Source organism: Actinomycetota bacterium (genome assembly GCA_014360645.1).
Lineage (GTDB): Bacteria > Actinomycetota > Geothermincolia > Geothermincolales > RBG-13-55-18 > Solincola_B.
Genome location: JACIXD010000014.1, coordinates 57,672 through 114,207, shown reverse-complemented (window position 1 = coordinate 114,207; position 56,536 = coordinate 57,672). Strand labels below are relative to the sequence as shown.

The window sequence follows — 56,536 nt, the reverse complement described above, 5'->3', positions numbered from 1 at the left end:
GGAAGGCCCGGGCACAGGCAGAACCGGCAGAGGAGTAGACGCGGCAGAAGGAGATGCGGGAAAAACAGTCTATGGCCGTTAACTGATAGAACTTCTTCCCCCCGAACCTCAAGTGCTTGGTGTCTGGCTGGACGAGGAAGCCGGGAAAGGCTTTACCCGTCCATCTCTCCGCTCACAAGCGCCGTATGCGTCGCTTGGCGGCCTTTGCCTTCTTGCGCGAGATCCTCTGGTTGTAGAGTCCCTTTCTCTTCAAGATCCTTCCCACGGTGGAGGAGGAGAGGCGATGGTATGCTTTCACCTTGCGGTACATATTGAACATACTTCTCCGGCAAGAGGGTTCACTACAAAATTTAGATGGCATGCCTTCACCTTGCGGTACATATTGAACAATTCCCTTGGTGATCCTTCCCACGGTGGAGGAGGAGAGGCGATGGTATGCTTTCACCTTGCGGTACATATTGAACATACTTCTCCGGCAAGAGGGTTCACTACAAAATTTAGATGGCATGCCTTCACCTTGCGGTACATATTGAACAATTCCCTTGGTGATCCTTCCCACGGTGGAGGAGGAGAGGCGATGGTATGCTTTCACCTTGCGGTACATATTGAACATACTTCTCCGGCAAGAGGGTTCACTACAAAATTTAGATGGCATGCCTTCACCTTGCGGTACATATTGAACAATTCCCTTGGTGATCCTTCCCGCGGCGGAGGAGGAGAGGGTTGTCCCCAAATCCCTCGCCGGGATAACCTCGGTAGCGGCCATTAACAGGACGGCATCATGATCGAGAGGGTTATCCCGTGATCCCTCGCCGGGATAACTGCTATCTTGTGCTTGCTTAAGCGGGGATGCTCCTTTCTTATGGCCACGATGAGCTCCACCTGATGCCAGAAGGCGGCGGAAGCCCTTTTCCTTTTGGGCGCCCGGGAGAGGCTCTCCAAGCCCATGGGGCCCCTTTCGATATGCCTCTTTGCCCACTTGTACGAGGTACTCCTGGCAATCAGCCGTTGATCGAAAAGATCCCTCCCTTTTCGATATGCCTCTTTACCCACTTGTACAAGGTACTCCTTGATATTCCGAATCTTCTTGCGGTGACGCTTGCGTTTCCGTACTTCTTGTAATGCCCGATCCAGGTAAGCCTTACCCTGGCCTCTTTCGATAGATCCACCATTTTGGCCATTCTCTCAAGTCTTCGCCTGCTCGGAAGCCTGGTGTGGTAGATACTTGTGGCGGTTCCAACCGAACCCTTCGTTTGGACACCTCCTTGCTCTGCTTTTTCCGTTCCCAGATCGAACATCTGGGATATCTCCCCTTTCTCCTTGTTGAACTCGTCGGCCTGTCGGGATGATGATGTGGTCTCTCGATCTGTTTCAATCCGGAAAGCGCCCTACCGAGACGATTGAGCATCTTTCCGTTCGGACACCGATGAAGTCACCCCTTTCCTCGCCCTCCCGATCATGCCCTTTTTAATAAAGTTGAGGCGGTGAAGAACCACGAGCCTGGCTTCTATCCCGGGCGCTTCCGCGCGCGTGGATTATATACAAAGCGGTAAGCTCTTTAGCCGAGGGTGGCGGGCGCATATGCGCCGGGGCCTTGCCGGAGGCAGGCTTGTGGGCAGTGGCTTCTTCAGGGGGTCAAGATCGCGGGCGCGCCCACGTGTCCTCCCGTCCATACGCCGCGGTAGTTGAAATACATGGGGCGCTCGGCGGCCACGGGGAGGTCGGAGGTGACGAGAAGGGATACGTCCCTGCCCGCTCCCGCGAGCTGGTTGATGTTCAGGGTGCGGCGGCTGCGGGGAGGTATCTCCACCTGCGCGGTACCCAGGCTGCCGGATTCTCCCAGCAGCTCCACCCTGGCGGTGGCCTTCTCCTCCCCGGGGTTGGCCATGCACAACCACTCCTCGAAGCCCTCCCCGGTGTATCCCTCTGCGAAGAAGAGGGAGGTGGAGGGGGTGAGGGGCGCGCCCACGTGTCCTCCCGTCCATACGCCGCGGTAGTTGAAATACATGGGGCGCTCGGCGGCCACGGGGAGGTCGGAGGTGACGAGAAGGGATACGTCCCTGCCCGCTCCCGCGAGCTGGTTGATGTTCAGGGTGCGGCGGCTGCGGGGAGGTATCTCCACCTGCGCGGTACCCAGGCTGCCGGATTCTCCCAGCAGCTCCACCCTGGCGGTGGCCTTCTCCTCCCCGGGGTTGGCCAGGCACAACCACTCCTCGAAGCCCTCCCCGGTGTATCCCTCTGCGAAGAAGAGGGAGGTGGAGGGAACGGGGGCGGGCCCGGGGTCCACGCGGAAGGGATTGCTCTCCCCCGCCGCCGCCCCGTCCACGGCTCTTATCCTCACCCCTTCCCCGGTGCCTACGACGGTGACCTGTCCCGTCCAGGAGCCCCCGGAGAAGGTACCGGTGGACGCAGGGATGAGGGCGCCGGCGGTGGATGAGAGGGCGGCGGGACCCGTGTAGGAGGGGATGGGGTTGCCGCAGGCGTCGCGGGCGGTGACGGTTACGGTGAAGGGGACTCCGGCCCGCTGCGGCGAGGCCACCGGAGAGAGGTCGAAATGGTGGAGGGGCCCGGGGTCCACGCGGAAGGGATTGCTCTCCCCCGCCGCCGCCCCGTCCACGGCTCTTATCCTCACCCCTTCCCCGGTGCCTACGACGGTGACCTGTCCCGTCCAGGAGCCCCCGGAGAAGGTACCGGTGGACGCAGGGATGAGGGCGCCGGCGGTGGATGAGAGGGCGGCGGGACCCGTGTAGGAGGGGATGGGGTTGCCGCAGGCGTCGCGGGCGGTGACGGTTACGGTGAAGGGGACTCCGGCCCGCTGCGGCGAGGCCACCGGAGAGAGGTCGAAATGGTGGAGGGGCCCGTCGGTCAGGGTGTAGGGCACTCCGTTCGACTCCCCGGCCATGGTCACCACCCTCACCTCGCCCTCGGAGCATCCCGCGGGGACGCGCAGCCGGATGGAGGTGTCGGACCAGGAGATGACCTCCTCGGCGCGCGTGCCCGCGAACCACACCGCGCTTGACCCCTTCTCCGCTCCGAATCCGCTGCCTACCAGCTCCACCTCCTCGCAGCAGTAGACCGCGCCGTCGCCTCCCTCCTCCACGAGAGAGGCTATACGGGGGGCGGGACCCCGCCCGGGTACCCACGACAGCGACCATCCCTTGAGAGACGGCCTCACGCCGTCGTCCCCGCTGCTCATCCTGGCCCTTAGCCGCACTGCGGGGTATTCCGGGGACAACCCGGAGATGTCCTCCTCGTGGCCCACGCCCTCCAAAAGGAGGTTGCGGGAGAGGTCCAGAACGTCCACCGCCACCTCCGTCCCCGCGGGCTTCTCTACCCGGTAGTCCGCCTTCTCCCACTCGAAAACGAAGCCGGGCTCGTATTCGAAGAGGTAACCGTTGTTCCCGGTGCCGCCGTAGATGCGCCCGTTGGAGCCGCACACCAACGCCGTAACCGCGTTCTCCCAACCGCAGACCCAGGGCATGGAAACATAGGAGCCGTCCTCGTAGCGCGCCAGGAGCTCGTGGTCCTTGGCGTACATATCGGAGCACTGCGCGCCCCCGTATATCTTGCCGTCGCTTCCGGCGGCAAGGGCGTATATCCCCCTGTTGTTTCCGTCCCGATCCCTGGCGATCTCGCCGCTCGCAGGATCGAAGACGTAAACCGCCCCCGTGGGATAGGCCCCTAGGTACACGCGTCCGTCCCTGCCCTGGGCGAGTCCGCTGACGCGGGTGGGATAGTCCGGGATCACGCGGTTGCGCGGGTTGCTCCCCTCCCCCGTACCGGGGCTCCAGGGACGCTCGGGGTCGTAGGTGAAGAACACCGGCCCTATAGTGCCGTAAACCAACCCTTCGCGTCCCGCCATGAGGGCGTCGATGCTGGTGGATCCAGGCACGGGGCTGCCGAGATAGAGCATCGCCCCGCCATGAGGATGATAGCGGAAGAGGTGCGCCCCCTTGTCCGTGCCGCCGATGATCAGCTCTCCCCGCCTGCAGAGAGCGGTGACCTTGCTTATCCCCTCTCTGGGGGTGCCAAGGTCCTCGAACCCCCCGCCGTCGGGTTTGTATCTCGCCAGGCGGCCGCCGGGTTGGGTGCCGAAATAGACGGCGCCGTCCGGTCCCTCCACCGGGGACCGGAGAGCGTATTCGGTGGGCAGGGCCTGCCCGAGGTCGCGGTATTCCCCGGCCCCCAGCTCCTCCGCGGGCCGGTACCAGAAAAGCCTGCCGCCCTGCTCCAGGGAATGTTCCGGACGTCCCCACCAGTCCACCGCCGTGCATCCGTATATGCGGCCGTCAGATGCCCGCGCCAGGCCGGTTATGTACCTGGTGGCGTTCACGGTGTTGGGCCTGGGGATGACCTGCCTCAGCACCGCCGCCGAGGGATAGACCGCCACGGACACGGCGCTTCCCCGCGCGTCGTAGGGATGAGCGGGGTCGAAGCGGAACATGAAATTGTTGTTGCCGGCGCCGTAGATCCTGCCGTCGCTGCCCGCGCACAGGGCGTCTATCCAGTAAACGGGGGTGAACGGCTTTCCTCCCAGCTCCCCCGCCGCCGTCCCCAGGTTCTCGAGTTCCACGGTGGCCGCCGCCATATCCACCGACGAGAGGTCGAGGCGGAGCAGGCACCCGTCGTAGTAATCCGTCTCTCCGGCCAGCGCGTTGCCCATCCTGGCGTGGCCGTAGGTGCCCAGATAGAGGCAGCCGTCCGGGCCCTCTGCCAGCCCCGGCAGCTCGCGCTGGCTCTCGTGCACGGTGCCCATGTCCACCAGCCCCCGCGCCGCGTCCGAGGGGTCATATACCCCCAGCCTGCAGGTGGGATAGGTGCCGGCGTATATGCGGCCGTCGCTTGCGGTGATCATCTCGCTCACGTAGCCGTAGGCCGCCGCCTCCAGCGAACCCAGCGGGGTCGCGCTCATCGGCATGGAGGATGCGTCTATCTCGTAAACGCGGGCCCCTTCGGCGGTGCCTGCATATACCAGGTCCCGGGAGGGATGAGCGGTCAGCGACCACACCTCGTATACGTCCACCGCGACCTTGCCCAGGTCCTCGAAATGCGGGCTCTCCCAGCCGACCGTCGCCGGGTCGAGGCGGAAGATATGTCCGCCCCTGCCCTCGGGCGGCGTCTGTTTATAGGAGATGGCTGAGGAAATAGTGCCGCCGTATATCCACCCGTCGTTCCCCACACAAAGGCCCATCACCCCGGCCTCGCCCGCCACCGCCTGCCCCAGGTCGCGCGGGTTGCTGCCCACGCCCTCTCCCGGGCTCCAGGGTAGCGCGGGGTCGTAGACGAAGACCCTCCCTCCCCTGGCCCTGCATTCGTCGGCGTGATGGTCGCTCCAGTAGTAGAAGCCTCCGTATATCTTTCCGTCCTCTTCCGCCAGGTCCCATATCCACCGCGAGGCGCTCACCTCCCACCCGTATGCGTCCTGGGGGAAGGGCTCCCCGAGGATGGCGGGGTTGGCGGCGGGACCGTAACGCTCCGAGGTCCAGGCGCGGGAAGGATCGTACCTGAAGAGAAGGGCCTTTCCTCCAGGCCCGTCGTTGGCCATGGTGGCCCCGTATATCAGCCCGTCGCCCGCGGCGAGGAGGGTGGTGGTATAAGTGCTGCATTCCTCCTCCGCCCTGCCCAGCAGATCGACCCGCCCCCTGATGGCCACCTCCTCAGGTGAAAAGGAGACGTTGTCCAGGACCGCCAAGCCCGCGTCGTCTTCGAGCCCGTCAGACCAACCGCTGCGGTCATGGACGGGCCACGCCCGCGCCGGAACGGAAAAGCCCGGGGCCATGGAGACGAGCAGCAACCCGACCAGAAAACAAAGAGCGGGTGCCGTGCCGCCACGGGCTGGCTCCCGCAAGTTCGGGAAAAAGCCCCTGGCTACGGTTCCCTTGTACATGCCTGGTCCTCTGTCCTCATCCTCTCCCTCGCCGGCAGGGCACCCCCGCCTCATCCGACGTGGGGGTGCCCACAGGCCAACGGCGGCTATATTGTTGACGAAGGAGACCTCCCGTTCCGATAAAACAATGCTTTCTTTCCGGGCCTATCGCCGCAATCGAAATAAACAGTCCCTCCATGATCCATCTTACTCGACCAGCGCTCATGTCGCGCGCGCATCCCCGCCCGCGGGAAAAAGCGCTCTTCCGGCATAACGCTCACGGTGAGCGCACCTTGCGTCGCCATGTCAGCACCCTCAAACCCCGTCTTCGGCGGCGTGTCATCATCCCTGTGTTCCGTCGATGAAAGGGCTTAGGTAAATTAAAGGTCATCCTGCAGAGACCGTAGACGGTTTATAAGCAGTACCTGCACGGCTCTCAGGAAGACCGTTGACTGCACTTGGTGATGCCGGTTCTCCTTCATCACGGAGGAGGACCGGAGGGCTTGTTGGGAGGTATATATACCGCCGCGCCTCTGATCTGCAGGTCGGGGGGCATCAGTTGCAACAGCGGGTTGCTGGCTCTATAGATGGTCACGTTCATGTACAGGTTCTTGAGAGCCCCGTTGGTGTCGCTGTTGTTGACCAGCGCCTGCACGAAATATGGGTTCATGTACGCCACCAGGTCAGCCAGAAGGTTTACCGCTCCCGGGTTGTCGTTTATGGCATTTGCTATCATCGTTCCGTCCAGGTTGGCGATGAGGCCGGTCAGGAAGTTCAGCCCCACGGCATCAAGGGTATTTGCCAGGTTTGCCCCGCTCATGTGGGGGGAGCCCAGCAGCCTCTCGATCAAGGAGGAGCCGGGGTGCCTGGCGTACTCGGCGTTGATGGCCCGGGCCACCACCTCCCCGTCCAGGTTGGAGAGCAGTCCGGATATGACGTCGGGGTGGTCGGAGAGCAGGTCGGCCACCATGGAGGGGTCCAGGGCCTGGAGCATCCAGGAAGTCATCTGGGGGTTGGCGTTGAGCGCCAGGGCGATGGTGCGGGCGGTGGTGGGGTTGAGCTGGCCCAGCACCGCCTGGAGCATGGTCTGGGAGGCGGCGTTGGCGTTCACCCCCGCCGCTATCACCGGGGCCACCACGGAGGCGGAGAGGGAGTTGATGAGGCCCGAGACCACCCCCTGGAGCTGTGGGTTGGCGTCCAGCCCCTGGGCGGATGCGGTGGCCACGGCGGGGTCCAGGTTGGCCAGGAGCTTGCGCAGGAACTGGTACTGGGGGTCGGCCTGGGCGCGGGCGCAGGAGACGTTTATGGCCTCGGCGGCGGCCACCGCGGTGGCGGCGGAGATGTTTTTGAGCAGGGTGCGCACGAATGCGGGGTTGTTGTTTAAGCCCGTGGCTATGGCTATGCCCGCGTTGCCGTCGGTGTTGGCGAGCAGGCCCACCAGCAGGTTGTCGGCGGGGCTCGCGGCCACGTTCTGGTTGATGCCCTGGGCCAGGGCGGCGGCGGCGCCCTCGGAGAGGTTGGCCAGAAGCACCGAGAGCAGATCCTGCCCCAGGGGATGGGTGGCCACGTTCTGGTTGATGCCCCGGGCCAGGTACTCGGCGGTGAGGGAGCTGGCGTTGGCCAGAAAGCCCTCCAGGAAGGCGGGGTTGGCGTTCACGGCCTGGGCGATCACCGCGGGGTTCAGGGCCCCTATGAGGGCGGAGAGGAAATCCCTTCCCGCCTGCCAGCCCTCCTTCATGCCCTGGGCGGAGGCGGTGCCCATGGGCCCTCCCAGGTCGGAGAGGAGGGTGCGCAGAAAGGAGGGGTTGGCGTTGAGCGCCTGGGCCACGGGCCTTGCGTCCAGGTGCGAGAGGAGCGAGGAGAGGAAGTCCGGGTTGCGGTTGGAGCCCTTCACCATGGCGCGGGCCACCGAGGGCGAGATGCCGGAAAGCAGGCTCCTCACCAAGTCGGTGTGGGCCCCCAGGGCGGAGGCCACGGGGGCGGGGTTGAGGTTTTTAAGGAGCTCGCCTAAAAACTCCGGGTTTGCCGAGAGCCCTTGGGCGATGTGAGGCCCCAGGGAGGGGGGCATGAGCCGGGAGAGCTCCTCGGCGATCTCGGGATGGGCGTTGAGGGCCTGGGTCAGCACCGCGGGGTTCAGGGCCTTCAGGGCCTCGGTCATGAGGGCGGGGTTTGCGGATATGCCCGCCCCCAGGCCCGAGCCCACCACGGGGGCGAGCAGGGGCAAAAGGTCCGAGGTCATCTGGGGGTTGGCGTTCACCACCCGCGCCAGCACCTCCACGTCCAGGAGCCCCAGGACGCGTGAGAGCAGGGCCTGGTTTCCGATGAGGTCGGCCACGAAGCCCGGGTCGGTGTGGTCGGCGGCCTGTTTTACCAGGTCGATGGAGGAGTTGATGAGGTCGGCCACCACCGCGGGGTCCAGGTAGGAGAGCAGGCCGTTTATGAAGGAGGTGGCGCCCTGCAGGGCGGCGGCCACCGGGTAGGGCTGCATGAAGGGAGCAGAGGCGGAGAGCAGGGTGGTGTTGTTGAGGATGTCGGCGATGTAGAAGGGGGAGATTGAGCGGGTCACGCGGGTGACCATATACAGGTTGGCGTTGAGGGAGCCCGCGAGCACCGCGGGGTCCAGGTAGGCCATCACCGAGGCCAGGAAGGCCCCGTTGGCGTTGATCACCCTCGCCACCACCGAGGGGTCGATGTAGTCCAGGGAGGAGGAGATCATGGCCCCGTTGGCGTTAACCACCTGGGCGATCACATACGGGTCCAGGTAGGAGACCAGGGCGGCGAGGAAGGGCCCGTTTGAGTTCACTGCCTGGGCCGTGCCCCGGGGATCCAGCAGGGGCAGGAGGGCGGTGAGGAAGGGCCCGTTTTGGTTCACGATGCCCGCGATCACCGCGGGGTCCAGGTAGGAGATGAGCCCTGTGAGGAAGGGGCCGTTGGCGTTTATGCCCGCGCTCAGGGCCGCGGGGTCCAGGTGGGGAAGCAGGGAGGCGATGAAGTCCCCGTTTGAGTTCACCGCCTGCGCGATGGCCCCGGGATCCAGGAGGGGCAGGAGGCGGGATATGAGGTCCCCGCTGCGATTGACCACGTAGGCCACCGCCTCCGGGTCCAGGTAGGGCATCATGGCGGTGAGGAAGGAGGGGTTTTTGTTCACCACCTCGGCGATCACCTCCACCGTGCCCTCCTCGACCATGGCGGAGAGCAGCTCGGAGATGAACTCCGGGTTCTCGTTCAGGGCCTGGGACACAGCCTCCGGCCTGGTGTTTGCAAGCATGTTGGAGAGGAGGTCCACGTCGGAGGCCATCTTGCCCAAGAGCGAGCCCAGGGGGCTGCGGGAGGGCAGCACCATCACCGCCCCCAGGGCGAGGAAGGCCACGAGAAGGGCCACGACGGCGATATTTACCACCAGTTGCAGCGGCCTCTTCAGCAGGAACATCTTTCCGTAAACCTCTCTTGTTATCCTCGCTAAATTCCTATCAATAGATCTTTCCCGTCCCGGCGCTGTTAATGTAAGCCCAGCCCCACTCGTTGGTCATGCCGAAGAAATTCAAGACGATGTCCGTCTTCATCCCGAGATATCTGAGCAGAGGTCGGGGATACGATTCCGAAAAGCTGTTGTTCATGGCCGCGGCCATTTGCTCATCCAGGCCGGGCGTTCCCATCAGGTCGAGCGACATCTCTAGCCCGTGTCCCAGGTCCGCAGGCCCGGTTCCCGACATTATCCTTGCCGTTGCCTTCCCGTCCAAGCCTCCCACCAGATCGGCGATGAAAGCCTGCGCCCCCCCGTTGAGGGCCTGGGCCACGCGTGCCCCGTCAAGGTTTGCTATCAGGTCATTGGTGAGCGCAATACCCCCGGGGCTGTTAGTTATCCTCGCCATCATATCCGCGTCGGTGGCGGCTAGGTTGTCCACAAGGAAGTCCGTGAAGGCGGGGTCGATGCCCGCGCTTATGGCCGGGCCCAGGGCGGCGGGATCCAGGTTGTCGAGGACGGCGTCCAGGAAGGCACGGTTGGCCTCCAGGGCGTCGGCCAAGGCGGTGACGGTGTGCTGTTTGGTGCCCGCCAGGGTGGCATATAGGGCGGAGGAGGCCCCTCCCGCGGCCATGGCGTTGAGCCCCCTGCCCACCGCCTCGCCGGTGGCCGAATCCAGGCCGGAGACCAGGGCGGTGAGGAAGCCGGGGTTCCGGGAGGCGCTCTGGTTGAGCCCCCGGGCCAGGGCCTGGGCGGTGGCGGGGGCCAGGTTGGCCATGAGGGTGCGCAGCAGGTTCGGGTTGGCGTTCTGGGCCTCGGCCATCCTCTGGCCGGTGTCGGCCTCGAGATTGCCCAAAAGCTCGGATAGGAAGTCGGGGTCGGCGTAGGCCAGGGCCTTGCCCGCGGCCTCGGCGGCCCCGGAGTCCAGGTAGCGCAGGAGGTTGGTGAGGAAGCCGGAGGCGTTTGCGTTGGTGCCCTCGGCCATGGCCCTGCCGGTGACGGAGTCCAAACGGGAGAGCACCCCCACCAAAAAGTCGGGGTTTGCGTTGATGGCCTCCGCCGCCGCGCGCCCCAGCTCGCCGTCGAGCTTTCCCACCAGGTCGCGGGTGAGGGCGGGGTTTACGTCCAGGGCGTCCCCGATCACCGCGGGGTCGAGGTAGGAGATGAGGCGGCGCAAAAATGTGCCTCCCCCGTTGAGGGCCCTTCCCACCCCGCGGCCGAAGCCCGCGTCGAGGTGGGCGGAGAGCCCGCGGGCGGCCCCGGTGTTCACGGTGAGCAGGGTGGCGAGCCCGTGGGCGTCCAGGGTCCCGACGAGGGCGGAGAGGAAGGCGGCGTTGGCGTTTATGCCCATGGCTATGCCCGCCGCCGCGGTGGGCGAGAGGCAGGCGGAGAGCTCCTCGGTGAAGCCGGTGGTCTCCCCCATGATGTGGAGGACGGAGCCCGGGTTGAGGGCGGAGAGGGCGGCCTCCACCAGGGCGGGGTTCGCGTTTACCCCCTGGGCCGCCGCCTGGGCCAGGGCGGGGTCGAGGCTTTTCACCAGGGCGGAGATGAAGGGCCCCGCCCCCTCGAGCACCCCGGCCAAAAAAGCGGGGTCGGAGGTGCCCACCATGCGGTCGATGAAGGCGCCGGAGAGGTTGAGCCCCTCGGCGGCCGCCCGCCCCAGGGAGGCGGGAAGGTTCTGCACCAGGGAGGTGAGGAAGGCGGCGTTGGCGTTGAGGGCGCCCGCGAGCACGGAGCTGTCGATCCTCGGTATGACCTGGTTCAGGAACTCCTCGTCGTTGGCGAGGTAGGTGATGTAGTCGTCGCGCAGCAGTGAGACGATCTGGGCCACCGCGTCCCCGGTGCCGTTGAGGGAGGCCGCGAGCCCCGCGGGGTCGAGCCTTTCTATGACCTGCTTCACGAAGGCCGCGTTGGCGTTGAGGGCCCCGGCGATGGGGGCGGGCGAGAGCAGGGAGAGGATGCGCGAGAGCAGGGCCTGGTCGGAGGCGATCTGCGCCGAGGCGCGGGGGTCCATGCGGTTGACCACCCCGATGAGGAAGGATTTGTTTTCGTTTATGGCCCGCACGATGACCTCGGGGTCGGTGTAGCGGGTGATGCCCGTGAGGAAGGCGGAGTTGGCGTTCACGGCCCGGGCCAGCGAGGCGGGCGAGAGGTTGCGTATGAGGCCCGAGAGGAAGGCGGGGTTTTGGTTTATGGCCTGCGCGGTGGGGGCGGGGTCTAGGAGGGCGAGCAGGCTCGAGAGCCAGGCCCCGTTGGCGTTCACCGCGGAGGCGATGACCGCGGGGTCCAGGAAGGAGAGCAAGGCCGCGGTGAGCTCGGAGTTGGCGTTGGCCGCCCCCGCCACCACCCCCGGGTCCAGGTAGGAGACCAGGGAGGTGAGGAAGGGGCCGTTTTGGTTCACGATGGCGGCTATGGCCTGGGGGTCCAGGTAGCCCATGAGGGCGGCGGTGAAGCCGGAGCTCGCGTTCACCGTGCCCGCGAGCACCTCGGGGTCCAGCAGGGGCAGGAGGTCCGCGATGAGGCCCGCGTTGGCGTTTATGGCCGGGGCCAGGGCCGCGGGGTCCAGGGCGGAGACCAGGGCCAGGAGGAAGTCGGGGTTTTCGTTTACCGCCTGGGCGGTGGCGCGCTGGTTCTCGGGGTGCTCGAGCTCGGAGAGGAGTCCCGCCAGGAAGGCGGGGTTGTCGTTTATGGCCCGGGCCACCGCCACCGGGTCCAGCCCGGAGATGATGCCCGCCAGGGTGTGGCGCTGGGAGGACATCTTGCCCAGCACCGTGCCCACCGGTCCCTTCACGGGCAGGAGCATGACCACACCCCCGGCTATGAGCCCCACCAGGAGGGCGATCACCGCCAGGTTCACTGCGATCTGCACCGGTCTGCGTAGAAGCATGTGCAAAACCTCTCTAGCACGGCGCTCCGCGACGGAGCCCCTCCGCAAGCCCGACACCACTACCCCTCATCGCCATACCGTTCATCGCCGCTGCCTCTTCTCCCGCCTGCACCGGTCTGCGTAGAAGCATCTTCCCGCTCCCGCCTCTATCTTTCCTCGAAACCGCTGAAGTTCAGGTACATGGGGATGGTCACCCATCCCGCCATCCTGCCTATGGCGTCGAACCACACGCACTCGAGCATATTGTGTCCGGGAACCGGCAGGTCCATGCTGTGGTTGGCCAGCGACTGCGTTAGCGCGCTGGCTACCGTCCCGGCATCCAGTGTCCCCAAAAGGCCGGTGAGGAATTTTCCTACCCCGCCCGCGTTGGCGTTCACTATCGCCTGGCCCATGGTGCGGCCCAGCCCGTTCACCGCCGCCGCGTCCATGAACTGCTCCGTAATCTCCGGATTCGCGTTCATGGCCGAGGCCACGATGTTCCCGTCCAGGGTGCCCAGGAGGTCGTCTATGAAGGCGCGTCCCCCGGGGGTGGCCAGGGCGTCGTTGATGGCCCCGGCCAGCACGGCCCCGTCCAGGTTGGCCACCAGGGAGGTGAGCCAGGCCTCGTTCCGGTTGAGCTGCTGGGCGGCGGAGTCCCCGTCCAGGTTGCGCACCAGGTGGGTGAGGAGGGCGGGGTTGGCGTTTATGCCCTGGGCCGCCGCCCGGGCGGTATCCGGGTTCAGGTTCTGCAAAAGCACGGAGATGAAGGTGTCCATGTTGTAGGGCGGGATGTCCATGGCGTTCGCGATCACCTGGGCGAAGGTCGGGGAGGTGGCCCCCAGCATGGCCTCCAGGAAGGAGGGGGAGAGGGTGGAGGCGTTCTCGTTGAGCCCCGCCGCCACCTCCCTGCCCACGGCCGCGTTCAGGCGGGGCAGGAGGTTCTCGAGCAGGGCGGGGTTGTCCCCCAGGCCCAGGGCGAGCTGCCTGCCCACCTCGCTGGAGAGGTTGGCCATGAGCTGCAGGGAGAGGTCGGAGGTGTTCTGGTTCAGCCCCTCGGCTATGGCCGCCCCCACCTGGGGGGAGAGGTTCTCGAGCAAGGGGCGGAGGATGGCGGTGTTGGAGTTCAGGGCCTCGGCTATCCTGCGCCCCGTGCCCCCTCCCAGGTAGCGGGCCACGGTGCGGGCGGTGTCGGGGTTGGCGTTCATGCCCGCGGCCACGGCGGCCGCGGCGGCGTCGTTGAGCCTCTCCAGCAGGCCCCCCACGAAGTCGGGGTTGCGGTTGACGGCGTCGGCCATCACCTCGGGGTCGGAGGCCGCGATGAGGGACCTGATCATGGACTGCGCGGTGGGCTGGGCGGCGTCTGCGTTCACCCCCTCCGCTATGGCCTGGGCGGCGCCGGCGGAGAGCAGGGGGATGAGCCCCGCTATGAGGGCGTCGGCGGCGCCGGCGTTGAGGATGCCCGCCAGCGAGGCGGGATCGGCGGTCGCGAGCACGGTGTTGAGCATGGCGGGGTTGGCGTTCAAGCCCTGGGCCGCGGCCTGCCCCACCCCGGGGGGGAGGAGGGCCAGCAGGGTGGGCACGAAGGAGCCCGAGAGGTCCAGGGCGCGGGATACCGCCCCCGCGTCTAAGGCGTTGGTGAGCTGGATCAAGAACAGCGGGTTGGCGTCGGATCCCGCGATGGCCGCCCGCACCATGTCGGGGCCGATCCCCCTCACCAGGCCGGTGAGGAAGGAGGGGGCCTGGGCCAGGGCGGAGGCTATCTGGGCCCCGTCCAGGTTCGCAAGCAGGGCCTTGGCGAGCTCGGGGTTTCCGGCCAGGGCCCGGTTGGAGTACTCGGCCAGCACCGGGTCCAGCAGGGGCAGAAGCCGGGTGACGAAGTCGGTGTGCTCGCCCAGGGCCGCCCCGATGGCGGCGGTGTCTATCAAGGGGAGCACGCGGGTGAGCATGCCCTCGTTGTTGGCCAGGGTCGCCACCAGGTCGGGGTCTATGGCGTCCATTACCTGAAAAATGAGGTCGGGGTTGGCGTTGGCTATGCCCGCCGCCCAGGCGGGGTCTATGGCCCGGATGAGGGCGGAGGCGAAGGTGCTGGAGTTGTTGACCATGGCCGCCACCACCCCGGGATCGAGCCTCGCCAGAAGGGAGTTGATCCAGGCGGGGTCGTGGGCGGTGAGGGCCAGCACGCTGGAGAGCAGCTGGTCGGAGAGGTTGGCCACCAGGTCGGCGGTGGAGCCCGCGTTGGCGTTGAGCACCGCGGCGATGGCCGCGGGGTCCAGGTAGCCCAGGAGGCGGGAGAGGAAGGTGGGGCGGGCGTTCATGCCCGCGGTGAGCACCGCGGGGTCCAGGTGGCGCAGCAGCCCGGAGACGAAGGCGGAGTTGGCGTTTATCACCTGCGCCACCACCGCGGTGTCCAGGTAGCCCAGGAGGTCTCCCACCAGGCGGGGGCTGGCGTTGGCCGCGGCGGCGATCACCGCGGGGTCGAGCAGCCCGATGAGGGCGGTCACGAAGGGGCCGTTGGCGTTCACGGCCCCCGCTATCACGGCGGGGTCGGAGGCCGCCATGGTGGCGGCGAGGAAGGGGCCGTTGGCGTTGAGCGCCTCCGCTATCACCCGGGGGTCCAGGAGGGAGAGGAGCTCGGATACGAAGGGCCCGGCCCCGTTCACCACCTCCGCCATGGCCTCGGGGTCGAGGTAGGAGAGCAGGGAGGTGGTGAACTCCGCCGCGGCGGGGTCGTTCAGGGCGTAGGCCAGGGTGGCGGGGTCCAGCGATGAGAGCAGGGCGGAGACGAAGGCGGGGTTTTCGTTTATGGCCTCCGCCACCATCCTCGCCCCCTCCTCCCCCAGCTCCGCCAGGAGGTCGGCGGCCATGTTGGGGTTTTGGCGCATGGCCTCGGCCAGCTTGGCGGGGTCCAGGTTGGCCAGCAGCCCCGAGAGGTTGCCCTTTGCCGAGAGGAGCTTTCCTATGAGGGGGCCGGCGGGATTGCGCGAGGGGATGAGGGCCACCGCCCCCAGGACCACCGCCCCTACCAAAAGGACGATGACCACGATGTTTATGGCGGTCTGGACTGAAGTCCTCAGCATCCCCTGCCTCGCTTAGAGCCTTCAGCCGACGGAGAAACAAGCGCTGGTATTTAACTCTTTCCCCGGTACGCTTATTTCTTTCTGTACATTTATTGTATTTTTATTTATAGCAAATCAGCCAGCCAAGTAAACCCCTCGGTTCGCTATTTTGCATCAATTTAACAGCCTTGTAACAGTTTCGTAACATCCCCCGTCCGACCATTCCGGCGGAAACCCTCGCGGTCGCCGCAACATGACCCGCCGCGTCCGAGATCGTTCCCTCTGTTGACTGATTCGGCGGATGCTGAATTGTTCCTTCTCCGGGGCCCTTACGATCATCATCCACACGATCGATCCGGCTTTCCGCCTCTTACTTCCCTCCAGCCCGACCATTACGAAAGGAAAGGACCCCCGGAAAGGGTCCTTGTGAGGCAAAGCACGGATTCCCTGCCGCCGATCCTCCATCCAAAAGGATTCTTCGCCTGATCGAACTTGCGCCCTCGCCGGAGCTTCCGTCTCGTCAATCCTTCCGATGCGGTGCCCCCTTGCCGGTTTTAGGCCGTACGGGAGCGGTGCAAGTCCCGGTTGCCCGCATCCTGCCAGGCCTTATTCCGCGATATTCAGACCTCGAGCGAGCCGAAGGGGCAGTAGCCCGCTGCGTTCGCCTCCGCTACATGGCTGCCCGGTGATCCGCCTCCCGGTCGTTAATGTTGAGGGCACGGGCAACGTGAGAGGGGTAGTAAACACCGTTCATCGGCTTGCTTCAATCATGGCCTGCGGCTTCAAGCGCTCCCCGGACCGTCAGGGCCGGAACGCCCCCCGGGCGCAGGTGCCCCCCTCCTTGTCTGACCAGTACATGGCCCTTTCCGCCACCAGGGGCTGGTCGGATCGTACCAGCACGGAGGCGTCGCGCTCCGGGTCCACCTCGTTGACGAACACCGTCCGGCGCTCCTTGGCGCCCACCTCGAGGGCAAGGTCATGGAGGCTTCCGTTCGGTCCCATGAACGACAGGTCGACGTGGGCCACCTCTTCGCTAACGTTGGCCAGGAGCACGTATTCCTGGAAGCCCCAGGCGGTGGTGCCCTCGGCAAGGTACCAGGTATTGGCGGCGGTCATGGAGCCCTCGCTGCAGTGCCCGCCCGCGCGGGACCTGGGGCCCCGCGGCCAGTACATGGCGCGTTCCGCGATCACCGGTTGGTCGGACGTGACGGACGTCGAGACGTCGCTACCCGGCACCACCTCCGCGACGTTGAGGGTATAGCGCGACAGCGGCGGGGCGCTGTAGTTGTAAAACACCCTGCTGCCGTCCGGCTTCATGAACTCGAAGCTCAGGTTGGCCGGTGAGGGGTTGGGGTTCTGCACCAGCACGTATTCCTCGAAGCCCCAGGCGGTGGTGCCCTCGGCCAGGTACCAGTCGTGAGCGGGGGCGTTGGCTCCCGCGGAGGAATGCCCGTCCGTCCTGCCTCCCCAGTACATGGCGCGCTCCACCACCACCGGCCGGTCGGCGTGCACATGGGTAGAGACGTCGCTCGCCGCCACCAGTGAGTTCACGTTCACGGTGAGGCGGGAGTAGGCGGGCATGGAGAAACGGTGCACCTGGGTGGCCCCGCCGGGTTTCATGAAGGTCACGAGCACCGCGGTCGGGTCGGGATCGGGGTTCTGCACCAGCACGTATTCCTCGAAGCCCCAGGCGGTGGTGCCCTCGGCCAGGTACCAGTCGTGAGCGGGGGCGTTGGCTCCCGCGGAGGAATGCCCGTCCGTCCTCCCTCCCCAGTACATGGCGCGCTCCACCACCACCGGCCTGTCGGCGTGCACATGGGTAGAGACGTCGCTCGCCGCCACCAGTGAGTTCACGTTCACGGTGAGGCGGGAGTAGGCGGGCATGGAGAAACGGTGCTCCTGGGTGGCCCCGCCGGGTTTCATGAAGGTCACGAGCACCGCGGTCGGGTCGGGATCGGGGTTCTGCACCAGCACGTATTCCTCGAAGCCCCAGGCGGTGGTGCCCTCGGCCAGGTACCAGTCGTGAGCGGGCCGGGGCTGGGAGCCGTTGCGGTAGACGGTCACCGCGTCCTCCCCGTAGGTTGAGAAGGTAAGTCCCGAGGCCACGGCCCGCACGGTTATCTCGCTGGCGCCCGCCGTCAGCTGCGAGAGGTCCCAGGACTCGAAGCTGTGGGTGACGGAGCTCGCCGGCACGGGCAGGGCGTAGCTCTCCACCAGCTCACCCTTCACCCACAGCTCCAGGTGGGTGATGGAGGCCCCGCTCGCCTGCGCGGAGGCGGCCACCTTGCCCGCCTCCGGATACGAGTATTCCGGGGGGCTGGTGATGGTCACCAGGGGAGACCGCAGGGAGGCGTTGACGTCAAGCAGGCCCCACCCGTAATACTCGTCGTATCCCGGCGTCCCCATGTCGCGGGCCCCGCTCTTGAGCCTCTGCCAGATCTCATCCGCGGTGGCGGCGGGGAATTGCGCCAGCAGGAGCAGGGCCGCGGCCGCGACGTGGGGAGATGCCTCGGAGGTTCCCGATCCGCGCTCGTAGCGTCCTCCCGGCACCGGCCCGATGATGCGCTCTCCCGGCGCCGCCAGGTCCACACTCGAGTTATGGTTGGAGAAATAGGAGCGGCTGCCTGAGAGGTCCGTGGAGCCAACCCCGATGACCTGGGCGAGCCCGGCGGGGTAGTTGATGCGCGAGTCCCCCTCGTTGCCCACAGCCGCCACCATCATGCATCCACGGGAATGGGCATATTCCACCGCATATGCCAGTTCCTGGGAATATGTCGACGAGGTCAGGCTCATGTTGATGACATCCGCATCATAGTTGGCGGCGTGCATGATGCTGTTCACCACGCTGTCCAGCGAGCCCTCCCCGTTCGCGCCCAAGGCCTTCAGGGGCATGACCCGCGCCCGCCAGTCCAGTCCCGCCATCCCCGTGCCGTTGTCGCTGTTTGAACAGGCGATGCCGGCTACCATTGTCCCGTGGCCGTTATCGTCCCAGGGATCGGAGTCCCCGTTGTAATAATCCCATCCTCCGATGCGGCGACCCGCCAGGTCGGGGTGGGTATAATCCATGCCCGTGTCCACCACCGCCAGGGTCAGGTCCGAGGATCCCCTCTGAAGGTCCCACGCCGCGGGAGCCCCCACCCCGTACTCGCCGCGGAGATTCCACTGCTGGCTGTACAGGGGGTCGTCGGGTACCGTCTCCGCGGCGCGGAAGACGACGTTCGGCTCCGCCATCTTCACCAGCGGAGAGGAGAGCAGCCGCCTGGCGGCCTCGAGCTCATCGACGCCCGGCAGCAGGCGCAGGCGCACGGCCGGCGCGGCTGGGTCGCCCGCCATCATCGCGGCCGCGGCCTCCTGCACGCACTCCAGGAGCGAGGAAAAATCACGGCAGAGCGCCGCCAGGCTCTCCCGCGAGGGCCGCTCGAGCATCACCACCACCTCTCCCCTCCGGAAGGCGTCCTCGGGGTAGTTGGCGGCTACAAGTCTCTCAAGGATCGAAGCTTTGCTCACCCCCCGCTCTGCCGCGTCGGTCACGGTGCTCCCGGCATGCGCGGCGGGAGCGCCCGCCCATGCCGCCAGGCAGGCAAGACAGAGCGCGAGCAGGCAGCGCACGGTGCTTTTCGAGATATGTTCCTTTTTCGAGATGTGGTCCTTTACGGTTGCCGGCAACTTCGCCCTTCCTTTCTCCCCCCCGCTATACTACCCGTACCAGCGCTCCGCCAGCGGAGGCGGAGGCTCCCGCCCGTCCTCTCTACCCACAGCAACAGATAGGGGCGGTACGCCGGGCGGGGTTATCCCGATTCTACCCTTTTTATATCGGCTCCCAGGAGGGAGAGTTTCTCCTCTAGCCTCTCGTATCCCCGGTCCACGTGCTGGATGTCCAGGACGTGCGTCTCGCCCTCCGCCGCCAGTCCCGCCAGCACCAGCGCGGCGCCGGCACGCAGGTCGGGGGCGCTCACCTCCGCCCCGCTCAACCTGCCCACTCCCCTGACGATGGCATGATGGCCCTCGATGGTGATGTCGCACCCCATGCGATTGAGCTCGTCCACGAACATGAAGCGGCTCTCGAAGACGTTCTCGGTGACCACGCTGATGCCCTCGGCCAGGCTGAGGAGGACCATCATCTGGGGCTGCATGTCGGTGGGAAACCCGGGATAGGGAAGGGTGGCGAGGTCCACGGCCCGGTAGCCTCCCCCTCCCCTCACGCGTATGCCCTCCTCGACCGCCTCCACCTCCACCCCCGCGTCGCGCAGTTTCTCCAGGGGCATCCCCAGGTGGCCGGGATCCGCGCCCGCGATCACCACATCCCCGCCCGCCACCGCGGCGGCGACCGCCAGGGTGCCCGCCTCGATGCGGTCCCCGATGGCGGTGTGCTCCACGCCTCGCAAGGCTGACGGTCCCCGCACCTCGATCACCGGCGTCCCCGCCCCCTCGATCTCCGCGCCCATGGCTACGAGGAAGGCGATGAGGTCCTGGATCTCCGGCTCGCGGGCGGCGTTCTCGATGCGCGTCGTGCCCTCAGCGCCCACCGCCGCCATGACCAGGTTTTCCGTGGCGCCCACGCTGGGAAAATCGAGGACGATATCCGCGCCCTTGAGGCGGGAAGCTCGGGCGCGCACGTAACCGTGCTCGGTGGTGATCTCCGCCCCCATCTCCGCGAGGCCCTTTAGATGCATGTCTATCTTGCGGGACCCGATGTTGCACCCGCCAGGGATGGCCACCGATGCCTCCCCCCAGCGCGCCACCAGCGGTCCGAGGACGATGATGGAGGCGCGCATGCGCCTCACCAGATGATACGGGGCTTCTCGTAAAGCGAAATCGCCGGCCCGGATGCGCAGGGAATCCTCCGCCCGTACCACCTCCACCCCCAGATGCCGCAACACCTCGGACATGATCTCTACGTCGGCTATGCGCGGGGCGTTGTGGATGACGCATTCCTCCGGGGTGAGGAGGCTGGCGGCCATGAGCTTGAGCACCGAGTTCTTGGCCCCGCCCACGCGCACCTCTCCCCGCAGGGGCCTGCCTCCCGTGATCACGAACTTGCTCTCAACCATGACAACGAGATGATACCACCCCCACCGGCGCTCCCGACAGACCGGCGTCAGCCTTCTCCTGGCGGCGGAATGCATCGCGTAAGCGATAGCGCCGCAGGCGCTACGGTGTCCAGTGCCTGTGCGGCTGGGCGTCATCCTTTATCGCGCGAGAGACTGCATCGCGAAAGCGATAGCGCCGCAGGCGCTACGGTGTCCAGTGCCTGTGCGGCTGGGTGTTATCCTTTATCGCGCGAGAGACTGCATCGCGAAAGCGATAGCGCCGCAGGCGCTACGGTGTCCAGTGCCTGGACGGAGCGCAGCGAGGTCCAGGCCTGGCACGCATACGCCCGCACATACACCTACCCCCGCTCATACAAAATGTCCCATGTCCGGGGCTGACCCCATGATTTAAGCTTTCAGTCTCTCCAGGCGGGCTTCCTCTTTGCGCTCCAGGGCCTTCTTCACCTTCTTGAGGCGGAAGATGTCCTCGCGCGCCCTCTCCTCGAGGCTCATCTGGATGAACTTGATCTGCTCGTCGTAATCGGGGATGACGATGTTCTCCAGGGCGTTTACGCGGCGGTTGGTCTTGCGCAGCTCCTCCCCCAGACGGCGCAGCCTGGTCTCGATGTCCGCGGACTCGATGATCACGTCGATGATCTCCTCGAACTTCTCCGCCGCCGCGTCCACCCGGCTGGACACGCCGGTTATGCTGTAGCCGCGCTTGAGGACGCTGCGCATGGTGCTCTGGCCCTTGCGAATGACGGGGATGGGCACCCCCATGACGTGGGTGCCGGTGATATCCACCAGCACCTCTCCCTGGGTGGCGTAGGACGCGGAGCGCACCGCCGGCCCGCCGTCCTTGGCCTTGGCCATGGCCAGGTCGTACTGGGCGTCGGCGGTGACGCGCTCCAGGCGCAGGGAGAGGCGCATGGTCTCGTCGATGATGGGCATGAACTCCGCCAGCAGGGCGTCGCGCTTGCGTTTGAGCAGGTTCATCCCCTGCTCGGCCAGGGTGCGGTTGGCCTTGCGCTTCAGCAGCTCGCTCCTTGTCGGGTGTACCTGCTCCATGTCCTCCTACCGCCGCCTCTCCTCGCTTCCGTCAACCCTCGGTTGTCGCGAACTCCTGCGCCGCCTCGGGATTGTAATATTTCTCGATGTATTCGGTCTTGATGCGCTTGATGGACTCCTTGGGCATCATGCTGATGAGCTTCCACCCCAGCTCCAGGGTCTGCTCCAGCTCCCGGTTCTCGTCCTTCTGGTCCAGGTAGTTCTGCTCGAAGGCGTCGGCGAACTTCAGCGCCATGCGGTCCTGGTCGGTCAGGGCTTCCTCGCCCACGATGGCCACCAGGCGCCGTAGGTCCACGCCCTCGGCGTAGTAGGCGTAGAGCTGGTCGGCCACCCCGCGGTGGTCACCCCGCGTCCTTCCCTCCCCGATGCCCAGGTTCATGAGGCGCGACAGGCAGGGGAGCACGTCGATGGGGGGGAAGATGCCGCGCCGGTGCAGCTGGCGCGAGAGCACGATCTGCCCCTCGGTGATGTATCCCGTGAGGTCCGGGATGGGGTGGGTGATGTCGTCGTCGGGCATGGCAAGGATGGGCACCTGGGTGACGGAGCCCGGCTTGCCCTTGATGCGGCCGGCCCGCTCGTAGATGGACGCCAGGTCGGTGTACATGTAGCCGGGATAGCCGCGCCGGCCCGGGACCTCCTCGCGAGCGGTGGAGATCTCGCGCAGCGCCTCGCAGTAGTTGGTCATGTCGGTGAGGATCACCAGCACCTGCATGTCGTGCTCGAAGGCCAGGAACTCGGCCACGGTGAGGGCGCACCGCGGGGTCAGCAGGCGCTCCACCGTGGGGTCGTCGGCGAGGTTGAGGAAGAAGACCACCCTTTCCAGGGCCCCCGACCTGGCGAAGCTATCCTGGAAGAAAGAGGCCTCGCGGCGGGTGATGCCCATGGCCGCGAAGATGATGGCGAACTCCTCACCGCCCAGGATCTTGGCGTTGCGCACGATGGCCGCCGCCAGCTCGTTGCCGGGCAGGCCGGCGCCCGAGAAGATGGGGAGCTTCTGCCCGCGCACCAGGGTGTTGAGGCCGTCGATGGCGGATATTCCCGTCTGGATGAAGTCGCGGGGCTCCTCGCGGCTCCAGGGGTTGATGGGGGAGCCGGTGATCTCCCTCTCCTCCTCCGGGAAGACCTCCGGGCCCCCGTCTATGGGCTGGCCCATGCCGTTGAGGATGCGCCCCAGGAGGTTCACAGAGCAGGGCATCTTGGCCACCTCGCCCCGGAAGCGTACGTTGGTGCGGTCCACGTCAAGGCCGGCTGTGGGGCCGAAGACCTGGACCACCGCCAGCTCCCCGGCGAGCTCTATGACCTGGCCATATTTCACGGACCCGTCCGCGGAACGGATCTCCACCATCTCGTTGTAGGCGGCTCCCTTCACCTTGCTCACGAAGAGCAGGGGTCCGGCTACCTCGCCCACGGTGCGGTATTCCGTGGTGGCCAGGAAAGCGCTACCGTTCGACATCTTTATCTCTCCCGTCCTCTTCCTCTCACCACTCGCCCAGCGCCCTCAGCTCGCGCTGCACGCGGTCCAGCAGGTCGGATATCTTCTCCTCGGCTTCCTCCGTAGGGATCTCCTTCATGCGGGCGATCTCGTTCTTGATGGGATGCTCCGTGGCCTGGCGCAGAGGCACCCCCTGCACCAGCACCTCCTCCAGGCAGTCATAATAGGTCAGGATGACCTTGAGCATGAGGTAGGCCTTGCGTAGGGAGCAGAAGGCGTCGGTGTCGGAGAAGGCGAACTGCTGCAGGAAATCCTCGCGCAGCATGCGCGTGGTCTCCAGCACCGCCTTGGCGAAGTCCGGCAGGGCGTCCGGCCCCACCAGCTGCACGATCTCCTGCAGCTCCACCTCCTTCTGCAGCAGGCTCATGGCCTTGTCGCGCAGCGTCCTCCAGTCCTCGGCCACGTTCTTGGTGTACCAGTCCTGGATCTGGTCCAGGTACAGGGTGTAGCTCTTGATCCAGCTGATGGCAGGGAAATGGCGGCGGTAGGCCAGGGAGGTGTCCAGGGCCCAGAAGGCCCCCGTGATGCGTAGGGAGTTCTGGGTCATGGGCTCGGAGAAATCGCCGCCCGGGGGCGAGACCGCGCCGATGGCGGTTATGGAGCCCATGCGCTCGTCGCTGCCCAGGCACACCGCCCTCCCGCAGCGCTCATAGAAGTCGGCCAGGCGGGTGGCGAGGTAAGCGGGGTAGCCCTCCTCGCCGGGCATCTCCTCCAGGCGCCCCGAGACCTCGCGCAGCGCCTCCCCCCAGCGCGAGGTGGAGTCGGCCATGAGGGCTACGTTGTAGCCCATGTCGCGGTAATACTCCGCCAGGGTGATGCCGGTATAGATGGAGGCCTCCCTGGCCGCCACCGGCATGTTGGAGGTGTTGGCCACCAGGATGGTGCGCTGCATGAGGGGGACCCCCGTCTTGGGGTCGATGAGGCTGGGGAACTCCGCCAGCACCTCGGTGATCTCGTTGCCCCTCTCGCCGCACCCGATATAGATCACGATGTCCGCGTCCGCCCACTTGGCCAGAGTGGTCTCGGTCACCGTCTTGCCGGTCCCGAACCCGCCGGGGATGATGCTGTACCCGCCCTGGGCGATGGGGAAGAAGGTGTCCAGGATGCGCGTGCCGGTGATGAAGGGGACGGTGGGGTTCTCCTTCTTCTTGACCGGCCTGGGGACGCGGGCCGGCCAGGTCTGGTAGAGCTTGATCTCGGCGCCGCTCTCAAGGACCACCACCGTCTGGTCCACGGTGAACTCGCCCTCCCTGACCTCCGCCACCCGGCCGGACATCCCCGGAGGGACCATGATGCGGTGGACGATGTGGGTGGTCTCCTGCACCTCCCCCACCACGTCTCCCTCCTGCACCTCGTCCCCCGCCTCCACCATGGGCTGGAAACCCCATTTGCGGTCGCGGGGAAGGGCGTCGGTGGAGACGCCGCGCACCACGAAGTCGCCGTAGTTCTCGGCGATGTCCGTCAGGCGCCGCTGGATGCCGTCGTAGATGGAGGATAGGAGGCCGGGGCCGAGCTCCAGTTGGAGGGGCTCCTCGGTGCACTCCACCTTCTCCCCCACCCTCAGGCCGGAGGTGTCCTCGTACACCTGCACGATGGCGATGTCCCCGTCCAGGCGCACCACCTCGCCGATGAGGCCGAGCTCGCCGACCCTGGTGATATCGTACATCTTGGCGCCGGACATGCCCTCCGCGCTGACCACGGGCCCGGATACCTTGGCAATGCTCCCTACGATCATTCCGACACTCTCCCGTCTCTCAACAGTCCTTACGCCAGGCGATCATCTCTCCATGCCCGCCCCGCCACGGGGCGGCATCACTCTCCCTCCCTGCCCCGCAGGGTGATGTCAAAACCGATGGCGCGATGGATGAGCCGGGCCAGGTAGGCGCGCCTCTCCCCCGCCATCTCCACCGATTCCTTGATGGGCAGGGGGATGACGATGGGCCGGTAGATGCTGTCGATCTTCTCCTGCGTCTTCTCGTCAATATTATTGTAGAAATGCTCGTTCACCGCGAGTATCCCGGCATTGGGATCGTCGATGAGGAGCTTGATCTTCTCCAACGCCTCGTCGGGGTTCTCCGCCTCCACCACGCTGACGCCCGCGAGGCGGAACCCGTCCGCCGTCTCCGGGTCGGTCACCACTATGGCCTTGTACAAGACGCTTCACCCCCGCGTGCGGGCCTACCCGCCCTTCTGTTCCTCCCCGAAAAGCACCAACTCCTTGCGTATCTGGGACTCGATGAGCCCTATGCTCTTGCCCCTGACGATGATACGCAGGTTGGTGATCTCCAGGTATTTCCTCCACATGAAATCGATGATCACCCCGATGCCCAGGGGATCCTTGGACATCTTGAGGCAGGTCTTGATGATGTGCTTCTGCATCTCGTCCTCGAAGACGCTCTCGCCCCTCTCCTCGAAGGCCTTCCAGGCGCCGGCGAGAGCGTCCTTGTAGGGCATGCGGTGCGAAAGCCTCTCGTACACCTGCTCCGGCTGCCCCAGGGACATGATCTTGGCGAACTCTTCCGCGTCCCCGATGGTGCCTCCGGGAACAAAATAGTCCTGGGCGCGGAACTCCTTGAGCTCCAGGCCGCAGATGCGCATGAGGGTGGCGATGTTCACGGCGTCCACCTCCATGACCATCACCTCCCGCACCAGCGCGGCGTCCGCGTCCTTTCCCTCGAGGATCTTCCCCAGTTCCTGGTAATGGAAGCGGTCCAGGGCGAGCTCCAGGACGGAGAGGTCGTGTTCATGAAGGTACTCCGCCAGGTGGGCCATGACCGCCCTGCCGTAGGGGATGGGCCACTCGCGCCCCAGGACCACCATGGCGTCGATGCTCGCCCTGAGGTCGGGCTGGCCCACGATCTCCTCCAGGGTGACCAGGTCGATGGCCCCGATGGGCACCAGGTTCCTGGCGATCTCCGCCTTGGGCACCAGCGCCCGCATGCCTCTGAGGATGGTCTTGAGGTTGTAGGGGTCCCAGCGGGCGAGAAGGGCGTTCACCAGCTCCTCCGGCCTGCCGATGAAGAACTCCTTGATCTTGGAGAAGGTGCGGACGAGGTTGCGGTTGAAGGCGCGGTCGATGGTGGTGGGGCGCGCGCCCTCGAGCATGAAGTGCTCGATGTCCGGCCCGTACTCCGTGTTCTCCAGCACCGCGAGAGCCTGGTTGTAATCGGGCGCCTCCAGGAGCTCCCTGTACACGTGGGGCTCCAGCAGGCGCGCGGACATGGCGCGTACCCGCGCGTTGGCGTAGCTGTAATCCTTCAGCGGAACCTGTACCATTATCTCGAACTACCTCGAGCTCTCGTCGCCGTCCCCGTCTCCTGCGCGACAGGGCGCCCGCATACTGAAAGAGGGGGCTTACCCCCCTCCCGCCGCGGCCACCGCCTCGCCCTCGAAGAGGACCTTGGATACCTGCATGCGCAACTTCTCACGCGCCCGGTTGAGCCTCTCCTCCACGGTGTTGATGATGGTCACCCTCTCCGCCTCGTCGGCGACCACCGCGCCCCCCAGGGTGCTGAGGTCGTCCTTGAGCTCGTAATCCAGCCCCAGGCCGCGCATGATCTCCTCCGCGAGCGCCCTGTCCGCGGGATCGACGCGGACCACCACCCTGCCGCTGACCCGCGTGAGGCCCTCCCTGATCAGGCTCTCCAGGATCTCCCGGTAATCGGGGCGTTCCCTCAGCTTTTCCAGGCGCCTCTCGGCCTCACGCAGGGCCTCCTCCGCCACCCTCTCCTTGGCGGCGATGACGGCGTTCTTCGACCTCAGGCGGGCGGAATAGAGCATGGAGATTCTCTCGCTGCGGGCCTCCGACTCCAGCTTCTCCAGGCGGGCTCGCCGGACGGCCTCCGCCTCGGCCTGCGCCCGCTCCATGATCTGCCTGGCTTCCTGCTCCGCGCGGCGGAATATCTCCCTGCACTCCTCCCGGCATTCGTCGTCCAGGGCCTGCAGGATGTCCTCTATCGACATGCCCTCACTTCCTGTCGGAATATCCCGGCTCGCAAAGGAGCCGATGCGCCTCCTTACTCTCCCGGCTTCAGGCCCGTGATCAAGAAGCCGATAACGAATCCCAACACCACCATGGTCTCGGGGATGGCGATCATGATGATGGCGTTACCGGCCAGCTCCGGCTTCTCCGCGAGGGCTCCCGCCATGGCGGCCCCGATCTTGGATTGCGACCATCCGGTCGCCAGGGCGGACAACCCGATGGCCAGGGCCGCCCCGATGGCGATCAGTCCGAGTTCCAAGCTATTCACCTCCCGATCGTTTGAAGGGCTTGTAAACCACGTCCGCTTCCTTGTAGAACTTGGTGAAGCTCTCCACCAGGTTGAGACGCAGCGACTGGATGGAGGGGCTGAGCACCCCCAGGGCGATGTTCAGGGTGTGCAGCAATGCCGCCACTATCACTCCGAGAAAGACCATGGCCCCCCCGCCGAACTCCGCTCCCAGCTCGTTGGAGACCTCGGCCAGGATCACCGAGGCCAGCCCGATGCCGTATAGACGGGCGTAGGAGAGGAGGTTTCCGAAGGTGAGGGCGGCCTCCAGGCCTCCCCCGAATCCCCCGCCGTAGCCGGCCGCTCCGATGCCCACCAGCGCCATCACCGCCCCCAGGGGCACGGCGACGCTCTTGGCGCCCTTGATGCCCCACAGGCTGCCGAAGATGACCACCAGGCCCAGGATGAAGAGCAGGTATCCCCCTTTCTCGATGGCGTGTTTGCGGTCCTTGTGGCGGATGCCGTCGATGAGCCCGATGAGCAGGGCCCCGCCCATGTGCAGGACTCCGATGATGATCACGATGATCAGCAGCAGCTTGAACAGGTCCGGGTTCGCCTGTGCTATGCGCTCCAGCGGCCACCCGAAGGGCTTGCCGTTGGAGGTATAACCCCATATCCACTGCACTTCCAGGTGCCCCGCGGCGTCCTTCCAGCCGAAGAGGCGGAAGAGCAGGTCTCCGAAGAACTCGAAGTAGAGCAGTCCGAAGACGAACGTGGATATGGAACAGATCAACAACACGTTGGCGAAGAGCTCGAAAAAGAGGCTTCGCGACTCACGCTTCTTCATCATGCGCTTCATGAGGAAGACCACCCCGATGAGCACCAGGGCATAACCCATGTCCCCCAGCATGAATCCGAAGAGGAGGGGGAAGAAGATGGCCACCAGGAAGGTGGGGTCGATATGCCCGTACCTGGGGGGCTTGATGAGCATGTAGATGAACTCGAAGGGTCTCACCGGGCCGGGATTCCTGAGCGCCGCCGGCGCCTCCTCCATCTCGTCGTGGCTGGGGACCTCCTCGGTGAGCTCCACCTTGCCCTCGAACTTCTCCTCCAGGATACGGCGCGTCTCCTCCACCTTGTCCGAGGGCATCCAGCCCGTGATCACGAAGACGTGCCCCGACTGCCCGAACTTGGGGATGGCGTTGAGGGACTCGATGCGGTCCGCCAGGTAGTCCTTGAGGGCCACCAGGGTTACATACCAATCGCTGGATATCTTTTCCAACTCCTCCCGCACCTTTTTGAGCTTTGGAGGGATCTCGTTGAGCCGCTCCTCGATCTCCTTTAAGGCCTCGTCGTAGGGCTTGTCCGCCAGCTCAGAGGGCAGGCGCACCTGGTTTACGTTCTCCGCCGCCAGGAAGTTGTGCACCTGCTCCGAGTAGCGCCTGTGGAAGACGAGGATGGCGGCGTGGGTGTTCTCGTCCACGCGGGCGGAGAAGACCTCGCACTGTCCGCCGGTTATCTTTTCCAGCTCCTTCTGGATATATTCCAACACCTGCTTGTAGCGCTCCTCGATGAGCAGGGCGATGGAGGTGTAGTTCTCAGTGGCCGTCACCTTGCTGGCCAGGGGATAGACCTTCTTGATGATGGGCTCGTACTTGGAGAGGCGCGAGAGCTCCACCTCCAGCTCGTTCTTGTAGGTGAGTAGATCCCGGGTGGCCCTCTCCTCCTCCTCCACCATGGCCGAGATCTCGCCCAGCGTCTTGCCCTTGAAGGAGTCATACTTCTGCTGCAACTCCGTCCGGGTTATCTTCTTCTCGGGAGGAATGAGCTCAGAGAGGATGGCGTTGTTGCGCATGGCCAAGTTCTGCAGCAGGTTCCTCTCCTCCTCCAGGGCCGGATCCATCTCCATGGGGATGAGGTCCGCGTAACGCGGCCCCCTCTTCTTGGTGATGTCCTCGAGATGCAGGGTCCCCAGGTCCTGCAGCACCTCCAGCACCTGGAAGAAGAGGGTCTTCACCCCCACTATCTCCACCTTCGACATGGTCAGAAGCATTTCCGCCTCCCCTGTTTCAGCTCTCTGGTGCCCGCTCGGCAGAGCCGCATCTTCGTCCCTTCACAGCAACCGGCTCCATGAAGTCCATCCCTGATCCCAACGGCAACGCCGCCCCCTTCAGTCCGGCTCCCCGGCCTTGAGGACGGCGTTCACGATGAGGGCTACCGCCTTTTCGAGGTTCGCGCTTCCGGTCTTCTCCACCCGCGCGATCTCCTCCGCGGTTGAGCGTTCGATATTCTCGATCTCGGCACGCGCCTCAGCGATGATCCTGTCGTAGGCATCCCTGCCGATATCCTCGAGGGTGGCCTTACGCTTCAGTGCCGCCGCCTCGCCCTTGGCGTCCTCCAGGAGGCGCTCAGCGCGGGCTCTTTCGGCGCTGACCTTGGAACGTATCTCGCTCTCCTTGGCGGATATGCGGCTGAAGACCTCGGTAGAGGTGCCGATGTATTTCTCTTCCAGCTGGTCGGTGAGGTGTTTGCCTGCCTTCTTCCCTTCGTGGGCCTTGCCCGGCTTCCTTGACCTGACCTTCAACTTGGATCCTGCCATGCTGTTTCGACCTCTGCTTCGACTCTGGCCGGCTTGTCCGTTATGGCACGCGGGCGGACGTTTTGCCTGCTATCCCGCCCGATTTCTCGGTCCCGTAACATAATATATGGGGTGACTATGGCTGTCAATAAAACCTCCGTGGCAGCATCCCTGGACGCGGTTGCGCCCCCGTCACCCCGCTTTCCCGCTCCGCCTCTCGTAGATAAGGCGGAGGCCGTGCAGGGTGAGCAGCGGGTCGTGGACGTCGATGGTGCGGCACTCCCCCACCACCACCTCGGCGAGGCCTCCCGTGGCCACCACCTTGGCGCCCTTTCCGAGCTCGTCCTTCATCATCTCCACGATGCGGTCCACCTGGCCGGCGAAGCCGAAGACGATCCCCGACTGCATGCTCCACACCGTGTTCTTCCCGATGACCGACGGAGGACGGTGCACCTCCACCCGCGGCAGCCGCGCCGCGGCGTTGAAGAGAGCGCGCGAGGATATCTCTATCCCGGGGGCGATGGCGCCGCCCAGGTACTCACCGGCCGGGGAAACGGCGTCGAAGGTGGTGGCGGTGCCGAAATCCACCACGATGCTCGGCCCCCCGTAGCGCTCGAAGGCGGCCACGGCGTTGACCAGGCGGTCGGGCCCCACCTCCCTCGGGTTGTCGATGAGCACCTCGATGCCCGCCTCCACGTTGTGCCCCACGATGAGGGGCTCGAACTCCCAATATTCCCGGGTCATCTGCTCCAGGGACATGGTGGCGGCGGGGACCACCGAGGAGATGATCACCGCGTCGAAGCTGGCGAAGGAGAGGCCCTTGAGCATCAGAAAACCCTGGTAGTAGAGGGCGAGCTCATCCTCGGTCTTGCTGGCGTCGGTGGAGATCCTCCAGTGTCCCACCAGGTCGGCATCGCGGTAGGCCCCGATCACCGTCTGGGTGTTTCCCACGTCGATGGCCAAGAGCACGGCAACCCCTCCTCGCGGTTCCGGTAAGTCCCGCGCCCGGAAGCAGACGGGCACGACTTCATTCTACACGATACCTCATCTCTCCTGCCCCCGCCCGCGGCGGCCCGTGGGCCGTAAGGAGGCGCCTCCCCTGCCTCGCGTCCCCGCTCATCCGCGCAGGGGCTCGAGGTCCAGCGCGATGTCCAGCGCCCTTGCGCTGTGGGTGATGGCTCCCACGGAGATGAAATCCACTCCCGCGGCGGCGTAGGCGGCCACGTTTTCCAGGCTTATCCCGCCCGAGGCCTCCAGCTTCACCCTGCCCCTCGCCATCCTCACCGCCTCCTCCACCTCGGACACGTCGAGGTTGTCCAGCATCACCACCTCGGCACCCGCCTGGATAGCCTCCTCCAGGTCCCGCAACCGCTGCACCTCCACCTCCACGGGGAACTCGTCTCCCAGCGCCTCCCGCGCCCTCCTCACCGCCTCGCCCACCCCGCCCACGGCGGCGACGTGGTTGTCTTTGATGAGCACGGCGTCGAAGAGGCCGAAACGGTGGTTCCTGCCGCCCCCCGCGCGCACCGCGTACTTCTCCAGCGCCCGCAACCCGGGGGCGGTCTTGCGGGTGTCCAGGATCACCGCTCCGTGGGGCGCCGCGCGGGCCACGAAAAGAGAGGTGAGGGTGGCGATGCCGGAGAGGCGCTGCAGGAAGTTGAGGGCCGTTCTCTCCCCCTCCAGGATGGTGGCGGCAAGGCCCTCGACCTCCGCGATCTCGCTCCCGGCGGGAAGCCTCTCGCCGTCGTTGGCCAGGGAGCGGAAGGACACCCTGGCGTCGAGGACGCGGAAGGTCATGGAGGCCAGGGGCAGGCCCGCCACCACCCCTTCCTCGCGCATCACCAGGCGCCCCCGGGCCCTCATCCCGGGCGGGATCACCGCCTGGGAGGTGATGTCTCCCCGGCTCTGCAGGTCCTCGTCCAGCGCCCTGCGAACCGCTTCCATGCACGCTCGCCTGAATGCCTCGTCCACTTTCCCTCGCTCACCCTTCTTCCCAGGCGTAACCGTCCCCGGTCAGCCTCCCCACTTCCCTCAACTCCCGCGTGACCCTCCCGCCGCGCGAACTGAACACCACGTGGCACCGCCAGAACTCCGCCATCCCCGGGAAGTCCACGCGGTAATGGCAGCCCCGGCTCTCCTCGCGCAGCATGGCCGCTCTCACCATCAACCGCGCCAGGATGATCATGTTCTGCAGCTCGAACCCGGGCGGGCTGAGGTATTCCACCCGCAGCACCTCGAGGTTCTTATCCAGGAACTCCCAGGCCTCGCGCAGACTCTCCTCGCTGCGGCGGAAGCCCACGCAGTCCTGCATGATCTGCTGCAGGAACCTGCGCAGCAGGCCCACCTCCACCGGCAGGCGGCTCCTCCTGGCCTTGTGTCCCAGGCCTTCCAGATCCTTCCTGGCCAGACCCCCCCGCTCCAGCCAGTCAGGCAGGTCCTGCATGATGCGCCAGCTGAACACCAGCCCCTCGAGAAGGGAGTTGGAGGCCAGGCGGTTGGCGCCGTGCACCCCCGTGCAGGCCACCTCCCCGCAGGCGTACAGGCCTCTGACCGCCGTCCTGCCGCGGAGGTCGGTGACCACGCCGCCGCTCATGTAATGCGCGGCGGGAGAGACGGGGATGGGGACGCGGGTGATGTCCAGGCCTGCCTCCAGACAGTGGCGGTAGATGGTGGGAAAGCGCTCCTTCAGCCTGTCTGCGGGGATGCGGGTGGCGTCGAGGAAGAGGTGGTCCCGCTCCTCTTCCTTCATCACCCGCACCATCTCGTTCACCACCACGTCCCGCGGCGCGAGGTCCTCCTGAGGGTGGACGCCGCGCATGATCCTTTTTCCGGCGTGGTCCACCAGCACCGCCCCCTCTCCCCTCACCGCCTCGCTGATCAGCCAGCGCGGGGTCTCCGGGAGGTGCAGGGCGGTGGGGTGGAACTGCAGGAACTCCAGGTCGGCCACCTCCGCCCCCGCGCGCAGGGCCATGGAGACGCCGTCCCCAGTGCAGATCTCGGGGTTGGTGGTCACGGCGTAGAGCTGCCCCATGCCGCCCATGGCCAGCACCACCGCCCGGGCATGGAAGAAGCTGATGGTCCCGGTAAGCGCGTCCATCCCCAGGACTCCCGCGCACCGCCCGTCCACGGTGACGATGTCCACGGCGTAATAGTTCTCGAACACGTCCAGGCGCTTGTTGTAGAGGAGGCGGCGGGTGAGGCTGGCCTCCAGCTCGCTTCCCGTGGCGTCCCCCTGGGCATGGGCCACGCGGCGCCGCGAATGTCCTCCCTCCAGGGTGAGGTCGAGGTGGCCGTCCACGGTGTCGAAGTGCGCGCCCACCTCCTCGATGAGCTCGGTTATGCGCATGGGGCCCTCCCTCACCAGGGTCCACACCGCCTCCTCCTCGCACAGCCCCTTGCCGGCGGCGATGGTGTCCTGGAAGTGGAGTTCCGGGCTGTCGTCCGCGCCCAGGGCGGAGGCGATACCGCCCTGGGCGATGCGGGTGGCGGTCACCGTGAGGGTGGTCTTGGTGAGCAGCGCCACGCGGTAGCGCCTCGCCGCCCGCAGGGCGGTGGAGAGCCCCGCCACGCCGCTGCCGACGACCAGCACGTCGAAGGAGAGGCAGGGCAGGGCGTCGAGATCGAAGTTGACCAGGTAACGCGGGACCATGGTATGCCTTTCCCCTCGCGCCGCGCCTCAACCGATGGCCAGCATCCGCTCCACCGCCAGCAGGGCGCCGCGGCGCACCTCCTCGGGAACGGTCACCTTCGGCTCGAGCCCGCGCAGCGCCGCCTCCACCTTCTCCAGGGTGATGAGCTTCATGTCTAGGCAGAGCGGCTCCGCGACGGGGAAGATGAACCTGACCTCCGGGAACCTCCTGGCCAGGGGATATCCCATCCCCGCCTCGGTGAGGACGATGACCTCGCGCGCCCCGCTCTCCTCCACCACGCGGAACATGCCCGAGGTGCTGGCCACCGCGTCCGCCAGCTCCAGGACCTCCTCGCGGCACTCGGGATGGGCCACCACCAGGGCGGAGGGGAACTCGCGCCGGCGCTCCCGCACCATCTCCGCCGTGATGCGGTCATGCACCGGGCAGCACCCCTCCCAGATGATGAGCTCCCTGCCCGTGACCCTCTGTACGTACCTCCCCAGGTTCCCGTCGGGGGTGAAGATGATCTCCGGCGCCTCCACCGCCCTCACCACCTCCACGGCGTTTCCCGAGGTGCAGCAGTAATCGCTGACCGCCTTCACGGCCGCGGAGGAGTTGACGTAGGTGACCACCGCCGCCCGGGGGTGGAGCTTCCTCAGGGTGAGGACACCCTCCGGCGTGACGGCGTCCGCCAGGGAGCAGCCCGCGGCGGGCTCCGGCAGCAGGGTGATCTTGTGCGGGTTGACGATAGCCGCGGTCTCGGCCATGAAATGCACGCCGCAGAACACGATGACCTCGGCGTCCACCTCCGCCGCCCTGCGCGCCAGTCCCAGGGAATCCCCCGTGAAGTCCGCCAGGTCCTGGATCTCCGGGGGCTGGTAGTTGTGGGCGAGGATGACCGCGTTGCGCTCCCGGCGCAGCGCATCGATTCTTCCCAGGATGTCCGCGTTTTCGTGCATAGAGGTTTCCCGCAATAAAAAAAGCGGGGGTCACGCCCTGCGCCGCCCCGCTCTTCTCTCAGCAGATGTCATCCACGGTCACGTGGTCATCCACGTGACTTATACGGTTCAGGCCGTCCACGTAGACCACGCGCGGCTTGAAGTCCCGCGCCCTCTCCTCCTCCACCACGCTGAAGGAGAAGATGATCACCGTGTCGCCCTTGTGTATGAGGCGTGCAGCCGCGCCGTTCATGGCGATGGTGCCCGAGCCGGGCTTTCCCGAGATGACGTAGGTCTCCAGACGGCTGCCGTTGTCCACGTCCACCACCATGACCCTCTCGTACGGCAGGAGGTCCGCGGCCTCCATGAGCTCCTCGTCGATGGTGATGCTGCCGACGTAATGGAGGTCCGCGTCCGTCACCGTGGCGCGGTGGATCTTGCTCTTGAGCATGATGCGCTGCATGGCCTGGTCCGTTCTCCCTCTTCCGCTCGCCTGCACCCGGAAAAGATCGCTTATTACGTCCGCCGTTCTCAATTAATATAACATAAGGCCCGCGGAGGCAGGAACGGGGAGAACCCGTCCCGGCGGCGCGCCCGCGGAGGAGCGCCGGGGGTTCCGCGGGTGCCTAGCCTTCCTCCCCGGCCCCCTCGATCCGGAGGATGACGTTGTCGATGAGGCGCGCCCTGCCCACCCGCGCCGCCAGGGCGACGAGGACCTCGCCCCGCAGGTGGCGCACCGGCCTGAGCAGGCCCCAGTCCACCGCCTCGACGTACTCCGGCTCCACCAGGGGCTCGGAGGCCATCAGCTCCCGCATCGCCGCCGTTATCTTCGCGGCGTCCCTCTCACCCGCCTCAGCCAACTCCTCCGCCAGGCGTAGGGAGCGGTAGAGGACCGTCGCCGCCCTTCTCTCCTCACGGTCCAGGTAGACGTTGCGCGAGCTCATGGCCAGTCCGTCCTCCTCCCGCACCGTGGGGCAGGCCACTACCTCTATGTCGAAGTTGAGGTCTTCCACCATGCGGCGCACCACCATCACCTGCTGGGCGTCCTTGAGGCCGAAATAGGCGCGGTGGGCGGGGATAATATGGAAGAGCTTGGCAACCACCGTGGCCACGCCGCGAAAATGGCCGGGGCGCGATGCCCCGCAGAGGCCCTCGGTGATGCCCTCCACCTCCACGTAGGTCAAGTAGGGCTCCGGGTACATGTCCTCGACGCGCGGATGGAAGACGCAGTCCACCCCCGCCTCCTCCGCCATGCGCACGTCACGCTCGAGGTCGCGGGGATAGTCGCGGTAGTCCTCGCGCGGTCCGAACTGGGCGGGGTTCACGAAGATGCTCACCACCACCAGGTCGTTCTCCGCCCGCGCCGTCCGCATGAGGGAGAGATGGCCGGCATGGAAGAAGCCCATGGTGGGCACGAGGCCCACCCTCTCGCCGCGGGACCTGGCCTCCTTGACCGTGCGGAGCATCTCCGCGGGCGAGGTCACTATGCGCATGCCTGACCTCCCGGGGGAACGCGCGGGGCGGCGCACCGGCCGCACCCGATCATCATGACAATATTTACCATATAACGCCCTCAGAGATAATGCCTGAGGAGCTCCTCCAGCTCCTCGCATCGCGATCTGCTCATCCCGGCCTCCGCCAGGTCCAGGGCATACAGGCTAAGGGAGGCATAGACCCGCAGGAGCAGCTCTCTCTCCTCCCGCTCCAGGCACTCCAGGTGGCGGCGGACCACCCCGATGTCCCCCCTCGCCACCGGGCCCGTCAGCGCCCCCTCGGTCCCCAGTCGCCGCAGGTTGGAGACCGTGCCCTCGATGAGGGGGAGTAGGGCCTTGAGGGCCGTGCCGTGGTCGACCCCGATCTCCTGGTAGACCAGCTCCGCCGCGTGTTCCAGGGCCACCAGGAGGTTGCTGGCCACCACCGCCCCGATGTGATAGAGGGTCTTGTCCTTCTCCGCCAGCGGCACCGGCTCTCCTCCCAGGCGGCGCACCAGCTCCTCCGCCCAATCCCGCGCCGCGTCCTCCCGCGCCGTCACCGCGAACACCGAGCCGGGGATCCTCTTCACCGCCCCCCTGACGTCCGCGAAGGTCTGCAGGGGGTGGACGCTGGCCGTCCTGGCTCCCGCCTCCTCCGCGGAGGCGAGGACGTCCAGCCCCAGGGCGCCGCTCATATGCAGGACGCGGTCACCCCTGTGCACCGCCCCGCCGCTGACCAGACTGAGGCAGGTATCGGCGATGAGGTCGTCGGGGGTGGTGATGAGGATGGCGTTGCCCTTTCTTCCCGCCTTAACCACGTCGGTGGTCAGCAGGGCGCCGTCGATGAAGCGCGCCGCCCTGCGCAGGGAATCCTCGCTACGCGAGGCCACCGCCGTCACCTTCAAGCCCTGGCGCAGCAGGAGGTGCCCCACGGCGGTGCCCACCCTGCCCGCGCCGATGATCACGAAGCGGTCCTCTCGCTCACCCATGCCATTCCTCCTCACCGAAGCGGAACACCCTTTTGACCTGCCCCGGCTGCCGCGGCCGCCAGCGCTTCGCCGCCTCCTCTATCCCGGCCGGGAGCCCGCCGGGGCCCAGCTCCAGCAGCGGCACCATCACGAAATCCCTCTCCAGCATCAGCGGGTGCGGGATCACCAGCTCCTCGTCCTCCCATTCCAGGTCCTCGTAGAGGAGCACGTCCACGTCGATGACCCGCGGCCCCCACCTGCGTCCCCTCACCCGCCCCAGCCCGCGCTCCACCTCGCGGCAGGCCTCCAGTACGCCGCGGGGATCGCGTTCGCTCTCCACTAGGGTCACCAGGTTGAGGAAGCGCGGCTGGTCCTCCACGCCCCAGGGCTCCGTCTCGTACACCGAGGAAACCTCCCGCACCACCATCCCTTCCAGGGCATTGAGCATGCGCAAGGCGGCCAGCAGGTTCTTTTCCCGCTCCCCGAGGTTGCTCCCCAGGCCCAGGTAGACCCGGCGTTTACGCGTTTCCCCCATCCCCGGTGAAACCCATCTCCACTCCCACCCAGTCCATCTCGCGGCTCAGGGGTGCCTCGGGCTTGCGCACCCTCACCAGGGCGCGGCGGGCGGGCGTGGTCCGCATCACGTGGGCGCCGATCTCCGCCGCCAGGGTCTCTATGAGGTCGTACCTCTCCCGCGCCGCCAGGTCGTGCACCTCCGCCGCCAGGCGGTCGTAGTCCACCGCCCGGGAGAGGTCGTCGGCCTCCACAGCCTCGCGGGCGTCGTACTCCACCTCCAGGTCCAGGAGGAACCTCTGTCCGCGCTCCTTCTCCTCCGGCGTGCAGCCGTGGTAGGCGAAGACCTCCAGCCCGAAGATGACGATCTTCGCCGGCAGTGGGGCGTCCATGCTCACCTCAGCGTCGCGCTCACCAGCACGTCGGTGGTCTCCAGGGAATCGACCACCTCCATGCCGCTGGTCACCCGGCCGAATATGGTAAAATATGGGTCCAGGGAGGTGGTGTCCTGCTTGAGGATATAGAAGTCGGTGGTGGCCGAGTTGGCCTGCGGCTGCTGGGTCTGGGGGTCGGAGGGCTTGGCCATCCCCACCGCGCCCCTGAGGTTGGAGTGCTTTACCTCGTCCATGACCACCCCCACCTCCTGGTCGCGCATCATCGCTTCCTGGACCTTATCCTGGTCGGGCTCACCTCCCTCCGACTCCGCCATCAGCGAACGGTAGTGGCTGCCTGTCTGCACCACGAAATCCTCTACGCGGTACCACCTCAGGCCGTCGTAGAACCCCTTCCCCACCAGGTCGGTCAGGTGCTGCACGGTAAGGGGGGTGTCCTCCCCGTAGAGGCCGATCACTATCTCTCCCTTGGTGGTCTCGAGCACCAGCTCCTGGGTGATGCGCGGCTGCGAGGCCTTGCTCTCCTCGCTCTTCTTGAGATGGTTGACCAGCATTATCAAGCCCACGGTAGCGGCGACGGTCAGCAGCGAGGCCGCCACCATCACCGCCGTGCGCCGCGCCTCCCGGCGCTTCTCAAGACGCTTCCTCTCCTCTTCCTCCTTGCGCTGCTGCTTCAGTTTCTGAGCCCTGCCCAAACCCTCACTCTCCTCGTCCTTTTCCCAGGATGGCGTCGGTCACGCGGACCACCCGCGCCATCTCCCTGACGTCGTGCACCCTCACGATATCGGCGCCCCCCGCTATTCCCAAGGCCACGCTGGCCGCGGTGCCCTCTACCCGCTGGTCCTCGGGGAGGTCCAGTATCCGGCCGATGAAGCTCTTGCGCGAGGTGCCCAGGAGGATGGGATAGCCGAGGGAGCGGAACTCCCCCAGGCGTCGCAGGATCTCCAGGTTGTGTTCGAGGGTCTTCCCGAAGCCGATCCCGGGATCGACGAGGATGGCCGAGGGGTCCACCCCCGCCTCCACCGCCGCCTGCGCGCGTTCCCGCAGGAAGGCCGCGATCTCCCCCACCACGTCGTCGTAGCGCGGGTCCACCTGCATGTCCTTGGGCATGCCGCGCATGTGCATGAGGCACACCGGCACCCCCTTGTCCGCCACCAGACCGGGCATCTCCGGATCGAGGCGCATGGCGCTGATGTCGTTGACCATGGCACACCCGGCAGCCAAGGCCTGCCTGGCCACCTCCGCCTTGGTGGTGTCGATGGAGACCGGTATCCCCACCCGGTCCATGATCCCCTCCAGCACCGGCATGACCCTGCGCAGCTCCTCGTCGAGGGTCACGAAGTCCGAACCCGGCCGGGTGGACTCCCCGCCGATGTCCAGGATGTCCGCGCCCTCCTCCTCCAGGCGCAGGGCGTGCTCCACGGCGGCGCGGGGGTCGTGAAAAAGACCGCCGTCGGAGAAGGAATCGGGGGTGACGTTGACCACCCCCATGACCAGGGTGCGGCGGTCAAGGTCGTACTCCCTGCCCCCCAGCTTCAGGACCCTCCCCCCGGGAACGAAGGCGGGGCGCAGCACCTTTTCCAGCTCCGCCGCCAGGGCCTTGAGCCCGAAGGGCTGACGCTTGAGCTTGGAGATGAGCTCCTTGTAGTGCTTGAGGCTGCCGGAGATGACCGCGGATACCTTCTTGCCGCCGTAATCGAAGACCTCGCGGGGAAGAGACACCTCCCCACCGATGGACAGCATGTTCTGCTTGAGGATGTTCGCCGCCTTGGTGTCCAGGTCGTCCACGCGCACCACGCGGAAGACCATCTTGGGGGCCATGATGGCCCTCCCCTGCTCGCTGGGCCCTATCTCGTCCAGGCGTGCGTAGGCCTCCGCCAGGTCTTCCACCTCCAGCAGGCGGGGGTTGTACCTCATCTCGCCACCTCAACTCCTCTGGCGTATGAGGGACATGGCCTCGGCGCGGGAGGCGGCGTTGGTGTGAAAGGTCCCCCGCATGGCGGAGGTCACGGTGAGGGCGCCCGGCTTCTTCACTCCCCGCATGGACATGCAGAGGTGCTCCGCCTCGATGACCACCATGACCCCGCGGGGCCGCAGCGTCTCCACCAGGGTGTCGGCGATGTCCGTAGTGAGCCTCTCCTGCACCTGCAGGCGCTTGGAGAACACGTCTACCACGCGGGCCAGCTTGCTGATGCCGGTTATCTGCCCCTCCGGGCCGGGGATGTAGGCCACGTGCGCCTTTCCCAGGAAGGGCATGAGGTGGTGCTCGCATATGGAATAGAGAGGGATGTCCTTTACCAGGATCATCTCCTCATGTTCCTCCATGAACATGGCCTGGATTACGCTGGCGGGCTCCACGTCCATGCCCCAGAGGATCTCCTCGTACATCTTGGCGACGCGCTCGGGGGTGTCCCTGAGCCCTTCCCTCTCCAGGTCCTCCCCGATCCCCTCCAGGATCAGCTTTACGCCGCGCTTTATCTTCTCTCTGTCCAATTCCTCCTCCTCGGCGGTGTTCCGCGGTTTTTCCCGCCTATTATAACCCAGGCGCCGGAGGGAGCCCGGGGTGAGGGGACCACCTTCACGTCCGTGACGGGGACGGATGCCGGGGTCGGGCCCGCCACGCGGGCATCGTGCCCGCGCCTTTACCCCGCCCCGCGGTCCGGGATGAGCGGCCGCCACGCGTTTGGCCGGCCATGCGCTCCCATCACCGCCTCCGTCACGGAAGGGTGAAGCGGAAGGCGGACCCTCCGCCCTCGCGGGGCTCGCACCAGATGGCGCCACCGTGGGCCTCCACCACCTCACGGGCGAAGAAAAGCCCCAGGCCGAGGCCGGCGCTCCCGTGACCCCGCATGGCCCGAGCGCGGTAGAAGCGCTCGAATATCCTCTCCCGCTCCCCCTCGGCAACCCCGGGACCGCGGTCCAGCACGGAGACCAGCGCCTCCTCCCCGCTCTTCCCCAGCACCACCTCCACGGGCGCGCCCTCGGGGGAATAATAGATGGCGTTGTCCATCTTCCTGGCATCTTTTCCCAGGGAGAGAAGGCAGCCGATGATCCGTGAGTAGATGTCCAGCGCCCGATCCGCGTCCTCTCCCGCCGTCTGCTTCCGCGCCTGTCCCCGTTCCCTGCTCTCCATCTCCGAAAAAACCCTTCCTCGACCCCTCTGCTCCGCCTCTTTTCTCCCGCCCCGTGCGCCGGCCCTTTCCCGCGGGGAGCGGCGGCTCTATTCCGGCTGCGGGAGGGGTCTTCCCTTGATGGGCTTGGGCGGCCTCGCCGCCACCTCCGGCTGGGCGGGACCGTCGGGCTGAGGGAGGCCATCCGGAGCATCCCTGGCCGGGCCGCCCTCACGCCCCTCCAGGAGGGCGAGGAGCTCCTCCTTTTCCAGGGTCTCGCGCTCGATGAGGGTGCGGGCTATGGTATCCAGCCGCTCCCGGTTGCGCTTCAGGATATCCTCGGCGCGCGCGTAGGCCTCGTCCACCAGCCGCCTGACCTCCTTGTCGATCTCGTAGGCGATCTGGTCGCTGTAGTCCTGGTGGGTGTAGAGGTCGCGGCCCAGGAAGACCTCGCCCTGTTTCTGTCCCAGGGTCAGGGGGCCGAGCCGTTCGCTCATGCCGAACTCGCACACCATCTTGCGCGCCAGCTTGGTGGCCTTCTCGATGTCGTTCTGATCCCCGGTGGTGAGCTCCCCGAAGACCATCTCTTCCGCCACCCGCCCCCCCAGGAGCATGGCCAGCTCGTCCACCAGCTCCGACTTGGTGACCAGGTACTTGTCCTCGGTGGGGAGGGTGAGGGTATAACCCAGGGCCTGGCCCCTGGGGATGATGGAGATCTTGTGCACGGGGTCGGCGTTGGGCAGCTCATGGGCCACCAGGGCGTGCCCCGTCTCGTGATAGGCGATGATCTCCTTCTCCTTGTCGCTGATGAGGCGGGTGCGCCGCTCCGGCCCAGCCACCACGCGGTCTATGGCCTCCTCCATCTCCTCCATGTCCAGCTTCTTCTTGCCGTGCCGTGCGGAGAGGAGGGCCGCCTCATTTACCAGGTTGGCGAGGTCGGCGCCGGTGAAACCGGGGGTGCGCCGCGCAAGCACCTCCAGGTCCACGTCCTCGGCCAGGGGCTTGTCCCGCGTATGCACCTTCAAGATATCGATGCGCCCCTTGAGGTCCGGGCGGTCCACCACGATCTGGCGGTCGAAGCGTCCGGGCCTGAGCAGGGCGGGATCCAAGATGTCGGGACGGTTGGTGGCGGCGATGAGGATGACCCCGGTCTTCATGTCGAAGCCGTCCATCTCCACCAGGAGCTGGTTGAGGGTCTGCTCGCGCTCGTCGTGACCGCCCCCCAGCCCGGCCCCGCGATGGCGCCCCACAGCGTCGATCTCGTCCATGAAGATGATAGCCGGGGCGGAGGCTTTGGCCTGCTCGAAGAGATCGCGAACGCGTGAGGCACCCACGCCCACGAACATCTCCACGAAATCGGAGCCGGAGATGGAGAAGAACGGCACCCCCGCCTCGCCCGCCACGGCGCGCGCGAGCAGCGTCTTGCCCGAGCCCGGGGGGCCGTAGAGGAGCACGCCCTTGGGTATCTTGGCCCCCAGGGCCTGGAACTTCGCCGGGTTGGCCAGGAAATCCCTTATCTCCCGCAGCTCCTCCACCGCCTCGTCCACGCCCGCCACGTCCTTGAAGGTGACCTTGGTCTGCTCCTTGGTCATCACCTTGGCGCGGCTCTTGCCGAAGGACATCACCTTGCTTCCTCCCCCCTGCATCTGCTGGAAGAGGAAGAAGAAGAGCACGATGACCAGGATGAAAGGGAGGAGGTTGAGCACCATGCCCAGAAAATCGAAGCCGCCCTGGGCGTCCACTTTGACCTCCAGGTTGCGGTAGGCGGCGTACTTCTGCGCCAGCTCTGGGTCCTCGGAGGTGGCGTAGGAGCGGTACTCGTTGATCTCCTTCACCAGCTCACCGGTGTAGTCGGCGGGGAAACTGGCCTCGTACTCCTCTCCCGTGGTCAGGGTCCCCTGCACCTTGTGGTCCTTGTCCTTGATGGTCACGCTGGCGATCTCCCCCGCCTTGAGCCGGTCCTCGAACCAGCTCAGGTCGCGGGTGCGGTCGTTGCCGAAGATGCTGGGGGACTTGGTCCAGACGAGGATGACCACGAAGACGATGATGAGGTAGAAGATGGCCGTCCTCCATAGACGTTTATTGCCGGTGTTCAACTCTCTTTTCCACTTCCTTCCACATCCTCCAGCACACCCACATAGGGCAGCTGGCGGAACCGCTCGGCGTGGTCCAGCCCGTAGCCGACCACGAACAGCGGCGGCACGTCGAAGCCGCTGTACTTCACCTCAAGACCAACCTTACGCGCCTCCGGCTTGTTGAGCAAGGCGCATATCTCCACCGAGGCCGGACCCCTCTCCTCGAGGAGGCCGACGAGGTATTTGAGGGTGAGGCCGGTGTCCACGATGTCCTCCACCAGCAGCACGTGCTTGTCAGAGATGTCCAGGTCAAGGTCCTTGATGATCCTCACCACGCCCGAGGACCTGGTGTCCGCCCCGTAGCTGGACACGGCGACGAAATCTATCTCCAACGGCAGCTCCACCTGCCGCGCGAGGTCGGCGAGGAACACGAAGGCCCCCTTGAGGACGCCCACCATCACCAGCTCGCGCCCGGCGTAATCACGAGTGATCTCGCGCGCCAGCTCCGCCGTGCGCCGCCTTATCTCCTCCTCGCTTATGAGCACCCTCGCCGCCTTCTTGTCTTCCATCATCCCCCCATCCTCCTCGAGGCCCCGGGAGCACGGGTAACCTCCTACGCCGGCCGCCACTACCCTGCCGCCCCCCTGGGCCGGCACCCTCTCCGGCCCCCGTCTCCGCCCGCGCCGCGCGGCTCGGGGAACGCGCGGCCGGTCACAACCTATCCCGACCTCATATTTTATCGTCCCGGGTGCCCTGACGCTGAACCGTCTCCCGCGGCGGAGGCCGCGTCACGGGTGAAGGCCTGCCGTCCACGATCCAGAGTGGGGGCGCCGCGCGGGGGCGACCCGGCCGGGGGCTGACTCGCCGACGGCTCAACGCCCACGCGGGCCCCGGGAGTCGGTCAGGCCCGCGACCTCTAGCTCCGCCACCCTCCGCGTGCCCTCCCGCACCCTGAACCTCTCGTCGATACGCAGCCCCATCACCCAGGCGATCTCGCCCCCCGACTCCAGCACCAGGGCCTCCCGGCGCCTCTCGCGGGGGACCTTCAGGTCCACGAGAAAATCCTGCAGCTTGCGCCGTCCCGGGGCCCCCAAGGGGTGGAAGCGGTCGCCGGGGCGGACGCCCCGCACCAGCAGCGGGAAGCGCAGCAGGTCGGCGTCGAGCCAGGCCTTTTCCCCTCCGGGGGCCTCCCGGCCAGGGTCGCCTCCGCGCCATTCTTTGAAGGCCACCTTGAGGGTGAGGCCGGAACCGCCCAGGGGATATATGCCCTCGCCCGGGATCTCCGCCCACGGCGCCTCCGGCACGGCTTCCACAGGTCCCATGCGGACCAGCCCGTAGGACCGGCGGGCCTCGAGCCCGCCTCCAAGCTCCAGGGACGGGTTTCCATCACCTTCCAGCAACTTGAGGCGGATGTCCTCCACCAAGCGGAACTCGGGATCGCGCCCCAGTCCGCGCAGCATCCCCGCGATGACCTCCCTCAGGGTGGCCACCTCCAGGGCGCGCGCGGCCTCCACGTCCAGCAGCATAGCTCCCCCTTCCTCCCGCACCACACGCGCCCGGGCCTCGTCCGTGCGGCCGGCCAGCGCTTCCGCCACCTCCGAGAACATCTCCGCCTCGGCCAGCAGGGTGCGTTTCACCGCCGGGTTGTAACGCCCCTCGAGCAGCGGCAGCAGCTCGTGCCGCACGCGGTTGCGGGGGATGGAGAGGTCCAGGTTGCTCCGGTCAAGGCGGGGCTCGAAGGGCAGAAAACGGGCGTATTCCTCCACCTCCCTGCGCCACACCCCGATGAGCGGCCTCACGTAAGGTCCGCGCACGGGGGGGATGGAGGCGAGTCCCCTCGGGCCCGCCCCCGCTAAAATGCGCAGGAGGAAGGTCTCCACCCTGTCGTCGGCGGTATGGCCGGTGGCGAGGCGGCGGGCGCCCGTCTCCTCGATCAGGCTGCGGAAAATACGGTAGCGTTCCTCCCGCAGCCATTCCTCCGGGCTCTTTCCGCCCTTCCCGCCAACCGCCTCGATCCTCTCCACGTGGCAGGGAAGGCGGTAGTGTTCCGCCACCTCCCGTACGAAGGAGGCATCCTCGCCGGAGCACGGCCGCACGCCGTGGTCAACGTGCACCACGCCCAGCGACACGCCGAGGTCCTCCGCGAGGAGGGCCATGGCGTCGAGGAGCACCAGGGAATCGGCTCCCCCGGAGACGGCCACCAGCACCAGGTCGCCGGCCTCCACCATACCTCGGGAGCGCACCGTCTCCTCCACCCTGCGCAGGACGATGTAGCGCTCTTTTTCCAGCCTCATCTCTCCGCCGCCTCGCCCCCATGGAAGGTCGAGGGCCCGTTCCTCACCTGGGCTCCAGGCGGACGGATCCGCCGGGGGAGACGCGCAGGCCGATGCCGGGAGAGGATGCGACCAAGCCCGCGAGGACCTCGTCTGCCTCTTCGTCCGCCAGCAGAACGGCGCCTCTTTCCCCGCACCGCACAGGGTAGAGGTCAACGCTCCGCAGGTAGCCGTCCTCGAAACGACAGCTCGCCAGAAGCCCCCCTTCGGCCCCGCTCCCCGTCCCGTAGACGAGGCCTCCCAGCGAATAGATGACCGGGGTCCCCTCCACCACCTCCACCCCCTGCATGAAATGGGGGTGGCAGCCGACCACTAGGTCCGCCCCTGCCCGCGCGCACACGCATGCGATCTCCCTCTGCCGGGAGCTTATCTCCTTCTTGTTCGCCTCGCCCCAGTGCACGTAGACCACCACGTAGGGGGCTGCCGCCGCGGCGGCGCTCACCGCGTTGCCCAGTTCCTCCAGGGTGGTCACAGCGTTGACGCCCGGGCTGTCCTCGCCCGCCGCGTACGAGCCCGGACCCACGTCGTTGAAGGCGAGCAACGCCACGCCGGCTCCCCCGGGAGCCTTGAGCATCACGGGCTGCCCAGCTGCCCGCCGGTCCGAGCCCGCGCCGCACGCCCCCACCTTTTCCCCCCGCAGGAGGTTGAGGGTCTCCTCCAGCCCCCGGGCGCCGTAATCCATGACGTGGTCGTTGGCCATGCACACCGCGCTCACCCCCGCCGCGGCCATGGAGGCCGCGCCGGAGATGTCCCCGCGCAGGCAGAGGGAGGGCTGGTCGGGATTGGGGCTTCCACCCCGGCAAAGGGGGCTCTCCAGGCTCACCACGTTCAGGTCGTGCCGCTCAAGGAAAGACCGGATCCCCTCCCACGGGGAAGCGATCCCCGCCGTCTGAAACGCCGCCGATCTACCGGCCTCGAAGGCCACGTCTCCCCCCAGGCCCAGTGTCAGGGAGAGGTCCTCCGGCCTTTCCGCCTCCTGCAGGGAGACGGCGGGGGCCTCCGCAGTCACCCCCGCCGTCTCCGCCGCCAGGCTTTCGCCGCCTCCCTCCCCGGGATAGCGCCCGGAGGTGAGGGAAAACACCGCAAAGACCAGCCCCAGGACGAGGGCGCAAACCACCGCCAGGAACAACGACTGCCGCCTCTGGCGGCGCCGCTTCATCCTCTGCTGCTGCGTCCTGGTCATGCCAACTCCTCCACCCGCCGACCCGGAGAGGCGCGGCGTGTCCCGATGAGGCCGTCACCGGCGCTTGCCCGCGCCCCCCGGATACGAGAGCTCGCCCCGCCCCGCCGACCCCCGGGCCTGCCGCGTCTTTCCGCTTTTCCGATCCCGAGCAATCCTTCTACGCCCACTCCCCTGCATCCTGCCCCGGGCCGACGGAGAGACCGTGCGGGAACGGGCCTTTGGGCTCATCCAGCGGCGTCGAACACGTGCGCCCCCGACCTCCATCATAGCGCAGGTCCACACGCACTACTTATACATAATATAGGAATGTGTATATTGTACCTCTTCGCTCTGCCTCTTCGCGCGGCCTCCAGAGAACGTGCTCGAGGGCGGCGGCAGGGACCCGATCACAACATGCGCCCCCGGCGCGGCGCCGGTAGGACCTCCTTTCCGGCGCGGCGAGTCCCCGGGGTGAGAGTTCCGGAACCGTGCGGGCCGCCCGGAGCCCCCGCACTGCGCCCCCTCGCGGATGGCCCCTCCAGGCCGGCGCCGGCCCCTCAGGCGCGGGCCAAGCCCGAGAGGCGGTAGACCAGATCCATGCGCAGGGACTCCCGCACCGCGCGGGCCAGGCGGTCCAGGCTCTCCTCGCGCAGCGTATCCCAGTCCCGCCCCCGTCGGGGACCCCGCGCCCGCAGCCCGCGCCGCCTCTCCAGGGCGGCCAGGAAACCCTCGCGCACACATGGGTTCTCGAAGAGGCCGTGGAGATAGCACCCGAACACCGGCAGGTCCTCGCGCATCGCCCCTTCGCCCGCCTCCACAGCCGCGCCGTCCCGCTCCACGATGCGCAGGGGAGGACGTACCGGGAGGTAAGAGCGTCCCATGTGGATCTCGTAGCCGGAGAACGGGGGCGAGGCGGCATCGAGCCCCAGGAGGGGGATATCCCTCGCCGCCCGGGCCTTCACGCGGTGGGTGCTCTTCTCCCCGCCGAAGACCGTCACCAGGGGCAGGAGGCCCAGGCCCGCCGCCTTTTCTTCCGCGGACTCCACCCCCTCCGGGTCCACGATGCTCTCTCCCAACATCTGGTAACCACCGCATATGCCGATCAACGGGACCCCCGATTCCGCCAAGCCCGCTATACGGGAGGCGAGGCCGCTCTCCCGCAGCCACGCCAGATCGTGGACGGTGCTCTTGGTGCCGGGGACGATCACCGCGTCCGGCCTGCCCAGCCGGGCAGGGCCGCGCACGAAACGCACCCGCACCCCTCTCTCTCGCTCCAGGGGCTCGAAGTCGGTGGCATTGGAGATATGGGGGAGGCGGATCACCGCGATGTCCAGCGCATCTCCTTCCTCTTCCCCCTCCTCTTCCCCTTCCGCGCGGGCTGCCGCCCGGGCCTCGTCCAGGCTCACGGAATCCTCCTCCTCGAGGCCGAGGTCGTACAGGTAGGGCACCACCCCCAGCACCGGGCGCCCGGTCCGCGACTCCAGCCACGAGAGCCCGCCCTCCAGGAGGCCGAAATCGCCGCGGAACTTGTTGATGATGAAGCCAGAGACCAGGCGGCGCTCCCTCCATGGGAGGAGCTCAAGGGTTCCCACCAGGGAGGCGAAGACGCCCCCGCGGTCGATGTCGCCCACCAGAATCACCGGGGCTTCCGCGGCCACGGCCATGCGCATGTTGGCGATATCGCGGTCGGCGAGATTGATCTCCGCGGGGCTCCCCGCTCCCTCCATGATCACCACCTCGAAGTCCCGGCGCAGCCTCCGCAGCGCCGCCAGCACCGCCGGCAGCAGCTCCGGGAGCAGCTCGCCGTATTCCCCGGCCGAGTAATGCCCCACGGGTCTTCCCTCCAGCACCACCTGCATCTTCCCTCCCGCCGACGGCTTGAGAAGCACGGGGTTCATGTCCGTGTGGGGCTCTATCCCCGCGGCTTGTGCCTGGAGCACCTGGGCGCGCCCCATCTCCCCGCCCTCCCGCGTGACGTAGGAGTTCAGGGACATGTTCTGGCTCTTGAAGGGAGCCACGCGTATGCCGTCATCCCTTAAGATGCGGCACAGGGCTGCCGCGAGCACGCTCTTCCCTACGTGGGAGGAGGTGCCCTGGAGCATGAGGCATCCGGCCAGGCCCTGCGCGCGGCTCAACCCGCCTTCACCCCCGTGACCAGCGCCACCAGCTCGCCGCGGTCCGCGGTCTCCCAGGCGCCCTCCTCGCGCAGGAGCCGGTATAGCTCGGCGGCGGCGCCCCCGGTGTAGTCCCGCTCCTCGATGGGACGGGGCGAGAATAGAAAGACGCGTTTCCCCGCCCGCAGCGCCTCGCGCGCCGCCTCCAGGTTCAAGAGGTTGCCCGGCCCCACGTAGAGGTCGGTCACCACCACCACCTCGGCCCTCTCCACCAGGTCCAGGTTGGCGCGGTGCGTGTCCTCGGAGATGCGGCTGAAGGGGGCCTCCACGGCCATGGGGATCTCCAGGGCCCGCCCCACCTCCTCGTCGCCGTCTCCCCGGTTGAGGGCGCCCGCAGTGAGATAGCAGCCCGCCTCCAGCAGCTCGCGCATGAGGGAGGCGCCGCTGGCTCCGCCGCAGATGAGGTGGACCCGGGGTCCGGTAACGGGGGAACCTCCGCTCCCCGGAAGGAAGACCACCTGGGGCCTCTCGGTCACCGCGTGACGGGTGACGATGGCACCCACCCCGAACACCTCCTGCAGCATGGCGGCGTTGAGCACCTCTTCGGGAGTGCCGCGCATGTATTCCCTGCCTCCCTTCATGACCAGCAGGCGGTCGCAGTACTGGGAGGCCAGGTTGAGGTCGTGCATGACCATGACCACGGCAAGCCCCCGCCTGCACATCTCCGCCAGCAGCTCCAGAAGGGAGAGCTGGTGGCTGATATCCAGGTGCTGAGTGGGCTCGTCCAGGAGCAGCAGGCCGGTGTCCTGGGCCAGGGCCTGGGCGATGATCACCCGCTGGCGCTCCCCTCCCGAGAGCTCGGTCACCGGGCGGTCGGCCAGGTGCCAGACGTTGGCCCGCTCCATGGCCAGCCGCGCCTTCTCCAGGTCGCGCGGTCCCGCCGCCCGCAGGCGTCCGAGGTGGGGGTTCCTCCCCATGAGCACCACCTCCAGGGCGGTGAAGGCGAAGGAGGCCGCTGTCTCCTGGGGGACCAGGGCGAGGTTGCGTGCCGCCTCCCGTGCCGGCAGGCGGTAGAGGTCCTCGCCGCCCAGGAGCACCACCCCCTTCCTGGGCCGGAGGGCCCGCGACAGGACCCGGAGGAAGCTGGTCTTCCCCGAACCGTTGGGTCCGATGATGCCGATGAAGTCCCCCGACCTTAAAGTGAGGTTGAGTCCCGAGACCACCTCCGCCTCGCGGTAGGCGGCGTGCAGGTCCCTGGCTTCCAGTGTCTTCCATTCCATGGCCATCACCCCTCCCCGGCTTCAGGCCGTCTGCTGCCGGCTGCGCCTGAGCAGGTAGATGAAGAAGGGAGCCCCGAAAAAGGCGGTGACGATGCCCACCGGCAGCTCGTTGGGGGCGATGACCGTTCGCGCCAGGGTGTCGGCGAGCACCAGGAAGAGCCCTCCCCCCAGAATGGAGCCCGGGATGAGGAAGCGGTGATCCGGGCCGGTGAGCAGGCGCACGATGTGGGGAGTCATCAGCCCCACGAAACCGATGATCCCCGACACCGAGACGGCGGCCCCCACCACCAGGGAGGCCACCGCGATCATCGTCCACTTGAAGCGCTCCGTCTCCAGGCCGAGCTGCGCCGCCCTCTCCTCCCCCAGCATGAGCAGGTTGAGGTCGCGGGCCAGGAGCAGGGCGGCGGCCGCCCCCACGGCGATGAAGGGGAGCACCGCCAGCACCATGTCCCAGTTGCCGGTGCCCAGCCCGCCCATGAGCCAGAAAAAGATGTTGTGCATGCGGTCCTCGCTCACCACCATGAGCAGGGAGACGATGGAGGCCAGGAACGAGGAGAGCGCGATGCCCACCAGCAGCAGGGAGGCGATGGAGGCGCGGCCTCCCACCCTGGCGATGGCGTAGACCGCCAGCACCGCCAGCAGCGACCCCGCGAAGGCGAAGAGGGGGACGGAGGTGAGGCCTCCCAGCCCCGCCTTGATGCCGAAGAAGAAGGCTACGGTGGCCCCCAGCGCCGCCCCCTGGGAGGACCCGATGATGCTGGGATCGGCCATGGGGTTGCGGAAAAGGCCCTGGAAGATTGCTCCGGCCAAGGCCAGTCCCATGCCCACCAGCAGGGCCAGCAGCACGCGCGGCAGGCGCACCGAGACGATGATGGTCTCCTGGGTGGGCGTCCAGGTGGCCTCCACCATCCTGCCCAGCAACGGCAGGCGGGAGAGCACGATGCGGAAGGAGGTGGCGAGGGGGACGTACACCGCACCCAGGGCCACGGCCACGATCACTGCCGCCAGCATGGCCAGCGCCAGACAGGTAAGCACCGCCACGCGGCGGCGGCGCAGCGCGGCCAGCCTTCCCGTCACCCCCGCTACCTCTTCCACGTCCTTCCCGCTTTCACCTTGCCGCCATGCCGGGCCCTTCGCGCATCACCGCCGCGCGGCGCGCTCAATCCTCCGGGTAGAGGGCCGCGTGAATGGCCTCGAGGCCGTCGATGAGCCGCGGCCCCGTGCGGTAGAGCAGGTTCTCCTCGATGACATAGACCCTGCCGTCCCGCACCGCGTCCATGCGGTCCCAACCCGGGCGGGAGGTGATGTCTCCGGGTTCGAACATGGACCCGCTTCCCACCAGGTAGACCTGCGGGTTCTGGGACATGAGCGCCTCCACGCTGAACTCGTAGTAGTCGCCTGACTCCATGTCCCCGATGTTCTCTCCCCCCGCCAGGCGGATGAGGTTGGAGATGATGCTCCCCTTCCCCACCGTCCACACGTTGTTCTCATAGTAGATCTCGAAGAAGGCGCGGGGCCTAGCCTTGCCTCGGGCCTCCATCTCGTTCACCCGCCGGGCCACCTCCACCGCTCTCTGGTTCATGTCGGTGACGATCTCTTCGGCGCGCCGCGTGGTGCCGGTGATCTCGCCCACCTCCAGGATGGTGGCCAGGGTCTCGTCGAAGGTGGTGGGGTTGACGGCATAGACGGTGAGTCCCAGCTCCTCCATGCGCCCCAGCACCTCCGCCTGCACGCCGCCAGTGGCCAGCACCAGGTCCGGATTCAGGGCCACGATGGCTTCGAGGCTGGGGGTGGTAAAGGTGCCGATCTTCTCCTTCTCCAGCGCCTCCTCGGGATAGTCGCAGTATTCTGTGACCCCGACCACCTTGTCGCCCAGCCCGAGGGCGAAGAGGATCTCGGTGCAGGCTGGCGATACGGAGACTATACGCGAGGGAGCTTCCTCCAGGGTCACCTCCCGCCCCAGGTCGTCGGTGAAGACGCCGGGGCTCCTCTCCTCCCCCTTTTTCTCCGATCCTCCACACCCCGACAGCAGGGACGCGGCCAGGATACACAACGCCAGGACCGTCAGCAGTGATCTTTTGCGCAGCATCGCTCCTCCTTCCCGTCTTCCTTCTTTCCTTTCCTTTTCTTTCCTTCTCCTCCGCCGCTTTCCCGTTACCGCGCGGGAGCCGCTCCCTCCCGTGGCCGCGCTCACAAAAAGCGTCTCCTGCGCTCCGGCGAGGCAGGCCTTCGGAGCGGTCGCCCGGCCTCCCTGCCGGCGCGGACGGCGGAAGGTCTATCCGCGAAAGGCGCCCTCAGGGGATCTTCAGCTCCCCCGCCGCCTCCTCCAACGCCCGCAGGAGGCGGCGGTTCTCCTCCGGCCTCTTTACCGCCACCCGCAGAAAGCCCTCTCCCAGCCCCCGGAAGTTCCCGCAGTCGCGCACCAGTATCCCCCTCCTTCCCAGCGCGTCCACCAGCTCGCGCGCCCGCTCCTCCGCACCGGTGAGGCGCAGGAGGATGAAGTTGGTGCGCGAGGGGAAGACGTGGAACAGGCCGGCGGCCGCGAGCCCTTCCGCCAGCTCCTCCCTCCAGCTCGCCACCGCGGCGCGCGTCTCCGCCAGGAAGCCCTCGTCCTCCAGCGAGGCCATGGCCGCGGCCTCCGCCGCCACGTTGACCCGCCAGGGCACCGCCCTCTCCTCGAGGTACGAGATCAGGGCCTCGGGGCCCGCCAGCCATCCGGGGCCGCGCAGTCCCGCCAGGGCGAAGACCTTGGTGAGGGTGGAGAGCACCGCAAGCCCCTCCTCCCCCGCGTGTTCGAGGAGGGTGGCTTCCTCCGCCTCTCCCGGAGGACAGAAGGACATGAAGCTCTCGTCCACCACCAGGATGCCTCCTGCAGCGCGGCAGGCCTCGAGGACGGGCAGAAGTTCCTTCCTGCGGTAGAGCCTGCCCGTGGGGCTGGCCGGGTTACAGAAGAAGGTGAGCCGCGAGCGGGCTGCCTCCTCCGCAAGGGTTTCCGGCCGCAGGGAAAAGCCGTCACCGGGCAGCAGCGCGTGAAAGGACGGCTCCGCGCCTGCGATGCGCGCCGCCCGCTCGTATTCCCCGAAGGCGGGGACCGCCACCGTCACCCTCGCCCTACCCGGCGGCCGCCCCGCTCCCCCGCCCCCCGGTCCGACCTCTCCGGCGGCGGGGAACGCCTCCGAGAGCACGCAACGTGAGAGGTGGTGGATGAGCTCGCTCGACCCGTTGCCCAGCACGAGCAGCCTCCGGTCAAGGTCCAGGAAGCGGGCCAAGGCCGCCTTCAGCCTGTCCGCGTCCGGCTCGGGGTAGCGGCCGACCTCCCGCAGGGCGGCGCGCGCCGCCTCCAGGGCCCGCTCCGGAGGGCCCAGCGGGTTCAGGTTGGAGCTGAAGTCCAGGAAATCCCGGGGGTCGAGGCCGTAGCGCTCCGCGGCCCACTCCAGGTCGCCGCCATGGGCGGGAAATCCCTCCCTCACGCTCCTCCCCCTCCTCTCTCCTTCCACCATGCCAGCGCCATTGCCAGGCACAGCCCCAGCAGCGAGGCCGCCCGCAGCAGCCTCAACGCCTCCCGCAGGTGCGCCGGAGTGGCCTCCCTGGACCCCTCGCCGATGGTCGGATACCGGTACGTCTCTCCGCGGTAGGCCACCTCGCCCCCAAGCTCCAGCCCCAGGGCCCCGGCGAAGGCCGCCTCGGGGTAGGCGCTGTTGGGGCTGGCGTGCCGCCTGCGGTCCCTGATCCCTATCCTCCAGGCCGCCCCGGCGTCAAGGCCGCAGGCCAGGGCGGACAGCCAGATGAGGGGAAGGGAGATCCTGGCGGGGACGAGTACGGCCAGGTCGTCCAGGCGCGCCGGGCACCATCCCAGGTGGAGGTGGCGCTCGTCCTTGTGGCCGAGCATGGAATCCATGGTGGACACCGCCTTGAAGGCCAGCGCCGCCGGCGCTCCCCCCACGGCCGCCCAGAGCAGCGGCGCGAGGACCCCGTCGCAGTAGTTCTCCGCCACCGACTCCACCGCCGCCCGGCAGATCCCGCCCTCGTCCAGCGCCTCCGTGTCCCTCCCCACCAGCGCGCGCAGGCGGGACCTCGCCGCCTCCACCTCTCCCCTCTCCAGCGCCTCCGCTACCTTCAGGGCGCTTCTTTCCAGGTCCTTCCATGCAAACGCGGTGTACAGGAGCAGCGTCTCCGTTGCCCCCGGCCAGGGCCCCGCCAGCAAGGCACGTCCCGCCGCCCAGCTCCCGCCCGCCACCAGGGCCGCCAGCAAACAGCCGCGCAGGCGTGCCCCGCGGTCATCCGCGCCGCGGGGACCCAGGCGACGCTCCAGCCTTTCCACCCAGGCGCCCATGACGCGCACGGGGTGGGGGTATCCCTCGGGATCCCCCAGGAGGGCGTCCAGGGCGAAGGCGGCGGCGATGCGCCGAGATCTTCCGCGCTCGAGCTCTTCCGCGCGCCCCATCACCACCTCACCTTTCCGTAGCCGCCGGGCGAGGCCGGCGTTGCGCTACGCACCTTCTTCCGCGCACCATGTCCCTCTTTCTCCTGTTCAGGCCGCTTCTGCCCCCCCCACCGCGATCTCCGCGATGCGAGGGTCTTGCTTGCGCTTACGCTTCCGGACCCGTGACAGCCCCCGCAGAGAAAAAATGTCCCCTGTCCGGGGCTTCCCCGTTCAGAGGAGCAGTTCCGGTAGGCGGCTGGCCAGCAACAGCAGTACGAGCGCCTCGCAGAACATGGCCGCCGCCCCCACGCAGTCACCGGTGACCCCCCCCAGGGCGCGCATGAAATACCCTCCCGACGCCTCGGCGAAGGCAAGGGCGAGGATGGAGAGCGCCGCGATGAGCATGGGAACGCAGGCCAAAAAAACGAAACATCCCGCCAGCACGGCCAGGGTGAGCGCACTCGCTGGCGCCAGGCTGGAATATGCGGCCTCCTTGACGAAGACCGCGCCCGTGCCCTCCTCGCGCGCGTAGGGAAAACGCACGCAGAGGTAGCACATCATCCACCTCCCCAACACCGGGAAAGACAGGAGCGCTGCCCAGCGCAGGCGCCCCGGGGAAGCATCCACGTGCGCGGGAAGGGCGTATAGCGCGGCCAGCTCCACCAGCAGAAAGAGCACCACGGCGGTCACGCCAAGGGCCCCTGCTCGCGCGTCCTTCATGATGCGCAGCCTCTCCTCCCGCGACCTCCTCCCCCAGAAAGCGTCGGCGACGTCCATGAGGCCGTCGTGGTGTAACCCGCCCGTGAGGAAGGCATAGACCGCCAGCACCAGGGCGGCGGAGAGGAAATGGGTCGCGCGGGGGAAGGCCAGGCCGCACGCCCAGTCCGTGAGCACCAGGGCGCCTCCGATAACCGCTCCCACCAAGGGAAAATACGACAGCGACGCCGCCAGCGTTCCTTCGTCTCCCCGGCGTTGAGGGAGGGGCAGCGCGGTGAGGAAGCGGAAGGCGTCGCTCAGGGCTCCCATGCCCCACCGCCTCCCGCGGCGTCCGCTTCCTCCATCACCGTGGCCGAGGCCATCTCTTTTACTCATTACACCTCATGTGTTCCATCCGGTCCATTGCGATCTCCGCTCGGCTTTTATGCCGCGGATTCGGCAGGCTGGAGCCGATCCCGCCTCGCTTTCTCCGCTGCTGACCACGTTCTCCCTCCCCCCTCGCGTCTCTGCCGCGCGGTCAACACGGGGTTCGGTTCACGCATCGCCAGGTCTTTACCGGTGGTCCTCGCTCCGCCTCCGGTGCGGTTCGACCGCCTCTTCGAGCGGTGATGTCCCATGTCCGGGGCTGACCCCATTTACGCCGGCCTCTTCGAAGGTGGCCATCTCGGAGAGTATCTTCAACGCCGCCTCCACCAGGGTGAGGCCCAGCGCGGCTCCCGTGCCCTCCCCCAGGCGCATGTTCGCCCTGATGATGGGATGCAGGCCAAGGCGCTCGAGGATGACGGCGTGTCCCCGCTCCACCGAGAGGTGAGAGGCGAGCATGAAGCGCGTCGCCAGGGGGTGCAGCCCCGCCGCAATGAGCGCTCCGGCTCCGGAGATGAAGCCGTCCACCAGCACGGGCCTCCGGGCGGCGGCGGCGGCGAGCATAACGCCGGCGATGGCTCCTATCTCCAGGCCCCCCACCTTGGCCAGCACGTCCAGGGCGTCGGAGGGGTCGGGGCGGTTCAATTCCAAGGCCCTCCTGATCACCTCCACCTTGCGCTCCAGGCCTTCGTCGTCCAGCCCGGTGCCCCGGCCGGTCACCTCGCGCGGATCCATGCCCGTCACCGCGGCGGTGATGGCGCTGGCGGCGGTGGTGTTCCCTATGCCCATGTCCCCGGTAGCCAGAAAAGAGGCCCCCGCCGCCAGCTCCTCCTCTGCAATATCTATACCGGCCTCCACGCAGGCAACCGCCTCCTCCCGGGACATCGCCGGGCCGCGGGAGAGGTCGGCGGTGCCGTGCCTCACCTTGCGCACCGTGAGGCCCTCCGCCTCCACGTCCGCCGCGACTCCCACGTCCACCACCCGCACCTCCGCCCCCACGTGGCGGGCGAGCACGTTGATGGCCGCTCCCCCGGCGAGGAAATTGTGCAGCATCTGGGCGGTGACGTCGCGGGGGTAGAGGCTCACCCCCTGCGCGGTGACCCCGTGGTCGGCGGCCATGACCAGCACTACCTTGCGCCCGGGGCGCGGCATCGCCTCTCCCATGATGCCCGCCACCTTGATGGATATCTCCTCCAGCATACCCAGGGCGCCGGCGGGCTTGGTCAGCCGGTCCTGACGCTCCGACGCCGCGCGCATCGCCTCCGCGTCCGGTTCTCCGATCCTGTTCAAGGTCTCCTTAAGTCTTCCCATATCCTTCCTCTCATTCCCTTCTTTCACGAAGCCGGTCACTTACCCGATACCGGTCATCTATCTCCCCCGACTCCGCCCTCACGCCTTCAGGCGAAGAGGTAGGCCCGCC

43 protein-coding genes and 1 CRISPR repeat array (1 of these 44 running past the window's edge) are annotated in these 56,536 nt (G+C 67.1%); all 43 genes read right to left on the bottom strand.

Annotation, left to right across the window (positions count from 1 at the left end; all coding sequences use genetic code 11):
- Nucleotides 1–293: 293 nt before the first annotated feature.
- Nucleotides 294–683: a CRISPR direct-repeat array (repeat unit 25 nt; unit sequence TTCACCTTGCGGTACATATTGAACA).
- Nucleotides 684–765: 82 nt separating this feature from the next.
- Complete coding sequence (locus H5T74_12325) at nucleotides 766–948, bottom strand: helix-turn-helix domain-containing protein (protein ID MBC7231162.1); 183 nt, start codon at nucleotides 946–948, stop codon at nucleotides 766–768.
- A gap of 53 nt (nucleotides 949–1,001) precedes the next feature.
- Nucleotides 1,002–1,298, bottom strand: a complete 297-nt coding sequence (locus H5T74_12320) for a helix-turn-helix domain-containing protein (protein MBC7231161.1) — start codon at nucleotides 1,296–1,298, stop codon at nucleotides 1,002–1,004.
- Nucleotides 1,299–1,627: 329 nt separating this feature from the next.
- The gene (locus tag H5T74_12315; protein ID MBC7231160.1) at nucleotides 1,628–5,692 is read right to left on the bottom strand and encodes a hypothetical protein; all 4,065 of its coding nucleotides are present in this window, start codon (nucleotides 5,690–5,692) and stop codon (nucleotides 1,628–1,630) included.
- Between the two features lie 655 nt (nucleotides 5,693–6,347).
- Complete coding sequence (locus H5T74_12310; protein MBC7231159.1) at nucleotides 6,348–9,296, bottom strand: hypothetical protein; 2,949 nt, start codon at nucleotides 9,294–9,296, stop codon at nucleotides 6,348–6,350.
- Between the two features lie 40 nt (nucleotides 9,297–9,336).
- Nucleotides 9,337–12,216 carry a hypothetical protein gene (locus H5T74_12305; GenBank protein ID MBC7231158.1) on the bottom strand — a complete coding sequence of 960 codons (2,880 nt, stop codon included), beginning with the start codon at nucleotides 12,214–12,216 and terminating at the stop codon, nucleotides 9,337–9,339.
- A gap of 146 nt (nucleotides 12,217–12,362) precedes the next feature.
- Nucleotides 12,363–15,272, bottom strand: a complete 2,910-nt coding sequence (locus H5T74_12300; protein MBC7231157.1) for a hypothetical protein — start codon at nucleotides 15,270–15,272, stop codon at nucleotides 12,363–12,365.
- A gap of 780 nt (nucleotides 15,273–16,052) precedes the next feature.
- Nucleotides 16,053–18,917 carry a peptidase S8 gene (locus tag H5T74_12295; GenBank protein MBC7231156.1) on the bottom strand — a complete coding sequence of 955 codons (2,865 nt, stop codon included), beginning with the start codon at nucleotides 18,915–18,917 and terminating at the stop codon, nucleotides 16,053–16,055.
- Between the two features lie 122 nt (nucleotides 18,918–19,039).
- Nucleotides 19,040–20,302: a UDP-N-acetylglucosamine 1-carboxyvinyltransferase gene (gene murA / locus H5T74_12290; protein MBC7231155.1), complete on the bottom strand. Its 1,263-nt coding sequence runs from the start codon at nucleotides 20,300–20,302 to the stop codon at nucleotides 19,040–19,042.
- A gap of 387 nt (nucleotides 20,303–20,689) precedes the next feature.
- Entirely contained in the window at nucleotides 20,690–21,349 is a 660-nt protein-coding gene (locus tag H5T74_12285) for a V-type ATP synthase subunit D (GenBank protein MBC7231154.1), read from the bottom strand.
- 31 nt (nucleotides 21,350–21,380) lie between these two features.
- On the bottom strand, nucleotides 21,381–22,802 hold the full coding sequence (locus H5T74_12280; GenBank protein ID MBC7231153.1) for a V-type ATP synthase subunit B: 1,422 nt from the start codon (nucleotides 22,800–22,802) through the stop codon (nucleotides 21,381–21,383).
- Nucleotides 22,803–22,827: 25 nt separating this feature from the next.
- Complete coding sequence (locus tag H5T74_12275) at nucleotides 22,828–24,576, bottom strand: V-type ATP synthase subunit A (protein MBC7231152.1); 1,749 nt, start codon at nucleotides 24,574–24,576, stop codon at nucleotides 22,828–22,830.
- Between the two features lie 77 nt (nucleotides 24,577–24,653).
- Nucleotides 24,654–24,995 carry a V-type ATP synthase subunit F gene (locus H5T74_12270; GenBank protein ID MBC7231151.1) on the bottom strand — a complete coding sequence of 114 codons (342 nt, stop codon included), beginning with the start codon at nucleotides 24,993–24,995 and terminating at the stop codon, nucleotides 24,654–24,656.
- 24 nt (nucleotides 24,996–25,019) lie between these two features.
- Nucleotides 25,020–26,117, bottom strand: coding sequence for a V-type ATPase subunit (locus H5T74_12265; protein ID MBC7231150.1), 1,098 nt, complete (start codon nucleotides 26,115–26,117; stop codon nucleotides 25,020–25,022).
- 78 nt (nucleotides 26,118–26,195) lie between these two features.
- Nucleotides 26,196–26,804, bottom strand: coding sequence for a hypothetical protein (locus tag H5T74_12260; GenBank protein ID MBC7231149.1), 609 nt, complete (start codon nucleotides 26,802–26,804; stop codon nucleotides 26,196–26,198).
- A gap of 53 nt (nucleotides 26,805–26,857) precedes the next feature.
- The gene (locus tag H5T74_12255) at nucleotides 26,858–27,082 is read right to left on the bottom strand and encodes an ATPase (GenBank protein MBC7231148.1); all 225 of its coding nucleotides are present in this window, start codon (nucleotides 27,080–27,082) and stop codon (nucleotides 26,858–26,860) included.
- 1 nt (nucleotide 27,083) lies between these two features.
- Nucleotides 27,084–29,102, bottom strand: coding sequence for a hypothetical protein (locus H5T74_12250; protein ID MBC7231147.1), 2,019 nt, complete (start codon nucleotides 29,100–29,102; stop codon nucleotides 27,084–27,086).
- A 117-nt stretch (nucleotides 29,103–29,219) separates the two neighbouring features.
- Nucleotides 29,220–29,648 (bottom strand): hypothetical protein, encoded by a 429-nt coding sequence (locus H5T74_12245; protein ID MBC7231146.1) that lies wholly within the window; start codon nucleotides 29,646–29,648, stop codon nucleotides 29,220–29,222.
- A gap of 171 nt (nucleotides 29,649–29,819) precedes the next feature.
- Complete coding sequence (locus tag H5T74_12240) at nucleotides 29,820–30,596, bottom strand: type III pantothenate kinase (GenBank protein ID MBC7231145.1); 777 nt, start codon at nucleotides 30,594–30,596, stop codon at nucleotides 29,820–29,822.
- 147 nt (nucleotides 30,597–30,743) lie between these two features.
- A complete protein-coding gene (nadC, locus tag H5T74_12235; protein ID MBC7231144.1) occupies nucleotides 30,744–31,571 on the bottom strand; it encodes a carboxylating nicotinate-nucleotide diphosphorylase in 828 nt (275 codons plus the stop codon).
- Between the two features lie 37 nt (nucleotides 31,572–31,608).
- Nucleotides 31,609–33,276: an L-aspartate oxidase gene (nadB, locus tag H5T74_12230; GenBank protein MBC7231143.1), complete on the bottom strand. Its 1,668-nt coding sequence runs from the start codon at nucleotides 33,274–33,276 to the stop codon at nucleotides 31,609–31,611.
- Between the two features lie 27 nt (nucleotides 33,277–33,303).
- Nucleotides 33,304–34,215: a quinolinate synthase NadA gene (nadA, locus tag H5T74_12225; protein ID MBC7231142.1), complete on the bottom strand. Its 912-nt coding sequence runs from the start codon at nucleotides 34,213–34,215 to the stop codon at nucleotides 33,304–33,306.
- Between the two features lie 58 nt (nucleotides 34,216–34,273).
- Nucleotides 34,274–34,657: an aspartate 1-decarboxylase gene (locus tag H5T74_12220; protein MBC7231141.1), complete on the bottom strand. Its 384-nt coding sequence runs from the start codon at nucleotides 34,655–34,657 to the stop codon at nucleotides 34,274–34,276.
- Between the two features lie 163 nt (nucleotides 34,658–34,820).
- Nucleotides 34,821–35,687, bottom strand: a complete 867-nt coding sequence (locus H5T74_12215; protein MBC7231140.1) for a pantoate--beta-alanine ligase — start codon at nucleotides 35,685–35,687, stop codon at nucleotides 34,821–34,823.
- An 80-nt stretch (nucleotides 35,688–35,767) separates the two neighbouring features.
- Nucleotides 35,768–36,655, bottom strand: a complete 888-nt coding sequence (locus H5T74_12210) for a DUF2520 domain-containing protein (GenBank protein MBC7231139.1) — start codon at nucleotides 36,653–36,655, stop codon at nucleotides 35,768–35,770.
- A complete protein-coding gene (gene folK, locus H5T74_12205) occupies nucleotides 36,648–37,169 on the bottom strand; it encodes a 2-amino-4-hydroxy-6-hydroxymethyldihydropteridine diphosphokinase (GenBank protein ID MBC7231138.1) in 522 nt (173 codons plus the stop codon). The genes H5T74_12210 and folK overlap by 8 nt, the downstream gene beginning before the upstream one ends.
- Nucleotides 37,153–37,539 carry a dihydroneopterin aldolase gene (folB, locus tag H5T74_12200; protein MBC7231137.1) on the bottom strand — a complete coding sequence of 129 codons (387 nt, stop codon included), beginning with the start codon at nucleotides 37,537–37,539 and terminating at the stop codon, nucleotides 37,153–37,155. Before folB ends, folK begins: the two co-directional genes overlap by 17 nt.
- Before the next feature lie 2 nt (nucleotides 37,540–37,541).
- Nucleotides 37,542–38,234 (bottom strand): peptidylprolyl isomerase, encoded by a 693-nt coding sequence (locus H5T74_12195; protein ID MBC7231136.1) that lies wholly within the window; start codon nucleotides 38,232–38,234, stop codon nucleotides 37,542–37,544.
- A gap of 4 nt (nucleotides 38,235–38,238) precedes the next feature.
- Nucleotides 38,239–39,456 carry a dihydropteroate synthase gene (gene folP / locus H5T74_12190; GenBank protein ID MBC7231135.1) on the bottom strand — a complete coding sequence of 406 codons (1,218 nt, stop codon included), beginning with the start codon at nucleotides 39,454–39,456 and terminating at the stop codon, nucleotides 38,239–38,241.
- A 9-nt stretch (nucleotides 39,457–39,465) separates the two neighbouring features.
- Nucleotides 39,466–40,083, bottom strand: coding sequence for a GTP cyclohydrolase I FolE (folE, locus tag H5T74_12185; protein MBC7231134.1), 618 nt, complete (start codon nucleotides 40,081–40,083; stop codon nucleotides 39,466–39,468).
- A 172-nt stretch (nucleotides 40,084–40,255) separates the two neighbouring features.
- The gene (locus H5T74_12180) at nucleotides 40,256–40,672 is read right to left on the bottom strand and encodes a sensor histidine kinase (GenBank protein MBC7231133.1); all 417 of its coding nucleotides are present in this window, start codon (nucleotides 40,670–40,672) and stop codon (nucleotides 40,256–40,258) included.
- Nucleotides 40,673–40,759: 87 nt separating this feature from the next.
- The gene (locus tag H5T74_12175) at nucleotides 40,760–42,358 is read right to left on the bottom strand and encodes an ATP-dependent zinc metalloprotease FtsH (protein MBC7231132.1); all 1,599 of its coding nucleotides are present in this window, start codon (nucleotides 42,356–42,358) and stop codon (nucleotides 40,760–40,762) included.
- A gap of 383 nt (nucleotides 42,359–42,741) precedes the next feature.
- On the bottom strand, nucleotides 42,742–43,296 hold the full coding sequence (hpt, locus tag H5T74_12170; protein ID MBC7231131.1) for a hypoxanthine phosphoribosyltransferase: 555 nt from the start codon (nucleotides 43,294–43,296) through the stop codon (nucleotides 42,742–42,744).
- Nucleotides 43,297–43,596: 300 nt separating this feature from the next.
- A complete protein-coding gene (gene tilS / locus H5T74_12165) occupies nucleotides 43,597–45,018 on the bottom strand; it encodes a tRNA lysidine(34) synthetase TilS (protein ID MBC7231130.1) in 1,422 nt (473 codons plus the stop codon).
- A 43-nt stretch (nucleotides 45,019–45,061) separates the two neighbouring features.
- Nucleotides 45,062–46,240 carry a CapA family protein gene (locus tag H5T74_12160; GenBank protein MBC7231129.1) on the bottom strand — a complete coding sequence of 393 codons (1,179 nt, stop codon included), beginning with the start codon at nucleotides 46,238–46,240 and terminating at the stop codon, nucleotides 45,062–45,064.
- Between the two features lie 536 nt (nucleotides 46,241–46,776).
- Nucleotides 46,777–48,336: a cobyric acid synthase gene (locus H5T74_12155; GenBank protein MBC7231128.1), complete on the bottom strand. Its 1,560-nt coding sequence runs from the start codon at nucleotides 48,334–48,336 to the stop codon at nucleotides 46,777–46,779.
- Between the two features lie 14 nt (nucleotides 48,337–48,350).
- Entirely contained in the window at nucleotides 48,351–49,619 is a 1,269-nt protein-coding gene (locus tag H5T74_12150; protein MBC7231127.1) for an ABC transporter ATP-binding protein, read from the bottom strand.
- A gap of 15 nt (nucleotides 49,620–49,634) precedes the next feature.
- Entirely contained in the window at nucleotides 49,635–50,624 is a 990-nt protein-coding gene (locus H5T74_12145) for an iron chelate uptake ABC transporter family permease subunit (GenBank protein ID MBC7231126.1), read from the bottom strand.
- 148 nt (nucleotides 50,625–50,772) lie between these two features.
- Entirely contained in the window at nucleotides 50,773–51,702 is a 930-nt protein-coding gene (locus H5T74_12140; GenBank protein ID MBC7231125.1) for a cobalamin-binding protein, read from the bottom strand.
- A gap of 205 nt (nucleotides 51,703–51,907) precedes the next feature.
- Nucleotides 51,908–53,083, bottom strand: coding sequence for a histidinol-phosphate aminotransferase family protein (locus H5T74_12135; protein ID MBC7231124.1), 1,176 nt, complete (start codon nucleotides 53,081–53,083; stop codon nucleotides 51,908–51,910).
- A complete protein-coding gene (cobD, locus tag H5T74_12130; protein ID MBC7231123.1) occupies nucleotides 53,080–54,057 on the bottom strand; it encodes a cobalamin biosynthesis protein CobD in 978 nt (325 codons plus the stop codon). Before cobD ends, H5T74_12135 begins: the two co-directional genes overlap by 4 nt.
- Nucleotides 54,058–54,267: 210 nt before the next feature.
- A complete protein-coding gene (cobS, locus tag H5T74_12125) occupies nucleotides 54,268–55,062 on the bottom strand; it encodes an adenosylcobinamide-GDP ribazoletransferase (protein MBC7231122.1) in 795 nt (264 codons plus the stop codon).
- 243 nt (nucleotides 55,063–55,305) lie between these two features.
- Nucleotides 55,306–56,427, bottom strand: a complete 1,122-nt coding sequence (gene cobT, locus H5T74_12120) for a nicotinate-nucleotide--dimethylbenzimidazole phosphoribosyltransferase (protein ID MBC7231121.1) — start codon at nucleotides 56,425–56,427, stop codon at nucleotides 55,306–55,308.
- A gap of 78 nt (nucleotides 56,428–56,505) precedes the next feature.
- Nucleotides 56,506–56,536: the 3' portion of a bifunctional adenosylcobinamide kinase/adenosylcobinamide-phosphate guanylyltransferase gene (gene cobU / locus H5T74_12115; GenBank protein ID MBC7231120.1), read on the bottom strand. It continues 545 nt past the right edge of the window; the window shows 31 of its 576 coding nt (coding positions 546–576); its start codon lies beyond the right edge, outside the window; the stop codon is at nucleotides 56,506–56,508.

Coding starts and splice junctions, on each gene's coding strand:
- hpt (MBC7231131.1), bottom strand. CDS start 43,296: ATGATGGAAGACAAGAAGGCGGCGAGGGTGCTCATAAGCGAGGAGGAG.
- H5T74_12245 (MBC7231146.1), bottom strand. CDS start 29,648: ATGGCAGGATCCAAGTTGAAGGTCAGGTCAAGGAAGCCGGGCAAGGCC.
- nadC (MBC7231144.1), bottom strand. CDS start 31,571: ATGGAAGCGGTTCGCAGGGCGCTGGACGAGGACCTGCAGAGCCGGGGA.
- H5T74_12210 (MBC7231139.1), bottom strand. CDS start 36,655: ATGGGTGAGCGAGAGGACCGCTTCGTGATCATCGGCGCGGGCAGGGTG.
- H5T74_12275 (MBC7231152.1), bottom strand. CDS start 24,576: ATGATCGTAGGGAGCATTGCCAAGGTATCCGGGCCCGTGGTCAGCGCG.
- folB (MBC7231137.1), bottom strand. CDS start 37,539: ATGGACGCCCCACTGCCGGCGAAGATCGTCATCTTCGGGCTGGAGGTC.
- nadA (MBC7231142.1), bottom strand. CDS start 34,215: ATGCACGAAAACGCGGACATCCTGGGAAGAATCGATGCGCTGCGCCGG.
- H5T74_12265 (MBC7231150.1), bottom strand. CDS start 26,117: ATGGTACAGGTTCCGCTGAAGGATTACAGCTACGCCAACGCGCGGGTA.
- murA (MBC7231155.1), bottom strand. CDS start 20,302: ATGGTTGAGAGCAAGTTCGTGATCACGGGAGGCAGGCCCCTGCGGGGA.
- cobD (MBC7231123.1), bottom strand. CDS start 54,057: ATGGGGCGCGCGGAAGAGCTCGAGCGCGGAAGATCTCGGCGCATCGCC.
- H5T74_12180 (MBC7231133.1), bottom strand. CDS start 40,672: ATGGAGAGCAGGGAACGGGGACAGGCGCGGAAGCAGACGGCGGGAGAG.
- H5T74_12285 (MBC7231154.1), bottom strand. CDS start 21,349: ATGGAGCAGGTACACCCGACAAGGAGCGAGCTGCTGAAGCGCAAGGCC.
- H5T74_12140 (MBC7231125.1), bottom strand. CDS start 51,702: ATGCTGCGCAAAAGATCACTGCTGACGGTCCTGGCGTTGTGTATCCTG.
- H5T74_12150 (MBC7231127.1), bottom strand. CDS start 49,619: ATGGCCATGGAATGGAAGACACTGGAAGCCAGGGACCTGCACGCCGCC.
- cobS (MBC7231122.1), bottom strand. CDS start 55,062: ATGGGAGCCCTGAGCGACGCCTTCCGCTTCCTCACCGCGCTGCCCCTC.
- H5T74_12305 (MBC7231158.1), bottom strand. CDS start 12,216: ATGCTTCTACGCAGACCGGTGCAGATCGCAGTGAACCTGGCGGTGATC.
- H5T74_12300 (MBC7231157.1), bottom strand. CDS start 15,272: ATGCTGAGGACTTCAGTCCAGACCGCCATAAACATCGTGGTCATCGTC.
- cobT (MBC7231121.1), bottom strand. CDS start 56,427: ATGGGAAGACTTAAGGAGACCTTGAACAGGATCGGAGAACCGGACGCG.
- H5T74_12250 (MBC7231147.1), bottom strand. CDS start 29,102: ATGCTTCTGACCATGTCGAAGGTGGAGATAGTGGGGGTGAAGACCCTC.
- H5T74_12160 (MBC7231129.1), bottom strand. CDS start 46,240: ATGACCAGGACGCAGCAGCAGAGGATGAAGCGGCGCCGCCAGAGGCGG.
- tilS (MBC7231130.1), bottom strand. CDS start 45,018: ATGAGGCTGGAAAAAGAGCGCTACATCGTCCTGCGCAGGGTGGAGGAG.
- H5T74_12280 (MBC7231153.1), bottom strand. CDS start 22,802: ATGTCGAACGGTAGCGCTTTCCTGGCCACCACGGAATACCGCACCGTG.
- H5T74_12310 (MBC7231159.1), bottom strand. CDS start 9,296: ATGTTCCTGCTGAAGAGGCCGCTGCAACTGGTGGTAAATATCGCCGTC.
- H5T74_12220 (MBC7231141.1), bottom strand. CDS start 34,657: ATGCAGCGCATCATGCTCAAGAGCAAGATCCACCGCGCCACGGTGACG.
- H5T74_12320 (MBC7231161.1), bottom strand. CDS start 1,298: ATGTTCGATCTGGGAACGGAAAAAGCAGAGCAAGGAGGTGTCCAAACG.
- folK (MBC7231138.1), bottom strand. CDS start 37,169: ATGGGGGAAACGCGTAAACGCCGGGTCTACCTGGGCCTGGGGAGCAAC.
- H5T74_12145 (MBC7231126.1), bottom strand. CDS start 50,624: ATGCTGGCGGCAGTGATCGTGGCCGTGGCCCTGGGTGCGGTGTACGTC.
- nadB (MBC7231143.1), bottom strand. CDS start 33,276: ATGGTCCCGCGTTACCTGGTCAACTTCGATCTCGACGCCCTGCCCTGC.
- H5T74_12175 (MBC7231132.1), bottom strand. CDS start 42,358: ATGGTGCTCAACCTCCTCCCTTTCATCCTGGTCATCGTGCTCTTCTTC.
- H5T74_12215 (MBC7231140.1), bottom strand. CDS start 35,687: ATGCGCATAGTGACCTCGCCCGCGGAGATGCTCCGCACGGTCAAGGAG.
- H5T74_12260 (MBC7231149.1), bottom strand. CDS start 26,804: ATGTCGATAGAGGACATCCTGCAGGCCCTGGACGACGAATGCCGGGAG.
- H5T74_12325 (MBC7231162.1), bottom strand. CDS start 948: ATGGGCTTGGAGAGCCTCTCCCGGGCGCCCAAAAGGAAAAGGGCTTCC.
- folP (MBC7231135.1), bottom strand. CDS start 39,456: ATGAGGTACAACCCCCGCCTGCTGGAGGTGGAAGACCTGGCGGAGGCC.